56 protein-coding genes (1 of these 56 running past the window's edge) are annotated in these 57671 nt (G+C 52.1%); 53 read left to right on the forward strand and 3 right to left on the reverse strand.

Annotated features, from left to right (window positions below):
- From POTG_RS01535 to dut, 35 genes are all read left to right on the forward strand, one after another.
- A partial coding sequence (locus POTG_RS01535) for a CheB methylesterase domain-containing protein (RefSeq protein WP_009223026.1) occupies positions 1-621 on the forward strand: 621 nt, incomplete at its 5' end.
- Positions 622-694: 73 nt separating this feature from the next.
- Complete coding sequence (locus POTG_RS01540) at positions 695-2773, forward strand: chemotaxis protein CheA (protein ID WP_009223027.1); 2079 nt, start codon at positions 695-697, stop codon at positions 2771-2773.
- A 33-nt stretch (positions 2774-2806) separates the two neighbouring features.
- On the forward strand, positions 2807-3268 hold the full coding sequence (locus tag POTG_RS01545; protein WP_009223028.1) for a chemotaxis protein CheW: 462 nt from the start codon (positions 2807-2809) through the stop codon (positions 3266-3268).
- Positions 3269-3272: 4 nt separating this feature from the next.
- Positions 3273-3902 (forward strand): chemotaxis protein CheC, encoded by a 630-nt coding sequence (locus tag POTG_RS01550; protein WP_009223029.1) that lies wholly within the window; start codon positions 3273-3275, stop codon positions 3900-3902.
- Positions 3892-4389: a chemotaxis protein CheD gene (locus tag POTG_RS01555; protein ID WP_009223030.1), complete on the forward strand. Its 498-nt coding sequence runs from the start codon at positions 3892-3894 to the stop codon at positions 4387-4389. The genes POTG_RS01550 and POTG_RS01555 overlap by 11 nt, the downstream gene beginning before the upstream one ends.
- Before the next feature lie 2 nt (positions 4390-4391).
- Positions 4392-4814 (forward strand): hypothetical protein, encoded by a 423-nt coding sequence (locus POTG_RS01560; RefSeq protein WP_036643745.1) that lies wholly within the window; start codon positions 4392-4394, stop codon positions 4812-4814.
- Between the two features lie 15 nt (positions 4815-4829).
- The gene (locus POTG_RS01565; RefSeq protein ID WP_009223032.1) at positions 4830-5618 is read left to right on the forward strand and encodes a FliA/WhiG family RNA polymerase sigma factor; all 789 of its coding nucleotides are present in this window, start codon (positions 4830-4832) and stop codon (positions 5616-5618) included.
- A 43-nt stretch (positions 5619-5661) separates the two neighbouring features.
- Positions 5662-7071 (forward strand): DUF342 domain-containing protein, encoded by a 1410-nt coding sequence (locus tag POTG_RS01570; protein WP_009223033.1) that lies wholly within the window; start codon positions 5662-5664, stop codon positions 7069-7071.
- A gap of 65 nt (positions 7072-7136) precedes the next feature.
- A complete protein-coding gene (locus tag POTG_RS01575; protein ID WP_009223034.1) occupies positions 7137-7457 on the forward strand; it encodes a hypothetical protein in 321 nt (106 codons plus the stop codon).
- Between the two features lie 35 nt (positions 7458-7492).
- A complete protein-coding gene (locus tag POTG_RS01580; protein ID WP_009223035.1) occupies positions 7493-8110 on the forward strand; it encodes a hypothetical protein in 618 nt (205 codons plus the stop codon).
- Positions 8107-8724 carry an endolytic transglycosylase MltG gene (locus POTG_RS01585; protein WP_009223036.1) on the forward strand — a complete coding sequence of 206 codons (618 nt, stop codon included), beginning with the start codon at positions 8107-8109 and terminating at the stop codon, positions 8722-8724. The genes POTG_RS01580 and POTG_RS01585 overlap by 4 nt, the downstream gene beginning before the upstream one ends.
- A gap of 220 nt (positions 8725-8944) precedes the next feature.
- The gene (rpsB, locus tag POTG_RS01590) at positions 8945-9643 is read left to right on the forward strand and encodes a 30S ribosomal protein S2 (RefSeq protein ID WP_009223037.1); all 699 of its coding nucleotides are present in this window, start codon (positions 8945-8947) and stop codon (positions 9641-9643) included.
- 199 nt (positions 9644-9842) lie between these two features.
- Positions 9843-10493: a translation elongation factor Ts gene (gene tsf / locus POTG_RS01595; protein ID WP_009223038.1), complete on the forward strand. Its 651-nt coding sequence runs from the start codon at positions 9843-9845 to the stop codon at positions 10491-10493.
- Between the two features lie 93 nt (positions 10494-10586).
- Positions 10587-11315 (forward strand): UMP kinase, encoded by a 729-nt coding sequence (pyrH, locus tag POTG_RS01600; RefSeq protein WP_009223039.1) that lies wholly within the window; start codon positions 10587-10589, stop codon positions 11313-11315.
- Complete coding sequence (frr, locus tag POTG_RS01605) at positions 11315-11869, forward strand: ribosome recycling factor (protein ID WP_009223040.1); 555 nt, start codon at positions 11315-11317, stop codon at positions 11867-11869. Before pyrH ends, frr begins: the two co-directional genes overlap by 1 nt.
- 71 nt (positions 11870-11940) lie before the next feature.
- Positions 11941-12708 (forward strand): isoprenyl transferase, encoded by a 768-nt coding sequence (locus POTG_RS01610; protein ID WP_009223041.1) that lies wholly within the window; start codon positions 11941-11943, stop codon positions 12706-12708.
- A gap of 19 nt (positions 12709-12727) precedes the next feature.
- Positions 12728-13525: a phosphatidate cytidylyltransferase gene (locus POTG_RS01615; RefSeq protein ID WP_009223042.1), complete on the forward strand. Its 798-nt coding sequence runs from the start codon at positions 12728-12730 to the stop codon at positions 13523-13525.
- A gap of 469 nt (positions 13526-13994) precedes the next feature.
- Positions 13995-15134: a 1-deoxy-D-xylulose-5-phosphate reductoisomerase gene (locus POTG_RS01620; protein WP_009223043.1), complete on the forward strand. Its 1140-nt coding sequence runs from the start codon at positions 13995-13997 to the stop codon at positions 15132-15134.
- Positions 15135-15274: 140 nt separating this feature from the next.
- Complete coding sequence (rseP, locus tag POTG_RS01625) at positions 15275-16549, forward strand: RIP metalloprotease RseP (protein WP_009223044.1); 1275 nt, start codon at positions 15275-15277, stop codon at positions 16547-16549.
- 75 nt (positions 16550-16624) lie between these two features.
- Entirely contained in the window at positions 16625-18076 is a 1452-nt protein-coding gene (proS, locus tag POTG_RS01630) for a proline--tRNA ligase (protein WP_009223045.1), read from the forward strand.
- Positions 18077-18262: 186 nt separating this feature from the next.
- Positions 18263-22579, forward strand: a complete 4317-nt coding sequence (locus tag POTG_RS01635; RefSeq protein WP_009223046.1) for a PolC-type DNA polymerase III — start codon at positions 18263-18265, stop codon at positions 22577-22579.
- 373 nt (positions 22580-22952) lie between these two features.
- Positions 22953-23414 (forward strand): ribosome maturation factor RimP, encoded by a 462-nt coding sequence (rimP, locus tag POTG_RS01640; protein ID WP_009223047.1) that lies wholly within the window; start codon positions 22953-22955, stop codon positions 23412-23414.
- Between the two features lie 41 nt (positions 23415-23455).
- Entirely contained in the window at positions 23456-24553 is a 1098-nt protein-coding gene (gene nusA, locus POTG_RS01645; protein ID WP_009223048.1) for a transcription termination factor NusA, read from the forward strand.
- Between the two features lie 15 nt (positions 24554-24568).
- A complete protein-coding gene (gene rnpM / locus POTG_RS01650; protein ID WP_009223049.1) occupies positions 24569-24883 on the forward strand; it encodes an RNase P modulator RnpM in 315 nt (104 codons plus the stop codon).
- Positions 24876-25205, forward strand: a complete 330-nt coding sequence (locus tag POTG_RS01655; protein WP_009223050.1) for a L7Ae/L30e/S12e/Gadd45 family ribosomal protein — start codon at positions 24876-24878, stop codon at positions 25203-25205. Before rnpM ends, POTG_RS01655 begins: the two co-directional genes overlap by 8 nt.
- Positions 25198-27765: a translation initiation factor IF-2 gene (gene infB / locus POTG_RS01660; protein WP_009223051.1), complete on the forward strand. Its 2568-nt coding sequence runs from the start codon at positions 25198-25200 to the stop codon at positions 27763-27765. Before POTG_RS01655 ends, infB begins: the two co-directional genes overlap by 8 nt.
- A 14-nt stretch (positions 27766-27779) precedes the next feature.
- The gene (rbfA, locus tag POTG_RS01665) at positions 27780-28133 is read left to right on the forward strand and encodes a 30S ribosome-binding factor RbfA (protein WP_009223052.1); all 354 of its coding nucleotides are present in this window, start codon (positions 27780-27782) and stop codon (positions 28131-28133) included.
- 85 nt (positions 28134-28218) lie between these two features.
- Positions 28219-29199 carry a DHH family phosphoesterase gene (locus POTG_RS01670; RefSeq protein WP_009223053.1) on the forward strand — a complete coding sequence of 327 codons (981 nt, stop codon included), beginning with the start codon at positions 28219-28221 and terminating at the stop codon, positions 29197-29199.
- Entirely contained in the window at positions 29196-30113 is a 918-nt protein-coding gene (gene truB, locus POTG_RS01675; protein ID WP_009223054.1) for a tRNA pseudouridine(55) synthase TruB, read from the forward strand. The genes POTG_RS01670 and truB overlap by 4 nt, the downstream gene beginning before the upstream one ends.
- A 45-nt stretch (positions 30114-30158) precedes the next feature.
- The gene (locus POTG_RS01680) at positions 30159-31103 is read left to right on the forward strand and encodes a bifunctional riboflavin kinase/FAD synthetase (protein ID WP_009223055.1); all 945 of its coding nucleotides are present in this window, start codon (positions 30159-30161) and stop codon (positions 31101-31103) included.
- A gap of 173 nt (positions 31104-31276) precedes the next feature.
- Positions 31277-31546, forward strand: a complete 270-nt coding sequence (gene rpsO, locus POTG_RS01685) for a 30S ribosomal protein S15 (RefSeq protein ID WP_009223056.1) — start codon at positions 31277-31279, stop codon at positions 31544-31546.
- Positions 31547-31790: 244 nt separating this feature from the next.
- Positions 31791-33899 carry a polyribonucleotide nucleotidyltransferase gene (pnp, locus tag POTG_RS01690; protein WP_009223057.1) on the forward strand — a complete coding sequence of 703 codons (2109 nt, stop codon included), beginning with the start codon at positions 31791-31793 and terminating at the stop codon, positions 33897-33899.
- A 146-nt stretch (positions 33900-34045) separates the two neighbouring features.
- Entirely contained in the window at positions 34046-35092 is a 1047-nt protein-coding gene (locus POTG_RS01695; RefSeq protein ID WP_009223058.1) for a polysaccharide deacetylase family protein, read from the forward strand.
- An 85-nt stretch (positions 35093-35177) separates the two neighbouring features.
- Positions 35178-36431 carry a M16 family metallopeptidase gene (locus POTG_RS01700; RefSeq protein WP_009223059.1) on the forward strand — a complete coding sequence of 418 codons (1254 nt, stop codon included), beginning with the start codon at positions 35178-35180 and terminating at the stop codon, positions 36429-36431.
- The gene (gene dut, locus POTG_RS01705; RefSeq protein ID WP_016312395.1) at positions 36415-36870 is read left to right on the forward strand and encodes a dUTP diphosphatase; all 456 of its coding nucleotides are present in this window, start codon (positions 36415-36417) and stop codon (positions 36868-36870) included. The genes POTG_RS01700 and dut overlap by 17 nt, the downstream gene beginning before the upstream one ends.
- 247 nt (positions 36871-37117) lie before the next feature.
- Here dut and POTG_RS22945 read toward each other — a convergent pair whose 3' ends face one another.
- The 3 genes from POTG_RS22945 to POTG_RS25210 are packed head-to-tail and all read right to left on the reverse strand — an operon-like array spanning position 37118 to position 38074.
- Entirely contained in the window at positions 37118-37501 is a 384-nt protein-coding gene (locus POTG_RS22945) for a S41 family peptidase (RefSeq protein ID WP_009223061.1), read from the reverse strand.
- Positions 37429-37773, reverse strand: coding sequence for a hypothetical protein (locus POTG_RS23525; RefSeq protein ID WP_009223062.1), 345 nt, complete (start codon positions 37771-37773; stop codon positions 37429-37431). Before POTG_RS23525 ends, POTG_RS22945 begins: the two co-directional genes overlap by 73 nt.
- Positions 37700-38074 (reverse strand): hypothetical protein, encoded by a 375-nt coding sequence (locus POTG_RS25210; RefSeq protein WP_332306485.1) that lies wholly within the window; start codon positions 38072-38074, stop codon positions 37700-37702. The genes POTG_RS23525 and POTG_RS25210 overlap by 74 nt, the downstream gene beginning before the upstream one ends.
- Positions 38075-38247: 173 nt before the next feature.
- On the opposite strand from POTG_RS25210, the gene dpsA reads away from it, so the two are divergent.
- From dpsA to pgsA, 18 genes are all read left to right on the forward strand, one after another.
- Complete coding sequence (gene dpsA / locus POTG_RS01720) at positions 38248-39147, forward strand: dipicolinate synthase subunit DpsA (protein WP_009223063.1); 900 nt, start codon at positions 38248-38250, stop codon at positions 39145-39147.
- Positions 39144-39737, forward strand: a complete 594-nt coding sequence (locus POTG_RS01725; RefSeq protein WP_009223064.1) for a dipicolinate synthase subunit B — start codon at positions 39144-39146, stop codon at positions 39735-39737. The genes dpsA and POTG_RS01725 overlap by 4 nt, the downstream gene beginning before the upstream one ends.
- A 256-nt stretch (positions 39738-39993) precedes the next feature.
- Positions 39994-41214 (forward strand): aspartate kinase, encoded by a 1221-nt coding sequence (gene dapG, locus POTG_RS01730; protein ID WP_009223065.1) that lies wholly within the window; start codon positions 39994-39996, stop codon positions 41212-41214.
- Between the two features lie 92 nt (positions 41215-41306).
- Positions 41307-42173 (forward strand): 4-hydroxy-tetrahydrodipicolinate synthase, encoded by an 867-nt coding sequence (gene dapA, locus POTG_RS01735; RefSeq protein WP_009223066.1) that lies wholly within the window; start codon positions 41307-41309, stop codon positions 42171-42173.
- A 459-nt stretch (positions 42174-42632) separates the two neighbouring features.
- On the forward strand, positions 42633-44312 hold the full coding sequence (locus tag POTG_RS01740; protein WP_009223067.1) for a ribonuclease J: 1680 nt from the start codon (positions 42633-42635) through the stop codon (positions 44310-44312).
- A 219-nt stretch (positions 44313-44531) separates the two neighbouring features.
- Positions 44532-45293: a ClpP family protease gene (locus POTG_RS01745; RefSeq protein ID WP_009223068.1), complete on the forward strand. Its 762-nt coding sequence runs from the start codon at positions 44532-44534 to the stop codon at positions 45291-45293.
- Positions 45290-45514, forward strand: a complete 225-nt coding sequence (locus POTG_RS01750; protein WP_009223069.1) for a YlzJ-like family protein — start codon at positions 45290-45292, stop codon at positions 45512-45514. Before POTG_RS01745 ends, POTG_RS01750 begins: the two co-directional genes overlap by 4 nt.
- A gap of 81 nt (positions 45515-45595) precedes the next feature.
- Positions 45596-48256, forward strand: a complete 2661-nt coding sequence (locus POTG_RS01755; protein ID WP_009223070.1) for an FtsK/SpoIIIE family DNA translocase — start codon at positions 45596-45598, stop codon at positions 48254-48256.
- 145 nt (positions 48257-48401) lie between these two features.
- Entirely contained in the window at positions 48402-49235 is an 834-nt protein-coding gene (gene sleB, locus POTG_RS01760) for a spore cortex-lytic enzyme (protein ID WP_009223071.1), read from the forward strand.
- Between the two features lie 100 nt (positions 49236-49335).
- Positions 49336-50616: an EF-P 5-aminopentanol modification-associated protein YfmF gene (yfmF, locus tag POTG_RS01765; RefSeq protein ID WP_009223072.1), complete on the forward strand. Its 1281-nt coding sequence runs from the start codon at positions 49336-49338 to the stop codon at positions 50614-50616.
- A 4-nt stretch (positions 50617-50620) separates the two neighbouring features.
- Positions 50621-51901, forward strand: a complete 1281-nt coding sequence (yfmH, locus tag POTG_RS01770) for an EF-P 5-aminopentanol modification-associated protein YfmH (protein ID WP_009223073.1) — start codon at positions 50621-50623, stop codon at positions 51899-51901.
- The gene (gene ymfI, locus POTG_RS01775; protein WP_009223074.1) at positions 51902-52669 is read left to right on the forward strand and encodes an elongation factor P 5-aminopentanone reductase; all 768 of its coding nucleotides are present in this window, start codon (positions 51902-51904) and stop codon (positions 52667-52669) included.
- A 119-nt stretch (positions 52670-52788) separates the two neighbouring features.
- On the forward strand, positions 52789-53043 hold the full coding sequence (locus tag POTG_RS01780) for a DUF3243 domain-containing protein (RefSeq protein ID WP_009223075.1): 255 nt from the start codon (positions 52789-52791) through the stop codon (positions 53041-53043).
- A 213-nt stretch (positions 53044-53256) separates the two neighbouring features.
- Entirely contained in the window at positions 53257-54024 is a 768-nt protein-coding gene (locus tag POTG_RS01785; protein ID WP_036643941.1) for a DUF3388 domain-containing protein, read from the forward strand.
- A gap of 43 nt (positions 54025-54067) precedes the next feature.
- Complete coding sequence (locus POTG_RS01790; RefSeq protein ID WP_009223077.1) at positions 54068-55111, forward strand: helix-turn-helix domain-containing protein; 1044 nt, start codon at positions 54068-54070, stop codon at positions 55109-55111.
- 182 nt (positions 55112-55293) lie between these two features.
- Entirely contained in the window at positions 55294-55785 is a 492-nt protein-coding gene (locus POTG_RS01795) for a YajQ family cyclic di-GMP-binding protein (protein ID WP_009223078.1), read from the forward strand.
- A 151-nt stretch (positions 55786-55936) separates the two neighbouring features.
- Positions 55937-57265 carry a 30S ribosomal protein S12 methylthiotransferase RimO gene (rimO, locus tag POTG_RS01800; RefSeq protein ID WP_009223079.1) on the forward strand — a complete coding sequence of 443 codons (1329 nt, stop codon included), beginning with the start codon at positions 55937-55939 and terminating at the stop codon, positions 57263-57265.
- Positions 57262-57671, forward strand: partial view of a CDP-diacylglycerol--glycerol-3-phosphate 3-phosphatidyltransferase gene (gene pgsA / locus POTG_RS01805; protein ID WP_009223080.1) — the 5' portion only. 178 nt of this gene lie beyond the right edge of the window; the window shows 410 of its 588 coding nt (coding positions 1-410); it begins with the start codon at positions 57262-57264; its stop codon lies beyond the right edge, outside the window. The genes rimO and pgsA overlap by 4 nt, the downstream gene beginning before the upstream one ends.

Here is a 57671-nt window from a genome sequence, read left to right on the forward strand (position 1 = left end):
CGTCCCCGCTGCGGACGCCCTCCAGAGGAGTTCACCGATCTTGTTGCGATCGGTACTTCAACCGGGGGCCCCAAGGCGCTCAAAGCCGTCTTGGAGAAAATCCCGGGGGACTTTCCGGCACCGATTGTCATCGTGCAGCATATGCCGCCGAACTTTACCAAGTCGCTCGCTCAGCGGCTGAACAGCTTATGCGAGCTCAACGTCGTTGAGGCGGAGCAAGGCCAGGAGCTGCAAAGTGGGACGGCATACATTGCTCCGGGAGGTTTCCATATGAACGTCGTGCCTAGTCCGGCAGGCGGTTATCGCGTACATTTGACGACCGACCAGCCTTGCAACGGACATCGACCTTCGGTGGACGTCTTGTATGAATCGCTGCTCCCGCTGCAAGCGCTGAAACGTCATATCGTACTGCTAACGGGGATGGGCAGCGACGGGGCGAGAGTCATGAAGCGGCTTTATGACGCTGGCGTGACTTCCACCATTGCCGAGAGCGAAGAGACGTGCGTCGTATTCGGTATGCCGCGCTCGGCAATCGAACTGAAATGCGTCAGCCATGTATTACCGCTATACGAGATTGGCCCCAAGCTTGTACAAGAAGTAGCTAAAAAAGCCAGCTTGTGAAGAATCCTAACCCTTTTTTAGCTCACCACGAAATTGAGTTATTAACGGAATCTCTTGGAGGAGGTGCCTCACCATGGACATGAATCAGTATTTATCCATGTTTATCGATGAGTCGAACGATCATTTGCAATCATTAAACGAAAAAATGCTGGAGCTGGAAAACAACCCCGACGATATCAGCATCGTTCAAGTCATCTTCCGATCGGCCCATACGCTGAAAGGGATGGCGGCAACGATGGGGTTCGAGGATTTGTCTTCGCTCACGCACCAGATGGAGAACGTCCTGGACCTCGTCCGGAACGAAAAGCTGAAAATGCAGGAATTTATCTTCGACACCCTGTTTAAGAGCCTGGATGCGCTGCAAATGATGGTGCAGGACATTACCCAAGGCGGCGAAGGGAAAGCGGACGTCAGCGATATCGTTGATGCACTGCAGTCCATCGTACGCGGGGATTTTACGGAAGGCGGAAGCTCGGCGGCAAGCAAGCCGGCAGCAGCTGGGGCCGCGGCGAACAGCACATCGGCTATCCAACTGGATCAATATCAATATTCCGTCTTGGAGCAGTCCATCACGGAAGGACATAAGGTGTTGTACATCGAAGTGGCGATCCGGGAGGATTGCCAACTGAAAGCGGCACGCGCCTACCTCGTCTTTGATCTCCTGGAAAGATTCGGGGAAATCGTGAAATCTTCGCCATCTGTACAGGATATCGAGCAAGAGAAATTTGACCGAAGCTTTTCCCTTTATTACATAACCCAAAAAGATTCCGCCGAGATTCAAAGTATGATCATGAATCTGTCGGAAATTGATTCGGCCCAGGTTGCGGCGCTGGATCATGAAACTTTAGCACAGCTGAATGCCGGAGCGAAGGAGGCGGCTGCGACGGCCGAAGCCGTAGCACCAGCTCCTGCTCAGGCCCCAAGCCAACCAGCTCCAGCTAAACCAGCTGCAGCGCCTGAAGCGAAAACGAACGCTCGCCCAGCTGGAGGAGCCTCCGCTCCCGCCCGTACGATTCGGGTGGATATCGAGCGCCTGGACGTGCTGATGAATCTGCTCAGCGAATTGTTGATTGACCGTGCTCGCTTGGAGCAGCTGGCTACAGAAGTCAAACGAAGCGACTTAACTGAAACGGTTGAGCATATGAGCCGTGTCGGCAGCGATTTGCAGAACATTGTGCTGAAGCTGCGGATGGTTCCAGTCGATACCGTGTTCAACCGCTTCCCGCGGATGGTTCGCGATCTAGCGAAATCGCTCGACAAGAAAATCGATCTGAACATCGTGGGTGCGGAAACGGAACTCGATCGCACAGTCATCGACGAAATCGGGGATCCCTTAGTGCATCTGCTTCGGAATGCCGTTGACCATGGGGTAGAATCCACGGCCGAACGGATTGCCGCAGGTAAACCGGAAGCCGGGACAATTCAGCTGCGGGCTTTCCATAGCGGTAATCATGTGTTTATCGAAATCGAGGATGACGGACACGGCATTGACCGCAATAAAGTACTGCAAAGAGCGCTCAAAAACGGCATCATCAAAGAGAGCGAAGCCGCCTCGATGACGGACGAGCAGGTGTACATGCTCTTGTTTGCTCCGGGCTTTAGTACAGCCGAGGTCATCTCCGATATTTCCGGACGCGGGGTTGGACTTGACGTCGTCAAATCCAAAATCGAATCCTTAAGCGGCGCAGTATCGGTAGAATCGAAGCTGGGCGTCGGTACGAAGTTTTCCGTACAGCTTCCGCTGACCTTGTCGATTATTTCGGCCATGCTCATTAAGGTCGGGGAAGAAAAATATGCGATTCCGCTGTCCTCCATCGTCGAAACCGGCTTAATCCGGCGCGACCAGATTCGGGAAGTGCACGGTTATACGATGGTCGCTTACCGCGATACCCATATTCCTTTCATGTCGCTCGCGAAGTTATTTGACATTCCGGGCTTCTCCGAGAATGATGAAGAGGAAACGGAAATCGTCGTGATCCGCAAAGGTGATCGGTTAGCTGCGTTAGCGATCGAGGATTTCATTGGCCAAAGCGAAATCGTGATTAAAAACCTGGGCAAATATCTGCCATCGATTCAAGGGGTTGCCGGTGCAACGATTCTGGGCGATGGTCAGGTTGCGCTCATCATCGATCCGAACGCCTTCATTAAATAAGGTCAGTTATACACTCTAAGGGAGGGTTTCCACATGGGAGAGGAATTAAAAGTTATCGTATTTAAGTTAGGGCATGAAGAATACGGCATCGACGTGGACAAGGTCCAAACGATCGAACGCATGATGCCCATCACGCGCGTTCCCAAAACCTATTCATTTGTGAAAGGCGTGATTAATCTGCGCGGCGTCGTCATTCCGGTGATCGATTTGCGCGGCCGCTTTGGACTGCCGGAGACCGAATACACGGATCAGACCCGGATCATTATTGTCTCGGCTAACGAAATGCAGGTAGGCTTCATCGTTGACTCTGCCAATGATGTCATCGACCTGAATACCGATTTGATCGACTCGCCGCCGGATGTCGTTGGCGGCATCAAAGCTAAATATCTTCACGGGGTAGCCCGAATTTCCGAGGAACGGCTGCTGGTCATGCTGAATTTGTCGGAAGTGCTTAGCCGTAAGGAAATCATTCAATTAGAAAGCTTAGAGGGCTAACGCCGTGGATTTGTTCAGAGGGTTCGAAGACTTCAAAATAGACATTTTGAAGGAGGTCGGCAATATCGGCGCGGGAAATGCCGCTACGGCGTTGTCCAAGCTGCTGGACAAGCCGATCGATATGGCCGTTCCTATGGTCCAGATGCTCCCGTTTGAAGCGATTGCGGATCGTGTCGGCGGCGCGGAAAACTTGGTGCTGGCCGTATTCTTCCGTGTGGAAGGGGATGCGCCGGGCAATCTGTTTTTCATCCTAAGCCCGGAAGCCGCGAAGAAGCTGCTGACTCGTTTGGCCGGTATCACGGTGGATGATGGTGGAACCTTCTCTGAGATGGGGTGGTCGGCGTTATCGGAAATCGGAAATATTTTGGCCGGTTCGTATTTGTCATCGTTGGCCGATTTCACCTCCCTGCAAATGTCGCCTACTGTACCTGCTTTAGCTCTGGACATGGCGGGTGCGATCTTGAGTTACGGACTCCTGCAGTTTGGCGAAATGGGGGATTCCGCCCTACTGATCGATACGAAATTTATTGAAGGCCAAGATGAGGTGGAAGGTCAGTTCTTCCTCATTCCGGATCCGGATTCATTCGCCAAAATCTTTGCAGCGCTTGGAGTACCGATTGATCATGATCGATGAGCAGTATGTCGTCAAGGTAGGCATGGCCGAGTTGAATGTCATTACTCAGCAGGGATTGATACGGACAACGGGCCTAGGCTCCTGTGTAGGATTGACCTTATACGACCTGCAGCTTAAAATTGCCGGTCTTGCGCACGTGATGTTGCCTTCCTCGGACATTGCCCGGGAAGGGGCGCTGAATATCGCCAAGTATGCTGATACAGCCATTCCGGCCCTCTACCGGAAGCTGCTGGACCTTGGAGCAGCGCCAAGCCGCCTAGTTGCTAAGATGGCCGGCGGTTCACAAATGTTTACCTTTGCCGGCAGCAACGACACGATGCGGATTGGTCCACGTAATGTGGAGTCTTGCAAGCAACAGCTGTCTGAACTCGGCATCCCATTGCTCGCGGAGGATACGGGCGGCAATTACGGCCGAACGATCGAACTGGACAGCATGACGGGGATCTTATATGTGCGAAGTGTACAAATGGGGATAAAGGAATTGTAGCCATGCCAGGAAAATTGAGATATTACTTGATGTCGGGCTTTATCGGTTTTCTAATTACGTTTGCCGTTTCGGCAGGAAACAATTTATTCATGACCAGCTTTGTTCGAGGGCTTATTTCGTTTGCCGTTTGGTTTCTGTTGGCGTTTGCGGCCAACTGGATGTTGGGGTTCCTGAAGGAAATGCCGGGGGATTATGCTCCTGTTCCGGAAGCTGACCCTACGTCCGAGGAGGGCAAGGGCACGAATCTCGATTTGCTGACGCCAGACGAGAGCGAGCAGCTCAATGATCTGTTAAAGCCTGCTCCGGCCGCTTCGGATGCGGAGAAGCAATTTGCGCCGCTGAATCCGCCAAAATTAGTGAAGACACCTGACGGCAAAGATCCTGAAGAGCTGGTTAAGGTCGTTCGTCACCTGACAGAACAATAAGGAGGGTGAAGGCAATTGAACGAGCGGAAGACATCCACTCTGAATCATGCCGACCTTTGGGAAAGATGGAAAGAGCACGGTGATTTAGAGGCCAAGAAACAACTTATCGAGAAGTATCTGCCCATTGTCGACTACGTTTCAGGACGTCTCGCTGTCGGTTTGCCCAAAAACGTATCCAAGGACGATCTCGCCAGCAACGGTGTTATGGGATTGATCGATGCGGTCGAAAAGTTTGACTATAAACGGGGACTTCAGTTCGAAACCTATGCATCTTGGCGGGTTCGGGGGGCGATTTTGGACGGCCTGCGGCAAGGGGACTGGGTTCCCCGATCCGTGAGAGAGAAAGCCAAGAAAATCGAAGAGGGTTACCAGCATCTAGAGCAGCAATATCTCCGCTCCGTCACAGACGCTGAGATGAGTTCCTATCTCAATGTTAGCGAGAAGGAATTTCAAAGTATGCTTCAGGAAGTTGCCGTCATGACCCTTTGTTCGCTGGAGGATCCCATCCGCGAAGAAGAATCGGAGACTCGTCTTACTTTACTCGTTGACGAAAAGGCAAAAAACCCGGATTATAAGGTTAGGGAGTTCTATCTTCGTGAATCCCTTGCAAAAGGGATTGAGAAGTTGACCGAGAAGGAACGTACAGTGGTCTCCCTACTATATTATGAGGATTTATCCTTGAGCGAGATCGCCGAGGTCATGTCTTTGTCGCCCTCGCGGATTTCGCAATTGCACTCTAAGGCGATCTTGCGCCTTCGGGGCAGCTTAGAGAAGCAGCGCGATCTATTGCTGGCTGAAGACTGACGGGTTATTTTATAACGAGTGAATGATGAGGGGGGACGGCTTCGTGGAGCTATTGGATGATTTAAAGCAGATCTTAAGCGTGACGCTGAACGATGATAAGACGGTGGCCTATCTGCAATTTTTAAAGAAAGAAGATGATTTTTCCTGTACGCCGGATGCACTGCTTCACTTCCTGCAAAGCGAAGGCATCAAGTATGGGATTCAGGAGGATATCGTCAAGCGATTTGCAGCGAATCCCAAGGAGTACTTTTTCAGTAGAACGCCGATCGCGATGGGACAAGAGCCGGTTCATGGGGAAAACGGGTTTATCCGCTATGCCATTTCGATTGACGACGATCATCAACATCGGCCGGTTGAAACGGAAGACGGCAAAGTTGATTTGAAGGATGTCACGCGGCTTAATAATATCCGCAAAGGGCAACTAATCGCGGAGCTGGTACCTCCTGTTCCGGGCCGCAACGGAACGGCGGTAACGGGCGAAGCGATTCCTTGCCGCGAAGGTAGAGAAGCGCGGTTCAAGGTCGGCAAGAACGTCGTGTTAAACGCGGAACAGACCGCGATGTATGCAGCCATCGACGGCCTGGTGACGCGGACGGAGAAGGGGAAGCTTAATGTGTTCCCGGTTTATGAGATTAACGGGGACGTCGATTACGGTGTTGGAAATATCAATTTCGTAGGAACGGTCGTTGTCCGCGGGAATGTGCTGACAGGCTTTCGCATCAGCGCTGCCGGGGACATTCGCGTCGTTGGCGGGGTTGAAGGAGCCGAGTTGATTGCGGACGGGTCCATCGAAATTTCCGGGGGCATCATCGGATATAACAAAGGACTGGTAAAGGCGGGACATCATGTAAAAAGCTCGTTTATCCAAGACGGTAACGTCCAAGCGGGAGAAGACGTCATCGTGTCGCAGAGCATTATGCACTCCAACATTCGTGCCGGCCGCGACGTCATCTGTAACGGGGCCAAGGGCTTGATCGTCGGGGGGAACATCCAGGCCGGCGAGAAAGTGGTTGCGCGGATTATCGGCAACCCGATGTCGACAACGACCTCGATCGAAGTGGGCGCCTTGCCAGAACTGCGGAACGAGCTGTTAGAGCTGCGGCAGCAGGTGAAGGACCAGTTGGCGAATTTGGACAAGACGGAGAAGGCGCTGACGCTGCTTGATCAGCTGGCCTCCATGGGCAAATTGCCGCCGGACAAGGTCGAGATGCGTTCGAAGCTGAATATGACCAAGAAATCGAACACGCAGGAACTGAATCTAATGAAGGAACGCATTCTGGCGATTGAGAAGGCGCTCGAGGATACGGGGAAAGCCCGGGTTGATGTCCTTAAAATGATTTACGGCGGTTCCAAAATCGTCATTGGAAGATATACCAAGTACATTAAGGAGCCCATTTCGCGAATGACTTTCTATTTTAGCGAAGGGGATATTTCCATGTCGCCTCTCATCTAGGACTGGCATGCCAAGGAACGATATTCGAATTATCCATTCCCTTCGTTGAATCATGAGGTGATCCCATGAATATGAAATCCGTGGAAATGCAAATCGCAGTCCCTCGGACAAGTGAGGCGGGGCGTGTTCAACATGATCAGCAGCAACGGCCTCTTCATGACCAGGGTCTGTTATCGCTTCAAGGGTTAAAGGACAGCGAGATCGAGCGCCGGCGCAGCGCTAACGTAGATGAGAGTGCTCATAATACGACGGTAAAGCGCGAAGGGAAAGGTTCTTTCACGTCGGAGCAGGAACATGGCAACTCCCAGGACAAGCCGGACGAACAAGGACAAGGGCATAAGGCGGAACATCCTTATAAGGGCAAACATATCGACCTGTCTTTATAGAGGAGACCACATGAACGCAAAGGGTGAGGATTAGATTGTCATTTGGAGAGCCTTGGTTTTACATCGTGTTGCTTGGGGCAGCGGCACTTGTCTATGCCCTGCTGCTGCCGGGACGCCAAGCAGCGGCACCCAAAGCGGAAATGGCCAGGGAGCTGGAGGCCACTTTGGAGCAGTATATGGCGGAAATCGAAAATGAAAACCAAGAATTAATCGATATGGTTGCGAAGATGAAGCAGGATTTAACATCCAAACAGTTAGCCCAGCAAGAGCAGATTGCCGAGCTACGCCAACGTTTGGGGGATGCGGAAGCTTACGCAAAGCAAACGGAAGCACGGCTTGAACTTGTGGAAAATGCCATGAAGGAGAAGGCGGTTCGTGATGCATCCTCAGAGCCTGAGGAGACTCCGCAAGTCATCCAGCCTCAGCTTGAGGCTGCGGCTGCCGCAGAGTCCGACCATTTGTCTGCAGAACAAACACCATTACCGGATGGACCGGTGCCGCCGCAACAAGAGCTGGTTCGGGATCGATACCCCGAACTGTTCGAGTTGTATGACAAAGGGAAATCGATCGATATGATCGCCAAATCGACGGGCTTCCAACGGGGGGAGGTTCAGCTGATCCTGCAGCTGGCCAAGAAGGAGGAGTCCCGATGATGAAAAACCGCCAGTTTATGCTTGGTTTGGGATGCGGACTCATCGCCGGGGCTTTGCTTCTGCAGCTCATGCTGATTGGACAAGGCAGCAACAATGATCTCCATTCGAAGGAACAGATCGAACGTGCTGCTGTGCTGGCCGGTTTAAAGGTCGTAGAGGCGGATCAGGAGTTGTTGACGGAAGAGGAATGGATGGAGCGTTCCGGACTAGCATCCGATTCGGCTGGGAATGAGGACGAGAACGGTGATGTAACGCCGGCCGATCCAAAGCAGCCAGATGCACCTGCGTCTCCCGAAGCTCCGGACGCACCAGAAGCAGGGGAAGGATCTACTTCTTCGGACGCCAAGGCCGGAGGAACGAACGAACCCGCTTCCCCGAACCCGCCTCAGCCAGCGACGGTGGAATACAAGATTGTTGCTGGGACAACGCTGGAAGGCGTAGCTCAAGGCCTGGAGCAAGCCGGGGTGATTGAGGATCAGGATGCGTTTCTGAAAACCGCGATCAATAAGAAAATCAACCGTAAGGTTCGCGCAGGCACCTATACTTTTCAAGTTGGCGAAAGTTATGATTCGATCATTTCAAAAATCTCCATAAAGGCTTCCGGGAGCAAATAAAATAGATGTATAAAAAGGCACCTCGGGTGCCTTTTTATGTTGCTGTCATTTTGCGTCAAACTTCGGTTGCATCCCTATTTTAGTTATGGTATATTAATTACGGTGTTATAACGCACGCAGGATGATTTCGCTAAGGGTGCTCACGATTAGAGGGAGTCTTAGCGGGAAATGAAACCTGCGGAGGAAGCATCAAAAAAACCAAACTAGGAGGTGCGTGAAGATGGCAGTAATCTCCATGAAACAACTGCTTGAAGCAGGTGTTCATTTCGGTCACCAGACTCGTCGCTGGAATCCGAAAATGGATCGTTATATCTTCACCGAAAGAAACGGTATTTACATCATTGACCTGCAAAAAACGGTCAAGAAAGTGGAAGAAGCTTATAACTTCGTAAAACGCATTGCTGAAGAGAATGGCACCATTCTGTTCGTGGGCACGAAGAAACAAGCTCAAGATTCTGTAAAAGAAGAAGCTGAGCGCGCTGGTCAATTCTACATTAACCAACGTTGGCTGGGCGGTACGCTGACGAACTTCCAAACGATCCAAAAACGGATCGAACGTTTGAAACAACTCGAAACTTGGGAAGAAGACGGCACGTTCTCCGTATTGCCGAAGAAAGAAGTTATCATTCTTCGCAAAGAGAAAGAACGTCTTGAGAAATTCCTGGGCGGGATCAAGAACATGAAGAGCTTGCCAAGCGCTCTGTTCGTTATCGATCCTCGCAAAGAACGTATCGCAGTTGCCGAAGCTCGCAAATTGGGTATCCCGATTGTGGGTATCGTCGACACGAACTGCGATCCGGACGAAATCGACTACGTCATTCCGGGTAACGACGACGCGATCCGCGCCGTAAAACTGTTGACGGGTAAAATGGCGGATGCCGTGATCGAAGCTCATCAAGGCGAACAAACGACGGCTTAATGGCTTTGGCCATACGCTAAATCGATAAATTAAATGAAAAGGGTGGTTGGTAGGTGTCAAACCTCTCACTACCCTTTTTTTAAAGGGAAAGGACGGGATAGAATCTTCTGCAGTACGATCTTATTCAATCTGCAGTTGGTTTTATGCCTTCACAGTTACAGGGGGTATCCCCTATATATCGATATGGAGGGAATTAAACATGGCTGTTGATGCAAAATCGGTCAAAGAACTACGTGAAAAAACCGGCGCGGGAATGCTGGACTGCAAAAAGGCGTTGGAAGAATCCAACGGCGATATGACGAAAGCTGTTGAAATCTTGCGTGAAAAAGGCCTGGCTGCTGCAGCAAATAAAGCTGGCCGGATCGCGACAGAAGGCGTTGTTGAATCTTATATCCACGCAGGCGGCCGTATCGGCGTTCTGGTTGAGATCAACACGGAAACGGACTTCGTTGCGAAGAACGAACAGTTCAAAGAATTTGCACGCGACGTTGCGATGCATATCGCTGCGATGAGCCCTCGCTACGTACGCCGTGAAGAAGTTCCGCAAGAGGAAATCGAGAAAGAGAAGGAAATTCTGAAAGCTCAAGCGCTGAACGAAGGCAAACCGGAAAAAATCGTTGAAAAAATGGTCGAAGGCCGCATCGGCAAATACTACGAAGAGTTCTGCTTGATGGAACAAGCTTTCGTTAAAGACCCAGACAAAACGATTGAGCAATTGCTGAAAGAAAAAATCAGCACGATCGGTGAAAACATCTCCATTCGTCGTTTTGTTCGCTACGAGCTTGGCGAAGGTCTGGAAAAGAAAGTGGACAACTTCGTAGAAGAAGTTATGTCTCAAGTGAACAAATAAGCAAACCATCTCACATACATGTGAAGGAAAGTTGGAACACGCCGTGTTCCTTCTTTTTTAACCCGCGAAAGAGTTCGATGTGGAGGTATACATTTGGAACAGCCAGTGTTTAAACGTGTTGTCTTAAAGGTTAGCGGGGAGTCATTAGCCGGTCAAAATGGTTACGGCATCGACGCCGATACGATCGCATCCATTGCCCAACAGGTGAAGGAAGTCGTAGAGCTGGGCGTACAGGTCGCCATCGTATGCGGCGGCGGCAACATTTGGCGCGGGATTGCCGGGAGTGCCAAAGGGATCGACCGCGCAACGGCGGATTATATGGGAATGCTCGCGACCGTGATGAATTCCCTGGCACTGCAGGACGCGCTGGAGCAAATCGAGGTGCCAACCCGGGTGCAAACCTCGATTGCGATGCAGCAAATTGCCGAACCTTATATCCGGCGTCGGGCGATCCGCCACTTGGAGAAGGGTCGGGTTGTGATTTTCGCGGCGGGTACGGGCAATCCGTTCTTTTCCACGGACACTACAGCAGCGCTGCGCGCGGCTGAAATTGAGGCGGAAGTCATCCTGATGGCGAAGAACAAGGTGGATGGCGTCTACTCCGCAGATCCGTTTGTAGATCCAAACGCGGTGAAGTACGAATCTCTCACGTATTTGGATGTGCTGAACAAGAACCTTGGTGTCATGGATTCTACGGCGTCCTCGCTGTGCATGGACAATGATATTCCGTTGATTGTTTTTGCGATTACTGAACAAGGGAACATTAAACGCGTCGTGCTCGGTGAAAAAATCGGGACGATCGTCAAAGGGAGTGTAGATTAATGCCGCAAACGATTAAGAAACATGCCGAAGAACGCATGGAGAAAGCGATTCAGGCGCTGAGAAGAGATCTTTCGACGCTGCGCGCCGGTAGAGCTACGCCTTCGCTGCTTGATCGCATTCAGGTTGATTATTACGGTTCGCCGACGCCAATCAACCAGTTGGCCAATATCAACACGCCGGATTCCCGGACGTTGCTGATCCAGCCTTGGGACAAATCGTCGCTATCGGAAATTGAGCGGGCGATTCAAAAATCGGATCTCGGATTAACGCCTGCAAACGATGGTTCGTCCATTCGCTTGACGATTCCAGCCTTAACGGAAGAACGTCGGATCGAGCTCGTGAAGATGACGAAGAAATTCGGTGAGGAAGCAAAGGTGGCGATCCGCAACATTCGCCGCGATGCGAACGACGACATCAAGAAGCTGGAGAAAACCGACATTTCCGAGGATGAATCGCGCCGGCATCAGGAAGACATTCAGAAAACAACGGATAAATTTATCGCGGAAGTGGATAAGGTCCTCGCTGCGAAAGAAAAAGAGATCATGGAAGTCTAAGAGACAAAAAGCGGCCCCTCCTATTACGGTGGGGTTTTGTCTCTTTTTCATCATCGGCTGGAGGAAAAGGAATGATCAAGTTATTTCAACCTTGGCGGAAAAAGAAAAATCCTGGGGCATTCGTCAGCCTGTCCCCGGACAATATCCCGAAACATGTTGCGATTATTATGGACGGGAACGGAAGATGGGCGCGCAGGCTTGGTATGCCGCGAATCGTCGGCCATCGATCGGGGATGAAAGCCGTCAAGCGGGCGACGATCGCTGCCGACGAACTTGGCATTTCCATTTTGACGCTGTATGCTTTCTCAACGGAAAATTGGAAACGGCCGAAGGATGAAGTGGACTATTTGATGTCGCTTCCGCAGGAGTTTCTGGCGATCGAGCTGGATGAATTGGTTGAAAAGAACGTCCAGGTTCGCATGATGGGACATACGGATGAGCTGCCCGCGCATACGATTGCGGCAATGGAGGAAGCGATTGAGCGGACGAAGCACAATACCGGCTTGATCTTGAATTTTGCTTTGAATTACGGCAGCCGTCGCGAAATTACGGAAAGCGTCAAGGGTATCGCGAAGGCTGTACAATCCGGGGAGCTGTCGGTGGAGGACATTACGCCGGATACGATTGAATCCCGGCTGTTATCCGCCGGGTTGCCTGATCCGGATTTGCTGATTCGGACGAGCGGAGAACTGCGATTAAGTAATTTTATGTTATGGCAAACGGCGTATAGTGAGCTTTGGTTCACGGATATTTTCTGGCCTGATTTCAGCAAGGAGCATTTGGTTCAAGCGGTGGCGGAGTATCAACGCCGCACGCGGCGGTACGGTGGATTAACCTAGCGATGGAAGGTGTAGACTGGTGAAACAGCGGTTGATAACGGGGATCATTGCCGGCGGCTTTTTCCTCGGAATGTGCTGGCTTGGCGGAACTCTCTATCATGTACTCATCATGCTTATGGCGCTCATCGGATATTACGAATTCGTACGCATGACGCGCATCCCAGCGTTCCAGGGCACGGCCATCCTGGGCTATTTAGGCGTGGTTTATCTTGCGTTTCCGTGGCGGCTGCTTGAGATCGACAGACCGCTGAGCGATTCGGCGGTATTGTGGCTATTCATGCTGCTCTTCCTGGCGGTGACCGTGATCAGTAAGAACGAGATCCCAATCGGTCAGGTCGCCTTGCTCTATATAGGTATGGTTTATGTCGGCATCGGATTTGCGGCGATTGCGGAAACTCGCAATACGACCGATGGTCACGGCTTATTCTGGACGTTTCTGATGCTGGCGTCGATCTGGAGCAGTGATGCGGGCGCTTATTTTGCCGGGCGGCGGTTCGGGAAGCATAAGCTTTGGCCTGCGATCAGTCCGAACAAAACCGTCGAAGGGGCGCTGGGCGGCGTTTTGCTGGCGGTCATCGTTGCGGTGATCTTTGCGCTCGCTTCCGGCGGGTTGCTTACGGTCGGACGAGCCGTGCTGATCGGGATATCTGCCGCAGTCGTCGGCCAATTTGGCGACCTGATCCAATCGGCGTACAAGCGCGTATATGGCATCAAGGATTCCGGCAAGCTGTTGCCGGGTCATGGCGGGATTTTGGACCGGTGTGACAGTTGGATTACGGTGTTCCCGTTCATACATATCCTAACCCTTCTTCCTTAGTAAGGTGGATTTAAAATCGGCTTCCCATCACGAAGTGAACTCAGGGGTGCGGAATCGGCGTCGAATCTTGAATTCAGCCGGGCCTTCCGTTGCTCACGTACCCCCATGTACGCTGCGCTACTCAGTCCCTAGCTTCATCCAACCTTCTTGGTGCTGAAAACCCGATTTTAAATCTTTTATTGAACTGGTGGATTTAAAATCGGCTCCCCATCACGAAGTGAACTCAGGGGTGCGGAATCGGCGTCGAATCTTGAATTCAGCCGGGCTAACGGACACCAGAGGTCTTATTGGTGTAAATAAGAAGGGTTACAGAAGCTAACGGACCTCAGAGACCTTAATTGGGCAAAAGACATCAAGTGAGATGCTTTTGGCTTGAAATAACATCCCTGGAGTCCGTTACAGCGGGAAATGGTCGGGAAATAGATAAATAACGGCGCTACGGTCCGTTAGAAGGTAGGTAGGTGCAACAATGAAGAAAATCGCGTTGATTGGCTCGACCGGTTCCATCGGCACGCAAACGCTGGATGTGATCCGGGCGTATCCCGGGGAGTTTCGGCTGGAAGGATTGGCGGCGGGCAGCAATCTGGAGTTGTTTGCTAAACAAGTCCATGAGTTTCGGCCCCGTAAAGCCTCAGTTGCCACCAAACAATTGGCTGACCGGATTCGTCCGGAGCTGCCGGAAGGCGTGGAGCTCTACTATGGCGAGCAAGGGTTGATCGAAGTGGCAGCGGGAACCGATGCCGATACGGTTGTGACGGCCATTGTCGGCAGCGCAGGGCTGCCCGCGACACTTGCGGCAATCGAGGAAGGCAAGCACATTGCGTTGGCGAACAAGGAAACGCTGGTGACGGCCGGGCACCTGGTCACAGAGCTGGCACAGCGCAAAGGAGTCGCGCTGCTTCCGGTCGACAGCGAGCACTCAGCCATTTTCCAATGCCTGAACGGTGAAAACAAGCAAGAAGTTCGTCAAATTACGTTGACGGCTTCCGGCGGTTCATTCCGGGATCTGACGCGAAATCAGCTTCGGGATGTCACGGTAGAGGACGCCTTAAAGCATCCCAACTGGTCGATGGGCGCTAAAATTACTATCGACTCGGCCACGATGGTCAACAAAGGATTGGAAGTCATCGAAGCGCACTGGTTGTTTGGGCTTCCCTTTGAGCAAATCGGGGTCTTACTGCACCCGGAAAGCATCATCCACTCCTTCGTTGAATATCGTGACGGCAGCGTGATCGCCCAGTTAGGGACACCGGACATGCGCGTGCCGATCCAATATGCGCTGACCTATCCGCATCGCTGGCCATCGGCGGCGAAACGGTTGTCGTTGGCCGAGATCGGGAAGCTGCATTTTCGGGAGATGGACTTCGAGCGGTTCCCTTGTTTAAGACTTGCCTATGAGTGTGGTAAAATAGGAGGTACGGCAACCAGCGTTTACAATGCCGCGAATGAAGCGGCAGTCGCCCGCTTTTTGAAAGGGGAGATTCCTTTCTTGCAGATCGAGGCGATTATTGAAACGGCGTTAGCCAAACATGAGGTACAGTCCCATCCGGATCTGGAAACGATTCGCGAAGCGGATCGTTGGGCAAGAGCCCTTGCTGAGACGCTTTAATCGCGGTGAGGCTTTCGCACCATTAGAAGAACCTCGTGATCAAAAGCTGTAGGCGGCGGTATTCTCTTGTGCCTGATCGGAGAATATATTAATCTAAAGTAACGTTGGACGATCCGTGGCCAGAAGGGGGATGCTTACGCTTGGAATTGCTGAAAATCATATTTTTGACGGTGCTCATGTTTTTCGTCATCGTTACGGTGCATGAATGGGGACATTACTTCTTTGCGAAGCGTGCTGGCATTTTGGTACGGGAGTTCGCCATCGGGTTTGGCCCCAAGCTGCTGTCTTTTAAACGGGGTGAGACCCAGTTTACCTTGCGTTTGCTTCCTTTCGGCGGTTATGCGCGTATGGCGGGGGAAGATCCGGAGCTGATCCAGATTTCAGACGGACAAACCATCGCCTTGCGTCTGGAGAACGATCAGGTTCGGAAGATTTATCTGGACCGATTGGACAGTCGTAAAAACGTAATCCGCGGCGAAGTGCAGCACATCGACCTTGAGGACGATCTTGCGGTACGATTGGATGTGGACGGCGAAGCGCTCACCTACCGCGTGCATCCGCAAGCCATGCTGGTGGCGAAAGGCAAAGAGACGCAAATTGCGCCGAGAGACCGGCAGTACGGCAGCAAAACCGTAGGGCAGCGGGCTCTATCGATTTTCGCGGGTCCTTTGATGAACTTTATTTTGGCGTTTGTGCTGTTCGCCCTGCATACCCAAATGGCGGGGATTCCGTTGGATCAACCCAGCCACCTGCAAATCGGCGAGGTGATGAAAGGCATGCCGGCTGAGGAAGTAGGGCTCAAAACGGGCGATATCATCGAAAAGATCAACGGAACTCCGGTAGGAACCGATGCGAATAAAATGATCGACATGATCCAGGATTCGAAAAACAAGCCGATGACGTGGACGATTAAACGCGGGGACGAAACTTTGAATGTCACCATTACCCCGAAAGGGGCGGAGAATGAGGACGGCAAAATCGGAAGCACGATCGTCACCGTTTTCCCGACGCGCAGCGCGTCCATTGGAGAGACGTTCCAAGTCGCCGGGGAGGACATGGTCAACACGACGAAGGCGATCTTTCTCGGGTTCAAACAGTTGATCAATCGCTTTAACATGGATGATCTGGGCGGACCGGTGCGCACATTTGAAGTGACCGGCCAAATCGCGAAGCAAGGGATTGTTCAGTTAACCTATTGGGCGGCGATTTTAAGCCTCTATTTGGGGATCTTTAACCTGCTGCCGATCCCGGCGCTCGACGGAAGTCGTCTGATCTTCCTAGGGGTCGAAGCCTTGCGCGGCAAACCGATTGATCCCAACCGCGAAGGTATGGTACATTTCATCGGATTTGCGATGTTATTCCTGCTGATGATTGCGGTCACGTATAACGACATTTTGCGCTTGATTCACGGCTGATTTAAGACGGATACGCAGCTGACGGCGCAGGTGAATATTAAACTTGTGGTTTTTAACGGGAGGACAAAGGTTCTTATGGCAAACGAGGAGAAACAATTCGTCACGGAGATTACCCCGCAGGGAGTGGATTTTTCCCGTTGGTATATCGACGTTATCAAAAAAGCGGATCTGATGGATTACTCACCGGTCCGCGGCTGTATCGTATTTAAGCCGGACGGCTATGAAATCTGGGAGCATATCCAAGCCGAGCTGGACCGCCGCTTTAAGGAAACGGGACATCGCAACGCTTATTTTCCGCTGTTTATTCCCGAGAGCTTTTTCCAGAAGGAAAAAGAGCACGTTGAAGGCTTTAACCCAGAACTGCCTTGGGTGACCGAGGCTGCCGGTGAGAAGCTGGAGGAGCGTCTGGCGATCCGTCCGACCTCTGAAACGATGATTGGGCATATGTACGAAAAATGGATCCAATCCTACCGTGATTTGCCGGTGCTGATCAACCAATGGGCGAACGTGGTCCGTTGGGAGAAACGGACGCTGCCATTCCTCCGCACGAGCGAATTCCTGTGGCAGGAAGGCCATACTGCGCACGAGAACGAGCAGGAAGCCCGCGAAGAAACGATGCGCATGCTGGAAATTTACCGCGATTTCGTGGAAAATTATTTGGCGATTCCGGTTATCGTTGGGCAAAAAACGCCGTCCGAGAAGTTCGCCGGGGCGGTCGATACCTATTCGATCGAAGCGATGATGAAGGACGGCCGCGCTGTACAAGCAGGGACTTCGCACTATCTGGGCACTAATTTTGCGAAGGCGTTTGATATTCAATATCTCAACCGCGAGAACGTACGCGAATATGTTCATACGACGTCTTGGGGCGTCAGCACCCGGTTAATCGGCTCGCTTATCATGGTGCACGGCGATGACCGCGGGTTGGCGTTACCGCCGAAGGTCGCGCCGAAGCAGGTTATGATTATTCCAATCGGCCCGCCAAAAACTTGGGAAGCCGTCGTAGGCAGAGCGGACGAGCTGTTCGCCGAGCTGAAGAAAGCGGGCATTCGCGTTGGCATTGATGACCGCGCCGACTTCCGCCCAGGCTGGAAGTTTAACGAATACGAAATGCGCGGTGTACCGGTTCGTCTGGAAATTGGGCCTCGCGATATGGAGAACGGCGTTTGCGTCCTTGTCTCCCGCATCAGCGGCGAGAAGAAGGTAGTTCAACAGGACCGATTGGTCGAAGAGGTTCAGGCAATGCTGGAGCAGGTTCATCAGGAAATGTACGAGCGGGCCAAAGCGTTCCGCGAAGAGCATTTCTACAGTGTCGATACGCTGGATGAAATGAAAGCGAGCATCGAAGAGAAACGCGGCTTCACCCTGGCTGGATGGTGCGGTTCGGAGGCTTGCGAACGCACGGTGAAGGAAGAAACGGGGGCAACCAGCCGCAATATCCCATTTAATCCTCAAACGACGAAGGATACCTGCCTCGTTTGCGGGGATCCAGCGAAACATACCGTTGTTTTTGCCAGAGCCTATTAAGAATAACTTTCGCGTTACCGTCCCGCTAGAGTTTGGGGAAGCTGGGGACGCGGGCGAATGGCACAACCACAAGAGGGCTTTCGGCAGTAAGGCGCCTGCAGGCTTATCACGCCGCCGGCATCACCGCCGGAAGCCTTTTTTTTGAATCATGGGAAGAAGTCAGCAAGCAAGGTGAGGGGAGAGGACATGACCGAGACGCAAGACAAGAGAAACCGGCTGGAGCTGTTAATGAAGCAGGCGGATGTGCCCGCTTCGCTGATCGATCCGTATTTTCTTGACGGGCATATCGAAAAAGTAGAGGTCAGCCGCAGCAATCGGGAATGGAGAATCACCATTCAGAAGGACACGCTGGTGCCGGCTCAAGCCTACCGCACCTTTTGCCTGCGGGTCAGAGAACGGATGGAGCATATCGCCACCATTTCCTTTGAGTTTCATTACGGCGGCGGGTTGACCGCCAAAGACATCGTTGAAGAGTATTGGCCGCTCTTTCTCGAATGGGTGAAACGCCAGATTCCGTCGGTCAACGGCTGGATGGCAAGAGCCGGGCTGGATATCGACGGCGATATGGTCACTGTGACGTTTGGCGACGCCATGGCGCTGGAATTGGCGCGCAAGAAACAGATCGACAAAGCCATCACCGTTTATTACGAGACGTATTTTGCCCTGCCGTTAAGAATCAAGCTACAAACTGGGGAGTCGAACGTCGAAGCGTTTGAAGAGTTCCAGCAGCGGATCGTAGAGGAAGAACGCGAAGTCATTCAACAGATGATGGAGAGCATGACTGTGGAAGCTCCTTCGGAAGAAGAGGATGGCGAAGTGATCAAGCTGCAGCTTGGGAACGACATCAAGGAGCCGCCGGTACCGATTCAGCAAATCCAGGACGAAGAGAAGAAGATTACGATTCAAGGGACGATTTTTGGACTGGACCGCAAGGAGCTGCGAAACGGCAACACGTTGTTTACGTTTTTCCTGACCGATTTCTCCGATTCCCTGCAGCTGAAATTGTTCGCCAAAAATAAAGAAGATCTGAAGATCATGGGGCAACTCGCCAACGGGAAGTGGATTAAGGCGCGAGGCAAAGTGGAGATGGACCGCTTTATGCCGGTACCCGAGCTGGTGATGATTCCATCGGATCTATGTGAGGTGCCTGCACCTCCGGGACGGATGGATAACGCGTCGGAGAAGCGGGTTGAGTTCCATCTGCACACAACCATGAGTACGATGGACGCCGTCACGCCGATTGGCGATTATGTGAAGATGGCGGCAAAGTGGGGACATAAAGCGATCGCCGTTACGGACCACGGCGGCGTGCAAAGCTTCCCGGACGCAGCGAAGGCTGCGAAGAAGCATGGCATCAAGATGATTTACGGCGTAGAAGCCAATGTCGTGAACGATGATGTTGCTGTCGTGCTGAACCCGAGAGGGGACGAGTTGAAGACGGCGACCTACGTTGTTTTTGACATCGAGACCACCGGCTTGTCGGTAACGCAGAACAAAATTATTGAAATTGCGGCCGTGAAGATGCGGGAAGGCAAAGAGATCGACCGGTATGCGACCTTTGTGAATCCGCATGAACGGATCCCGTACCATATTCAACAGTTGACCAATATCAACGATGACATGGTGAAGGATGCGCCTGATGTGGAGCCGGTGCTGAAACGGTTCGTGGAGTTCGCCGAGGATGCGATTTTGGTGGCCCATAACGCCCGGTTTGACTATGACTTTGTTAATGCTAAGCTCAAGGAGCTGGGTCTGCCAATCATGGAAAACCCGGTGCTTGATACACTGGAGCTGGCCCGGATGCTGTTCCCGACGATGAAAAATCACAGACTGAACACTCTGGCTGCCAAGTACAAGGTTTCGCTGGAGAACCACCACCGGGCGATCGATGATACCGTGGCGCTGGGTGAGATCTTAAACGGTCTGCTGGATGATGCGGTCAAGATTGAAGGATACAAGACGCTTGACCGTTTGAACGATAAGGTCGGGAAAGACTTGTCCAATGCCCGTCCGTTCCATTGCGGCATTTATGCACTGAATCCGGTCGGCAAGAAAAACCTGTTTAAGCTCATCTCGTTGTCGCATACGGAATATTTCAAGCGGGTGCCTTGTATTCCCAAATCCAAGCTGGTGGAGCTGCGGGAAGGTCTGCTGATTCTCTCCGGCTGCGAGAAGGGCGAATTCTTCGAGACCGTATTGAACAAATCGGTGGAGGAAGCCGAAGCGGTTGCAGAATTTTACGATGTGCTCGAAATTCAGCCGCTGACGATGTATATGCATCTCGTAGAAAAAGGGCTCGTCGGCAGCACGGAAGAACTGCAAACTGCGATTCGCAAAATCGTAGAGATCGGGATGAAGCTGGACAAGCCGGTTGTTGCCACCGGGAATGTGCACTACTTAGATCCGAAAGACAAGCTGTTCCGTGACATTACGATCCACGGGATCACCGGGTTCAGCCCGTTGAAGGAAGTCCGCAAGCCGGATGCGCATTTCCGGACAACGGAGGAGATGCTGGAGGAATTCGCGTTCCTGGGCCAGGAGAAAGCTTGGGAAGTGGTGGTTACCAATACTTCGGCGTTGGCGGATAGATTCGAGGAAATTGAATTGTTCCCGGACAAGCTGTTTACTCCGATCATTGAAGGAGCCGACGAGGAAATCCGTCAGAAGTGCTACGATACCGCCAAATCGATTTACGGCGAAGAATTGCCTGAAGTAATTGTTAAGCGGTTGGAGAAAGAGCTGGAGCCGATTATCAAATACGGGTTCTCGGCCAACTATCTGATTTCCGAGCGGCTGGTGAAGAAGTCGAACCAAGACGGGTATCTCGTGGGTTCCCGGGGTTCGGTCGGTTCGTCGGTGGTCGCGCTGTTCCTCGGGATTTCCGAGGTGAATCCGCTGCCGGCTCATTATATCTGTCAAAATCCCGAATGCAAATATAGCGAATGGTTCCTGGACGGCAGCGTGCCCAGCGGCTTCGACCTTCCCGACAAAAGCTGCCCGAAATGCGGCGGCAAGCTGAAGGGCGAAGGCCAGGACATTCCGTTCGAGACATTCCTGGGCTTTAAAGGCGACAAGGTCCCCGATATTGACCTTAACTTCTCCGGTGAATATCAACCGGTCGCCCATAACTACACCAAGGTCCTGTTCGGTGAAAAGAACGTATTCCGTGCAGGAACCATCGGTACGGTTGCGGAGAAAACCGCGTTTGGCTTTGCCAAGAAATACGAAGAAGAGCATAACAAGCATTGGCGCGGGGCGGAGCTGAACCGTCTGGCGGCGGGATGTACCGGCGTCAAGCGCAGTACCGGGCAGCATCCCGGCGGGATCGTCGTCGTACCGGATTACATTGATGTGGAAGATATCACTCCCGTACAGTACCCGGCCGATGATACCGAATCCGAATGGAAAACAACCCATTTCGATTACCACGCCTTCGACGCGAACCTGCTCAAGCTGGATATTCTGGGGCACGATGATCCGACGATGATGCGGATGCTGCAGGATTTGACCGGGGTCGATCCAACGACGATCCCCATGAATGACCCGAAAGTGATGAGCATGTTCAACTCAACGGATGCCCTCGGGGTTACACCGGAACAGATCCGTACCCCGGTTGCCACTTATGGGATCCCGGAGATGGGGACGAAGTTTGTTCGCCAGATGCTGGTGGAATCGCAGCCGTCTTCCTTTGCTGACTTACTGCAAATCTCCGGGCTGTCACACGGAACCGGCGTATGGCTGGGGAATGCTCAGGAATTGATCAAAAACGGAACCTGTAACATCAAAACCGTAATCGGGTGTCGTGACGATATCATGTTGTACCTGATTTATAAAGCGGGGATGGATGCCGGCTTGGCCTTTAAAATTACGGAGAGCGTCCGTAAAGGGAAAGGGTTGACGCCGGAATGGATCGAGGAAATGAAAAAGTGTAAAGTACCGCAATGGTACATCGATTCCTGCTTGAAGATCCAGTACATGTTCCCGAAGGCGCACGCCGCTGCCTACGTTATCTCCGCGGTGCGGACCGCATATTTCAAGCTGTATTATCCGATCGAATATTATGCGACGTATTTCTCGGTCCGCGGTGAGGACTTTGATATCGAGCTGTACTGCCAAGGGTATGAGGCGATCTACCGCAAAATTGAAGAGATCGAGCAGAAGGGCTTCCAGGCGCTGCCGAAGGAGAAGAACATGCTGCCGATCTTGGAAATGGCGCTGGAAATGACGGCCCGTGGCTTCCATTTCAAGCCGATCGACCTGTATCGCTCCGACGCTACGAAGTTTATCGTCGACGGCGATTCGCTGATTCCGCCGTTCTCGGCCCTTGCCGGGATTGGGGAGAACGCGGCCAAGAATATCGCTGCAGCGAAAGAGCAAGGCGAATTTCTGTCGATCGAGGACTTCCAGCAGAAATCCAAAGCGAGCAAAACGATCATGGAGCTCCTAGGTTCCATGGGCTGCTTCCGCGGCCTGCCGGAAAGCAATCAATTGTCCTTATTTTAATCTAGCTTCGTGATCCGAAGATGGCTTTTTAAACTACTGGTTTATTGAAGGTTTAAAAAGACAGGTTTGGAGCACCAAGAAGGTTGGACGAAGTCAGGACTGAGTAGCGGAGCGTACAAAGAGGTACGTGAGCAACGGAGGGCCGGGCTGAGTTCAAGATTCGACGTCGAATAAACTTCTCGTATTCGCTTCGTGATCCGAAGATGGCTTTTTAAACTACCTTTAGGAGTAAAGGTGTTTTACTTGTCACTTGGTATGTACTATGTTATAATTTTTTTGGCAATCATGAAGATAGAACCGTTGTTTAAAGAGTGGGGAAACCCACTCTTTAATCTTTGGTATATAGGATTGAATTATTGGAGGTAATGTACGCTTGAGCACACCAAAGATCAAAGCGACCGTCGAGCAAATGGTCACGCCTTATTTGGAGGAGAACGGCTTTGAACTGGTTGACGTGGAATACGTCAAGGAGGGCAGCAACTGGTTCCTCCGCGTATTTGTCGACAAAGAAGGTGGCATCGACATCGATGACTGCGGCCGGATCAGCGAATACCTTAGCGAGAAGCTCGACGAGAATGATCCGATTCCGTCGGCTTATTTTCTGGAAGTGTCTTCGCCGGGAGCGGAACGCCCCTTGAAGAAAGCCGAGGATGTCTCCAAGGCGGTCGGCAAAGACGTTTTTGTGACTACATACGAACCGGTAGACGGCCTGAAAGAATTTGAAGGCCGGCTTCTTTCCTTCGATGGGGACGAATTAGTTGTCGAAGTCGGGAAGAAGCGTCACGCCATTCCATATAACAAAGTTGCCAGCGCAAGATTGGCCATTATTTTCTAGTGTGACCTGCGGGGAATTATGAAAGGGGGAAATCGAGGCAAATGAGCATGGATTTTATCGAAGCCTTGAACGAATTGGAAAGGGAAAAAGGAATCAGCAAGGACATCTTGTTCGAAGCGATCGAAGCCGCGCTGATCTCCAGCTACAAACGTAACTTTAATACGGCGCAAAACGTGCGTGTGGATATGAACCGCCATACCGGCGAAATCAAAGTTTATGCGCGCAAGCTTGTCGTAGAAGAAGTCCTTGATCCGCGGACGGAAATTTCACTGCAGGCAGCCCGTGAGATTAATCCAAACTATCATCTGGACGACATTACTGAAATTGAGGTGACTCCTCGGGACTTCGGCCGGATCGCGGCACAAACGGCGAAGCAAGTCGTGACGCAGCGCATTCGCGAGGCCGAGCGCGGACTAATCTATAATGCGTTCGTGGAGAAGGAAGAGGACATCGTAACCGGGATCGTACAACGTCAGGACTTACGTAACATCTACGTTGATCTTGGCAAGGTGGAAGCCCATTTGCCGCTGAACGAATTGATGCCAAACGAGAAGTTCAAGCACGGCGACCGGATTAAGGCGTATATTACGAAAGTGGAAAATACGACGAAGGGACCGCAAATTTTGTTGTCCCGTACGCATCCGGGCTTGCTGAAGCGCTTGTTCGAGCTGGAGGTTCCGGAAATTTTCGACGGAGTCGTGGAGATTCGTTCCGTAGCCCGCGAAGCCGGCTTCCGCTCCAAAATCGCCGTATACTCCCGCAACAGCGAAGTGGATCCTGTTGGCTCCTGCGTTGGCCCGAAGGGCACGCGTGTGCAAACGATTGTTAACGAGCTGCGCGGAGAGAAAATTGACATCGTTCGTTATTCGGAAAATGTTGAGGAATATGTAGCCAATGCGCTGAGCCCGTCCAAAGTGCTCGAGGTGCAGGTGTTTGAAGCGGAGAAGATGGCCCGCGTCATCGTGCCGGATTACCAGTTGTCCCTGGCGATTGGCATTAAAGGACAGAACGCGCGTCTCGCCGCCAAATTGACCGGTTGGAAAATCGACATCAAGAGCGAAACCCAAGCGGAAGAGGAATTCGGCAGAGAAAAAACCGATCAAGGCGAAATGCCTCAGGATTCCATCTCCGTGGATTAACGGGAGGTGGCAAGGATGAAGCAAAGAAAAGTACCGCTGCGCAAATGCGTAGCTTGCCAGGAAATGATGCCCAAGAAGACGCTGATCCGGATTGTGCGTTCCCCGGAGGGCGAGGTATCGATCGACTTAACGGGCAAAAAGTCGGGCCGCGGCGCTTATCTCTGCGGCAAGACGGAATGCTTTAAGCTCGCTCATAAATCGCGTGCTCTTGATCGGGCGCTCAAAGCTCCGGTTGGTAACGAGGTTTATGAACAGCTCGCTCGCGATTTCTTGGCCGTCGAGGATGAATTCCTTGCTGCTCAGGCTCGAGATGAGGATGAAGATGAGTAAGGCCCAGCCGTTGTCCGGTCTTGGTCTCGCCATGCGAGCCGGTAAACTGGTGACAGGGGACGAACTCGTCCTGAAGTCGATTCGTTCAAGAGAAGCCAAGCTCGTCATCGTTGCGGGGGATGCTTCCGCCAATACACAGAAGAAATTCCGGGACAAATGCGGGACCTACAACATTCCGCTGATCATCGGATTTGACCGTGAAGCGCTCGGGAGAAGTGTTGGCAAACCGGAACGGGTTGTTCTGGCGATCACCGATCCAGGGTTTACCGAGATGATCCGCAAAGCGATCTTGAAAACATCGGAGGTGGAGTATATTGAGTAAACAAGAAAAACAAGATAAGCTCAGGGTGTACGAATACGCTAAATCGCTCAACATGAGCAGCAAAGAAATTATCACGATTCTTAAGCGTCTGAATATCCCGGTCAACAATCACATGAGCGTCATGGAGAACGATGCAGTAGCCCGTGTGGAACAGTTTTTCAAGGATATTAAAAGCAACGCGGCGGCGAAACGAGAAAGCTCGGGACGCAACGATTCCTCTGCCAAATCGCCGGCATCGGCTTCCGCAGGAGGGAGCCAAACACCGAAAGCTACATCCGGAGAATCTTCCGGTCATCGCGGAGATCAGGGACGCGGCGCAAACGCACCCGTAAAAAACCAAAATCAACAGGAAAAGCAGGTAAGCATGAATAATAAACCAAAAACAAACCAAACCAATGCAGGTGGCAGTACGGCAGTTCAAGAAAGATCCAGCCGTCCGAACGGCGGCAATCATCAAAACTCACGACCGCAAGGCCAAGGCGGAGGAAATTCCTCCAGTGCAAACCGGAACCCGCAAGGGAACCGGGGAGCCGGTCAAGGCGGCCAGCGGAATGATAGCGGTCAGCGCCCAGCTCAAGGCCAAAATAGCGGCGGAAACCGCAGCTTTGCGCCAAGCAACAATTTTGGCGGCGGAAACGGCGGCGGCAAAGGTCAAGGGCAAAGAAAAGGAAATAATAACGGCGGCAAAAACCAAAGAGGTTACGATGATAACCGCAACGGCGCCAATTTCAAAAATAATCGCGGCGGCAAAGGCGGGCGCGGCAAAGGTGCTCCGCAGCAGCCTCCACGCGAGAAGATCGACAATACGCCGAAGAAAATTATCGTCCGCGGCACGATGACGGTTGGCGAAACCGCCAAATTGCTGCATAAGGACGCTTCCGAAGTGATCAAAAAGCTGATGCTGCTCGGCGTCTTGGCAACCATTAACCAAGAGCTTGACCTTGACACGATCCAGCTGCTGGCAAGTGACTACGGCGTTGAGGTTGAATTGAAAATTCCGGTGGAAGAAGACCGTTTCGAAACGATCGAAGAGGTTGACGATGAGGCAGATCTGAAAGAACGTCCACCAGTCGTTACGATCATGGGTCACGTTGACCACGGGAAAACGACGCTGCTGGACGCCATTCGTTCCACCAACGTCACCGGCGGCGAAGCCGGCGGGATCACGCAGCATATCGGGGCATACCAAGTCGAAATCAACGGCAAGAAGATCACGTTCCTGGATACGCCAGGCCACGAAGCGTTTACAGCGATGCGTGCCCGCGGTGCCCAGTTAACGGATATTACGATTATCGTCGTTGCTGCGGATGACGGCGTGATGCCGCAGACGGTCGAAGCGGTGAACCATGCCAAAGCAGCAGGCTTGCCAATTATCGTTGCTGTGAACAAGATCGACAAACCGGAGGCAAATCCGGATCGAGTGAAGCAAGAATTGACGGAGTATGAGCTTGTGCCGGAAGAATGGGGCGGCGACACGATTTTCGTCAACGTCTCTGCGAAGCAAAAAATCGGCTTGGAAAACCTGCTCGAAATGATTCTGCTGGTAGCCGAAGTGAACGAGTACAAAGCCAACCCGGATAAACGCGCTCGCGGTGCGGTCATCGAAGCCGAGCTCGATAAAACCCGCGGTCCGGTAGCTCGCGTGTTGGTACAGCACGGAACGTTGAAGGTCGGCGACGCCTTCGTTGCAGGGAACTGCTTCGGCCGCGTCCGCGCGATGGTTAACGATCGCGGGCGCCGCTTGAAAGAAGCAGGTCCGTCGACGCCGGTGGAAATTACCGGTCTGACGGAGGTACCGCAAGCCGGCGATCCGTTTATGGTCTTCGAGGACGAACGCAAAGCGCGGTCGATCGCGGACAAACGGGCTACGATGCAGCGTCAATCCGATTTGGGTGCCAATACGCGCGTTACACTGGATGATCTGTTCCGCCATATCAAGGAAGGCGAAATCAAGGATCTCAACGTGATCATCAAAGCCGACGTGCAAGGTTCGGTTGAAGCGCTCAGAGGCGCACTCGAGAAGATCGAAGTCGAAGGCGTTCGCGTCAAGATTATCCACAGCGGGGCCGGTGCGATTACCGAATCCGATGTCATCTTGGCGGCGGCTTCGAACGCGATTATCATCGGGTTCAACGTCCGTCCGGACAACCAAACGAAAGCGACAGCGGAGCAAGAGAAGGTTGACATCCGCTTGCACCGCGTCATTTACAACGCAATCGAAGAGATCGAGCAAGCGATGAAAGGGATGCTTGATCCGGTTTATAAAGAGTCGGTTATCGGTCACGCGGAAGTCCGTAATACGTTCAAGATCAGCAAGGTCGGAACGATTGCAGGCTGTATGGTGACTTCCGGTAAAATTACCCGTACGGCGGAAGTCCGCTTGATTCGTGACGGAATCGTCGTATACGAAGGCAAAATCGATTCGCTCAAACGTTTCAAGGACGACGCGAAGGAAGTTGCTCAAGGTTACGAGTGCGGGATTACCTTGGACAATTACAACGACATTAAAGAAGGCGACGTCATTGAAGCGTTCGTCATGGAAACTGTTGAACCGAAGTAAGGTGGGTGTCTAAAATGGCCAAAAATCGTACCGGCCGCGTAGGCGAACAGATTAAGAAAGAACTTAGTGTGCTCATCCAGAGTGAACTGAAAGATCCGCGCATCGGTTTTGTCACGGTGACCGGGGTCGATGTGACAAATGATTTGTCGCAGGCCAAAGTTTACCTCAGCGTATTTGGCGACGAGGAGCAGAAGAACGAATCTTTAAAAGGGCTGGAGAAAGCGACCGGCTTCCTGCGCACCGAAATTGGCAAACGAATTCGGCTGCGCCACACGCCGGAGCTGATTTTCAAAATCGACGAATCTATCGCTTACGGCAGCCGGATAGAGAAGCTTCTCGGCGAAATTACGCAAGAGCACAAAGAATGAAATATGAAAGGGAATCGATAACTCATCTGCCACCCTTGAATGAAGATGAGCGGATGAGTTTTGTAGGTCCCTAAAGGAGACGGCAATGCAGACGACCTATGAAAGGGAGCTGAGTCAGACCAAGGAGTTCCTGACTCAGAATGATCATTTCCTAATTGTGTCGCATGTTCAGCCGGACGGTGACGCAGTCAGTTCCACCCTTGCGGTGGGCTGGCTTCTGTCATGTCTGGGTAAAAAATTCGTGATGGTCAACGAAGGCCCGATCCCAAAGCGGATGCATTATTTGTGGCATGCGGACGAGATTCTCGATTTGTCGGTGACGCCGCTTGACCGCAAATTTGATCATGTGATTTGCGTGGACTGCGCGGATTTCAAACGGGTTGGCACGACGCATGAATGGTTTGCCGAAGGGGCACGACTGCTGAACATCGACCACCATCCGACCAACGACCACTACGGCTCGGTGAATCTTGTAGTGCCAAATGCGGCGGCGACCGCTGAAATTTTGTTTGATCTGATCAACTATATGGGTCTGCCGTTGGATGAAACGATAGCAACGGTGCTTTATACCGGACTGCTGACGGATACCGGCGGGTTCCGGTACTCCAACACGTCGCCGAAGGTGATGGCGGCTGCCTCCAAACTGCTGGAATACGGCGTGGACGGTCCCGCTTTATCCGAATTGCTGCTAGAGCAAATGACGCTTCCGCAGCTGCGTTTGCTGACTCGGGCTTTAAACGGTCTTCAGCTTACGGAAGACGGGAAGATTGGCTGGGTATCGGTTACAGATGAGGACCTGAAAGCGACTGGCGCCGTTCACGAGGATATGGAAGGCATCGTCAACTATCCGCGAAATATCCAAGGGGTCGAAGTAGGCCTGTTGTTTAAAGTCATTAACGAACAAGCCATAAAGGTGAGCATGCGCTCGGCGGGAAAAGTTGACGTGGCCAAGGTGGCCCAAAGCTTTGGCGGCGGCGGCCATGTCCGGGCCGCGGGTGCTCGCATTGAAGGGACCCTAGACACGGTTGTCCCTAGAGTGTTGGAACAAGTGAGGCTGCAGCTATGAACGCATACGAAGGCATTTTGCCCATCCACAAGCCGGCCGGTTTTACATCGCATGACGTGGTTGCCAAATGCCGGGGGATTTTGAAAATGAAGCGAATCGGCCATACGGGTACGTTAGACCCGGCGGTCACCGGAGTGCTGCCTCTATGCCTGGGCCGTGCAACGCGAATGGTGGAGTATTTGCAGGACTTGCCGAAGGAATACGAAGCGACCTTGGTGCTTGGCGTTGCGACCGATACAGAGGACATGACCGGCGAAATCATCGAACAGGTAAATGAGGTTCAGGTGACGGAAGAGGACGTACGGCGCGTGTTGTCCCGTTTTGTTGGCACGATCTCGCAAATTCCGCCGATGTATTCGGCGCTGAAGCAAGACGGTAAACGTCTGTATGAACTGGCACGGGAAGGGAAGACCGTGGAGCGTAAGCCCCGGGAAGTCACAATCTATCAATTGGAGCTGCTTGCTTTTCATCCGGAGGGGCTGCATCCGCGGATCTCTTTTCGTGCGTTATGCTCCAAAGGAACTTATATCCGTACGCTCTGCGTTGATATCGGACGTGCACTAGGCGTGCCTGCAGCGATGACGGAGCTGAAGCGGACAATGTCGGCGGGGATCACGGAGTCGCATTGTCTCACGCTGGATGAGGTGGCCCGCCACGCGGCAAGCGGATCGCTGCAAGATTATTTACTGCCGGTCGATCGAGCTGTTCAGCATTTGCCGGCTCACACGGTTGCTGCCGAGAAGGTCAAGGCAGCATTGCAAGGTCAGCGGCTGTCCCCCTCTGTGGTCTCTCCGGCGGTTAAGCGCGGAGAGACCCTGCGGCTGTACAGCCCCGAACAGCAATTTTTAGGCATCTTCCGGGTAGAAGAGGGAACGAAGGCCGTGAAGGCGGTTAAAGTGTTTTTACCCGAATAGCCTCAAGAAATGCGCATTCCGAGGGAAATTGCAGGTGACACGATCATGGAAACGATACATTTATCATATCCACTAAATGAACGATTTATAGAACAACATGCCCGTCCGCAAGTGCTGGCGATCGGCCAATTTGACGGCCTTCACCTGGGACATGCCAGCGTGATTGATTCGGCTGTCCGGTTGGCTGGCGAACTAGGTCTTCCTGCCTCCGTCATGACTTTTCATCCCCATCCGAAGGAAGTTATGAAAAAAGGCGACTACGACGGATATTTGACGCCGCCGAAGGAGAAGGAGCGTATTCTGCGCGAGATGGGCGTGGATTACGTATATATCGTTGAATTCAACGATGCCTTCTCGCGGGTAAGTCCGCAGAACTTCGTTTCCGGCATCCTGGTGCCGCTTCAGGTGCACACCGCGGTGGTTGGCTTTGACTTCCGTTACGGCTACCGGGGCGAAGGGGATGCGAGCATGCTGCGTGAATTGAGCGGCAACGTCCTTGACGTGCACACCGTGCCGCCGTTCCTGATCGACGGGGAGAAGGTCAGCAGTTCAGGGATTCGCAAAGCGCTGCAGGAAGGGAAGATTGAGCTAGCGAATCGTTGGCTTGGGCGGACGTATACGCTGAGAGGGACGGTCATGCACGGCGAGAAACGCGGCCGCCAGCTCGGATTCCCTACAGCCAATCTGAAGCTGGCGGAGCACTACGTCGTCCCGGCCAGCGGGGTCTACGCCGTGCGAGTTACGCGCGAAGGTACGACGTACTCCGGCGTGATGAACGTTGGGGTTAAGCCAACCTTTCATGAGAACGGCAAAATCTTTTGGCTGGAAGCCCATCTGTTTGATTTTTCCGGCGAGATTTATGACGAAAGCTTGTCTGTGGAATTAGTTCATTATATTCGGGCGGAGCGCAAGTTCGGCTCCCTGGATGAGCTGATCGCTCAAATTGGACAGGATGCGGAAACGGCTAAACGATTGCTGAAAGATTCCTGATAACTAAACCGATCCGGCATTTACTTTGCCCATCGGCTGTGGTATACTATGTAACGTTGTCATGCGGAAGAACTTTGCTTTTTCCAATCGGCAGCGAGAACCTTGGCTTGGTTGCACGGTTTCACCGCCGGCGACGAGGCTAACGGCGATTTGAGATAAAGGAGGTGAACAGGATGGCATTGACTCAAGAACGTAAACAACAATTGATCCAAGAGCACAGAACTCATGAGTCCGATACCGGATCCCCTGAGGTGCAAATTGCTATCCTTACGGAGAACATCGTGAATTTGACGGACCACTTGCGTACACACAAGAAGGACCATCATTCCCGTCGCGGTCTTCTGAAGATGGTTGGTCAACGTCGGAAATTGTTGGCTTACTTGAAGAACAAAGACGTAAATCGTTACTCCGCTTTGATCGAGAAACTTGGATTGCGTCGTTAATTAAACAAGTTTGTATAAAAGCAGCCTAGTTGCATGGCGGACGCTGGCGAAGCGTGCGGTGTGCGGCCGGGTTGCTTTTTACAAATTAGGCTTTGTTGCGATAAGCTTTCATGAAGAGCTCCGTCAGGAGCTTTTGTTATGAGGACATTCTTCTGCGCCAGCGCCGCTTCTCATTATGAATTGGTGAAAAGCAGGAAATAATGAACTCAGTACCGAACTTGTATTGGTGATAAGGAGGGATTTCATGCAGACTGAAGTGAGAATGGATTTGGGAGGAAGACCTCTCATTCTGGAAACCGGCCGATTGGCAAAGCAAGCCAATGCGGCTGTCATGGTTCGCTACGGCGATACGGCGGTGCTTTGTACGGTTACGGCTTCTTCGGAACCTAAGGATTTGGACTTTTTTCCGTTAACCGTCAATTATGAAGAGAAACTGTATGCAGTCGGTAAAATTCCCGGCGGCTTTATTAAACGGGAAGGACGTCCGAGTGAAAAAGCGATTCTGGCCAGCCGTTTGACCGACCGTCCAATTCGCCCGCTCTTCCCGGAAGGCTTCCGTAACGATGTGCAAATCGTAAACTTAGTCATGAGTGTGGATCAGGATTGCGAACCGGAAATTGCCTCAATGATTGGGACTTCTGCAGCGCTGAGCATTTCCGATGTTCCGTTTAACGGGCCGATCGGCGGCGTAGCTGTAGGCCGGGTGAACGGGGAGTTCGTCATTAATCCGGACGTGGCACAGCAGGAAGCCAGCGACATTTACGTCGTGGTTGCTGGAACGAAGGACGCCATCATGATGGTGGAAGCGGAAGCGAATGAAGTTCCAGAAGAGGTTATGCTTGAGGCCATTATGTTTGGCCATGAAGAGATCAAAAAGATCGTTGCCGTCATTGAAGATCTCGTAAAAGTGGCCGGCAAAGAGAAGATGCAGGTGCAGCTGCATACGGTGAATGAAGAAGTGAACCGTGAGGTTCGCGCTTATGCCCAGGATCGCTTGATTGAAGCCGTGAAGATCGCAGAGAAGCATGCACGTCAGGATGCGATTGACGCCATTAACGACGAAACGGTGGCTCATTTCGAAGAGAAATACATAGAAACGCCGGAGCTGCTCGCCGATGTGAAGGAAGTGCTTCACGACATCGTTAAGGAAGAAGTGCGCCGGTTGATCACCCATGAAAAAGTACGCCCTGACGGTCGTAAACTGGACGAGATTCGTCCAATTGAATGCGATATCAGCTTGCTGCCGCGTACGCATGGCTCCGGTCTGTTCACGCGCGGACAAACGCAAGCGCTGAGCATCTGTACACTTGGGGCATTGGGCGATGTTCAAATTCTCGACGGGATCGACCTCGAAGAGTCGAAACGCTTCATGCACCACTACAACTTCCCGCCGTTCAGCGTTGGTGAAGCTCGTCCATTGCGGGCTCCAGGCCGCCGCGAAATCGGTCACGGCGCATTGGGCGAACGCGCGTTGTCGAAGGTTATTCCGCCGGAATCCGAATTCCCTTATACGATTCGTCTCGTATCGGAAGTTTTGGAATCCAACGGTTCGACCTCGCAGGCGAGCATTTGCGCTAGCACGCTGGCGATGATGGATGCAGGCGTACCGATCAAAGCTCCGGTTGCCGGGGTTGCCATGGGGCTGATCAAAGACGGCGAGCATGTGTCGATCTTGACCGACATCCAAGGGATGGAAGACCATCTCGGCGATATGGACTTTAAAGTAGCCGGTACCGCGGAAGGCGTTACGGCCATCCAAATGGATATCAAAATTGACGGCATTGACCGGCAAATTTTGTCCGACGCTTTGAAGCAAGCAAGAGAAGGTCGATTGTTTATCTTGTCCAAAATGATGGAACGGATCCAGAAGCCGAAGGAGCATCTGTCCCCTTACGCGCCGAAGATCACCATCATGCAAATCAATCCGGACAAAATCCGCGATGTCATCGGGGCCGGCGGCAAGATCATCAACAAGATTATCGAGGAAACCGGCGTGAAGATCGATATCGAGCAGGATGGCCGCGTGTACATCGCTTCTACCAATGAAGAGATGAACAACAAAGCGCGTTCGATCATTGAAGGGATCGTCAAAGAAGTGGTGGTCGGTGAGATTTACGTCGGGACCGTCAAACGGATCGAGAAATTTGGTGCATTCGTTGAGATTCTGCCGGGTAAAGACGGCTTAGTGCATATTTCGCAGCTCTCGACGGAACGCGTTGCCAAGGTCGAAGACGTTGTGGCGATCGGCGATACGGTAACGGTGAAAGTGACCGAGATCGACAACCAAGGACGGATCAATCTTTCCCGCAAAGCGGTATTAACCGCCGAAACGGACAAAACTCCATCCAAATAAATGAGATAACATATCGACGCAGGCAACCCTTGCGGGAAAAGAGACAGAATAATTAAATTCTGGCTCTTTTTTATTGCGTTCGCATATCCCTGGGCTTGTCAACATATGATGGGGACAAAAACCGTTTAAGGGGATGAGCTGTTAGCATGGGGCGGAACAAGTTTGCGGTCATCGCGATATGCATTGCGTTTATGATGATATTGGGGCAGTTTGCCGGCATTCGGGCCTTCGTTGCCAAAAGCTCGGGGGAAAATGGCGGCAGCTACGCTTTCCGCCTGATTCATGACCTGACCGGTGACCTGGGGGCCCAGAACCAGCCTGACCCGGCTAGCGGCGGGACAGCGAAGGATACGGATCCGTTGCTGGCCAAGATCCGCGAAGAGGCGGAGAAGCAGCGGATCGAGCCGATCGATGCGGTGGTCGACCGGGTCTGGAAAGCCATTCCCGGCTATAACGGTCGTGAGGTGGATATCGAACGCACTTACAAGAAGGCCAAACAGCTGCCGGAGGGCGCGAACATCGAATATGTCTATCGGGAGCTTCGGCCGAAAGTAAATCTCGAGGATTTAGGGCCGCAGCCGATTTACCGGGGGAACCCAAACAAGCCGATGGCAGCGCTCATGATCAATGTCGCCTGGGGCAATGAATATCTGGTGCCTATGCTGGATACGTTGGATCAGCAGAAGGTCAAGGCGACCTTTTTCCTCGATGGCAGCTGGCTCAAGAAGAACGGGGACCTTGCCGCCGAAATCAAGCGGCGCGGGCATCAAATCGAAAACCACGCCTACTCGCATCCGAATATGAGCCAACTGGAGCAAACCCGGGCCCGGCTGGAGATCTCCAAAACGAAGGAGCTGCTGAAGGAGAAGCTGGGCGTGGAAAATCGCTGGTTTGCGCCGCCTTCGGGTGATTATAATATGCAAACCGTCAAGCTGGCGGCGGAGCAGGGGCTGAAGACGGTATTGTGGACCGTGGATACAGTAGATTGGAAAAATCCGCCCGCAGCCAGCATCGTTAGTAAGATCAGCAGCAAAGTGGGGCCAGGATCGCTGATCTTGATGCATCCGACGGCGTCCAGCCGCGATGCCCTGGAAGGGATGATTCAGGCCATTCGCAGCAAAGGGTTGGTGCTCGGAACCGTGGAGCAAACGCTGTCGCCGGACCGCGTCGAAGTCCCTGCTCCGCAGAGTTGAGCTTTCCGCCTTTTTTTGGTAGGATAGGGATGCATTTATTAACGACGCTAACCAATGCATCGCATAACATTTAGGGGGGCCTTTCGTGAAGAGAACGCAATTGAAAAACGGCCTTCGGGTAGTCATGGAGAAGATACCGACTTGCCGTTCGGTCTCGTTCGGCATATGGGTCAAAACCGGCTCCCGCAATGAACGCCCTGAGCGGGGCGGAATTTCGCATTTTATCGAACACATGCTGTTTAAAGGCACGGAACGCTACAGCGCCAAGGACATCGCAGAGCAGTTTGATGCGATTGGCGGCAATGTTAACGCGTTTACGTCCAAGGAATATACCTGTTATTACGCGAAAGTGCTGGATGAGCATTTACCGATTGCGGTTGACGTGTTGTCCGACATGTTTTTCCGTTCCTTGTTCGATAAGGAAGAGCTGCGGAAAGAGAAAAACGTGATCGTAGAGGAAATCTCTATGTACGAAGATACGCCGGACGATATGGTCCACGATCTTGTGACGCAGGCAGCCTACGGGGACCATCCGCTGGCTCTGCCGATCTTAGGGACGGAGGAGAAGCTGCGCGCCATGGAATCCGAGCACCTGCGGGAATACATGCGCGAGCACTATACAATCGAAAATACGGTCATCAGCGTGGCAGGCAATATCGATGAACAGGTGATTGATCTGCTGGAGCAATATTTCGGTGATTTTTCGAATCGGGGAAGCTCCAGCCCTTTGGCTGCGCCAGAGTTCTTGGGGGGATTGAAATTCCATCGCAAGAAGACCGAGCAGAACCATATTTGCTTGTCCTTCCCAGGTTTGCCGATCGGGGATGAGAAACAATATGCGATGGTGCTGCTGAACAATGCGCTGGGCGGCGGCATGAGCTCGCGGCTCTTCCAGGAGATCCGTGAGAAACGCGGGTTGGCCTACTCGGTGTACTCGTATCACAGCTCGTACGCGGACAGCGGACTGTTTACGGTGTACGCAGGAACCGCGCCGCGCCAAACGAAGGAAGTGCTGGATTTGACCAAGGAGATCCTGCACGATGTTTCGGTGAACGGGATTACTCCAAATGAGCTGAGCAAGGGGAAAGAACAGCTGAAGGGAAGCTTGATTTTGAGCTTGGAGAGCACCGGAAGCCGCATGAACCGACTTGGCAAAAATGAGCTGATGATCGGCAAACATTATTCCTTGGATGAGATGATCGCCCGCATCGAGGCGGTGACGATGGACGATGTCAATCAGGTGTTGAAGGGCATGTTTAGCCAACCGTTTTCGCTCGCCATGGTGGGATCGTCAGATCGCGTGATATCGGGAGTTAGGAGAGATGAGCTTGTCGTTTGAAGTGCAAATCAACCGTTTGGCAGGAAATGAAGATATCGAGCTGCCGCGTAAAATGTCGGAGCTAGCCTCCGGCTTTGATCTCTACGCCGCCGTTACGGAGGAGCTGACGCTCCAGCCGGGGCAACGTGCCCTCGTACCGACCGGGATCGCTATCGCGATGCCCGGCGGCCTAGAGGCGCAAATTCGCCCGCGCAGCGGGTTGGCGTTGAAGCACGGCATTACGTGCCTGAATACGCCGGGGACGATCGACGCGGATTACCGCGGGGAAATCAAGGTGCTGCTGATTAACCTCGGGCAGGAACCGTTTGTGATCCGTCGGAATGAGCGGATTGCGCAGATGGTGTTCCAGATCGTTCCTGAGGTGAATCTCGTGCAGGTAGACAAGCTGTCGGAGACGGTTCGCGGCGCCGGCGGGTTTGGTCATACGGGCACGAAGTAAGGGACTGAGGCACGTTTAACCTGAGTAGCATGTTTATGTTCAGGTGTTGAAGAATAAGGGTAAAAAAGGTTCTTATTTTCGGTTAGGAGAGGGATATGGCCGGGAATAGCGGACTTTTTTACCCTTATTTTCATTTATCGCATTCAAAAGTGGCGGTTATGGTGGGTTCCGCTCCAAATAAGGCCTAAAATGTCCTCTATTTTTTGCGCTTAGAAGAATTTCGCTGAAATAAGGCCCGAAAAGTCCCTTATTTTGCTGCAGTAATGATCTCCATTAACTTTTCCATTTGGGCATCTCTTCCGCCGATAATGTCTTGGCGTGTTGTTGGAACATAGATATCCGGTTCTAAGGAGGTTTCGTGGGTCAAGCGTTGATCCGGCCGAGAAAAATGTTTATAAGATACGGTAAATTGAAATCCGGAGTGAGGCATCTTAAACACGAATATATCTCCATAACAAGATGGCTGATTGCCCGTTGGTTCTCCGATCAAAGTGGCCAGCCCATTATCTTTGAAGGTGACGGCAAAGACATTTGCGGCGCTGAACGTTTTGGGGGAGATCAATAGATACAAGTGATCGTTAAACGGGTTAACGGATGAGCTAGCATGGGCCTTCCCATGATTTTTAACCAATGTTCATTTTCAGTTGGCACTACCTTGGACAGCTCGTCTAATAACTGTGGAGGGGTTAGCCCGCCTAACTCAAGTAAAAGGTCGCCCCGTTGTAACAACGGCGTTGATCGAATCACCACCGGGCCTTCCGCAGTCCAGTATAACGGCAGCTCCAAATAGGAAAGGGAAGGGGAATAAGGGTTGATGCTCGTGTGGGCGTCATGCAGTTGCCCGATCATTTCTACAGCGGAGATATAAAAACGGCTTATGGGCAGCGGACCTGCTTGAATCATCCGGTAAGTATCCCGTATTTTTTTTTCGTTGCTCTCTCTGCCATCCGTCGATCAGTGACGGGTGAACCTGTTCCAGCGTGCTTATAAGGTAATCGAAATCCGCTTTCATCGTATCGGGCGTCAAGAGAGCACTTTCTGCGGGATCCGCTTCGCCCAGCCTTTGTATAGGCGAGGTGAATGGTTCGACCTCAGACGCTGGCCGCTCCGGTGAGGAAATAACAACAGATCCTGCAAACGCCAATATCAAAAGAATCATCAAAAAAATTGCATAAATCACAGCCCGTTTTCCTGGCTTTCTCAACTCACTCCACCACCTGTAATAATATGGAATACATCCTACAAAATTGCTGTGAAGGTTTGCAATGACGATATTCCTATCCTCAGCTTCGCGAGGCATTCTAGCCTTTCACCACTTCGTAGGCCACGGCATAAGATGGTCTATACTGTGTTGCTTGGAAGGAGTGCCGTCTAAGAATGCTGACCGGAATCACAATTGTATTCCTCGGTGGGGATGCCCGGCAGGTGGAGGTCATCAACAAATGTGTCGGACTGGATGCTACGGTACGGGTTGTTGGCTTCGACCGATTGGAGACACCCCTTAAAGGAGTCTCGCAGGAGACGTTAAGCCCCGGCTTGCTGGCCGGCGCGGACGTAATTATCCTTCCGGTAATCGGTTGCGATGATCACGGTGTCGTCCCGGCGCCGTTCGCTGCAGAACAACTGGTCATCAAACGGGAATGGTTTGCATCCGTCCGAAAAAGCACGCTGGTCTATACCGGAATTGCCAAGAGCTTCTTAAAGCAAATGGGCGAGGAGCACGGCTTCCGGATCATTGAGGTGCTCGAACGTGACGACGTCGCCATTTACAACTCGATTCCAACGGCGGAAGGCGCAGTGATGATGGCGATCCAGAACACGGACATCACGATTCACGGTTCGAACTGTATTGTGCTTGGGATCGGGAGGACAGGGTTTACGCTGGCAGGAACGCTGCAAGGTTTGGGAGCGAATGTAAGGGTAGGGGTACGTCGGGAAGATGATGTGGCTAGGGCGATACAAATGGGCTGGAAGCCTTTTGTGACAAGGGATTTGGCCGCCAACGTAGGGGATGTTGACTTGATTTTTAACACAATTCCGACTATGATAGTCACAGCGCAAATCATCTCGAAACTGCCCCGTACGGCAGTGATTATCGACCTTGCTTCGGCGCCTGGAGGAACGGATTTCCGTTTCGCCGAGAAGCGCGGAGTGAAGGCGATTTTATCCCCTGGCCTCCCCGGAATCGTCGCTCCCAAATCGGCTGGAATTATTATGGCAAACACGATTTGTCAGTCGATTATGGATGAGTATCAATTACGGGGGGATGAACAGTGAATTGGCAGGGTAAAACGGTAGGTTACGCCATTACGGGCTCGCATTGTACGTTTGCTGAGGTAATGCCCCAGATCCAACGATTTGTCGACGGAGGGGCGAAGGTTGTGCCGATCATATCCCAGTCGGTACTGACGACCGACACCCGTTTCGGTAAATCGGAGGATTGGCGCGAACAGTTGAAAGATATTACAGGGAATGATATTATTTCTTCAATTGTCGAAGCCGAACCTCTGGGTCCAAGCAAGCTGCTGGACGTCTTGGTGATCGCTCCCTGCACGGGAACGACGACGAGCAAACTGGCAAATGCGATAACGGACAGTCCCGTTCTGATGGCCGCAAAAGCCCAGCTGAGAAACGGGCGACCGCTTGTCATCGCGGTGTCGACGAATGACGGTTTAGGTTTTAATTTGGCAAATATCGCGAAATTAATTGTGGCCAAGAACGTGTATTTCGTTCCGTTTGGTCAAGACAATCCGACTGGCAAACCGAATTCGCTCGTAGCAAACATGGAACTGATCCCTGAAACTTGCTATGCCGCGCTTGAAGGAAAACAGCTGCAACCGTTAATCATCGAACGTTTTCATGGATAATGCAGCGCAGCCGGCATACCATGTACGAAGCACCGTTCGGGTTGTTTCACGCCGTGATCTTTACAGGACGGACTCAATATAGGTGGGAAGTATCGGAACAAATTGCTCAAAGGCGCAGCATGGAATGCCGTATACAATCGCGGAGATCATTGCGGCGAAGGGGTATGTTTTCGAAGCTCTGGGTTCGTTAATCTTGCTATTACTAACGGAATGAAGTCATCGCTTTACTCCGCACTTATTAACTGGAGGAATATCCATGCGCATTTTGGTGCAAAAATTCGGTGGCACGTCTCTTTCGACGAAAGAAGCGAGAGAGCATGTCATCTCACACGTACGCCGGGAACTGGATAACGGTTTCCGGCTCGTCGTGGTGGTTTCGGCTATGGGCCGAAAAGGGGATCCTTACGCGACGGATACCTTGCTTGATTTGGTCTCTGAAGGGGATTGCTATTTACCGCCCCGCGAACAAGATTTACTGATGGCTTGCGGCGAAATTATTTCCGCAGCCAAGCTGTGCAGCCTGCTGGCTGAACAGCACATCTCTTCGGTCGTATTGACTGGAGCTCAAGCTGGATTCCGAACGGACAGCCAGTTTGGCAACGCGAGAATTCTGGATATCGTTCCGACTCGGGTGCTGGAAGAACTGCAGCAGAAGGATGTCGTGATCGTGACAGGATTTCAAGGTCAAAATCAAGACGGCGACTTCACGACGTTGGGCCGCGGAGGCAGCGATACGTCGGCTACAGCCTTGGGCGCCGCGCTGCACGCCGAAATGGTTGATATTTATACCGATGTGAATGGGATCTTAACTGCGGATCCCCGGATCGTCGAGGATGCGAAGCCGCTGGAATACGTCAGCTACGCAGAAATCTGCAATATGGCGCATCAAGGGGCTAAGGTGATCCATCCCCGCGCCGTAGAAATTGCGATGCAAGCGGGGATTCCGGTACGCGTTCGCTCGACTTTTTCGCAAGGGGAAGGAACATTGGTTGCCAACCCCGAAGGATTTAAGGACGTACAGCTGGGGATTGTGGACCGTTACGTGACTGGGATTGCATATGTGGCGAATGTGACTCAAATCCGGGTGGAATCCGCTGGCAACGGCCCGGATCATTTGCAGCTGCAAGTTTTTAAATCCATGGCAGAGAACGACATTAGTGTTGATTTTATTAATGTGACCCCAACCGGTGTCGTTTATACGGTCTTTGATAAAGATTCGGCGAAGGCAGAAGCGGTGTTGAGATCGCTGGACCTCTCACCGCAAATATGCACCGGATGCGCCAAGGTGTCCGTCATCGGCGGAGGCATTAACGGCGTTCCCGGAATTATGGCCAAGATCGTTGAGGCTTTGACCGAGCAAGGCATTCAGATTCTGCAATCGGCTGATTCGAATACTACGATTTGGGTGCTGGTGCGGAAGGACGATATGGTGCAAGCGTTGCGGGCGTTGCATGCCAAGTTCGAACTGGGCCGCTAACGAGGCATGTGAGTTCATCGCTTAAGAAATGGAAGGCATACTGAGAAGACGGCAATAAATAAGCGAAGCGGGAGACGGGAGGAGGATATGGCGTGATTGATTTCGGAAGAATGATTACAGCCATGGTAACGCCTTTTAATGATCAAGGAAAAATCGACTGGGACCAAACCGCAAGCCTGATCGACTATTTGGTGGAGGAGCAGCAATCTGACAGTTTGGTCGTGAGCGGAACGACGGGGGAGTCCCCTACACTAACGGATGAAGAAAAACTTGAGCTGTTTGCCTTCGCGGTGAAACATGCAGCCGGACGCTGCAAAATTATCGCCGGCACGGGCAGCAATGATACCGCTCATTCCGTTCATTTGACGCGCGAAGCTGAAAAATGCGGAGTAGACGGAATTTTGCTGGTCGCTCCGTATTATAACAAGCCGAATCAGGAAGGCCTTTTCCGCCATTTTGAAGCGATTGCGGCCGTAACCAGTCTGCCGGTTATTGTGTACAATGTGCCAAGCCGTACAGTTGTCAGCTTGAGCGTGGAAACGACGCTGCGGCTGGCGCAAATCCCGAATATCGTGGGGACCAAGGAATGCGCGCCTCTGGATCAGATCGCTATGATCGTCGCCCAAGCGCCGGAGCATTTCAAGGTTTATTCGGGCGATGACGCCTCGGCACTGCCGGCGATGGCGGTCGGAGCTTACGGTGTCATTAGCGTGGCCAGTCATGTCGCAGGCCGCTCCATCAAAGAGATGGTCGCACAATTCTTTAGCGGGAACGTAGAGCGGGCAAGCCAGTTGCATCGCGAGCTTCTGCCGTTATTTAAGGTGTTGTTTGAATGTCCGAATCCGGTAGCCGTGAAGTATGCCTTAAATGAAACCGGCCATCCTGTAGGAACGGTTCGGTTACCGCTGGTGCCGCCAAATGAACAGGAAGCGCAGCGGATTCGCAGCTTCCTCAAATAGCTGCTGGCCTACTTCTATAACCAGATATGTGCGTATTCCCAGAAACCGATGCCTGATCCGCAGGCATCGGTTTTTTTGTCATGGCACAAGGTAAGGTTAGACGTAGGGAAAAGCGCTGACTTGTTTTTTGCCAATTTAATCATGTATAATGAGTTCAAGTGACTGGGTGCGGTGAATTTTGAATTGAATGGTTTGTTCAAGAAGTTGGCTTCTGCCAGTGTAAGCGAGTACGGAGAACGTTTTACCAGACCGCTTGGAATGGATGAAGCTGTGGAGTTTACCAGAACTTGATTGAGCAACCATTTGATAATGACTTTGAGAAACGGCGAGATCGTCTTAATCAAGGCGATTGTTTATTCCTGCAATTTACAGGCTTTGGAATTTATATGCAGCGGTCGGAGCCATTTCCATAGGAGTTTTCGATACGACGTCCATAATAATTAGGAGGGTTAGATTCACTTGTCTAAAAAAATAAATAATGAGAAATTGACGATTTTCGCATTGGGCGGCGTCGCAGAGATTGGGAAGAACATGTATGTCGTTCAATATGCCAATGACATTGTAGTCATCGACTCCGGACTTAAGTTTCCGGAAGAGGACATGCTTGGCATCGACATCGTCATTCCCGATATCACTTACTTGACGGAGAACCGCGATAAAGTAAGAGGCATCGTGCTGACGCACGGGCATGAGGACCATATCGGCGGTTTGCCTTACGTGCTGAAGAACTTAAACGTTCCGGTCTACGGGACCAAATTAACTTTAGGTCTGGTTGAGAACAAGCTGAAGGAAGCGGGACTGCTCGGCGAAACGAAACGCGTGCTGATCAATGCCGATTCCGTAATCGAGCTTGGAACAACGATGAAAGCTTCGTTCTTCCGGACGAATCATAGTATTCCGGATTCGGTGGGTGTATGCATCGAAACTCCGGAAGGGAATGTCGTTCATACCGGTGACTTCAAATTTGATCATACCCCAGTCAATGATCAATATGCGGATTTGCACCGGATGGGCGAAATCGGGAAGAACGGCGTGCTTGCGCTGTTATCCGACAGTACCAATGCGGAGAGACCGGGCTTTACGCCATCGGAGAAGAATGTAGGCATTGTACTTAGCGATATTTTCCACAAAGCGAAGCAGCGCGTTGTTGTGGCGACCTTCGCCTCCAACGTGCATCGGATTCAGCAAGTCATCGATGCGGCACACGCAACGAACCGGAAGCTGACCATCATTGGACGCAGCATGGTGAACGTTGTGACGATCGCAGAAGAGTTGGGTTATCTGAACGTACCGGACGGAATTATCATTGAGCCGGAAGAAGTCAACAAGATGGCTGCAGATCGCGTTGTCATTTTGTGCACAGGCAGCCAAGGTGAACCGATGTCTGCCTTAACGCGGATGGCTCGCTCGACGCATCGCAAGGTTGATATTCTTCCAGGCGACACGGTCATCATCGCGGCAACACCGGTACCGGGCAATGAGAAATACGTTGGCCGGACGATTGATGAATTGTTCCGTCTCGGTGCGGAAGTCATTTATAGCGGATCAAATTCCGGCGTGCACGTTTCGGGTCACGGCAGCCAGGAAGAGCTGAAGCTCATGCTGAACCTGATGCGGCCGAAATACTTCATTCCGATCCACGGGGAATACCGTATGCTGCGGAAGCATGCTTTGCTTGGTGAGTCGGTTGGTATTGATCCGGACAATATTTTCCTGATTGATATCGGGGATACGATTGAGATCCAGAACGGTGTAGCCCGCAAAGCCGGGAAAGTTCCTGCCGGCAACGTGCTCATCGACGGTCTTGGCGTAGGCGACGTCGGCAATATCGTATTGCGCGACCGTAAGCTGTTATCCCAAGACGGGATCTTGGTTGTTGTTGTAACGCTGAGCAAGCAGGACGGAACGATCGTATCCGGACCGGATATTATCTCCCGCGGCTTCGTTTATGTGCGTGAATCGGAAGGTTTGCTGGAAGAAGCAAACCGCATTGTCTCCAGCACGCTGGAGAAGCTGATGAGCGAGAACGTAAACGAATGGGCTTCGTTGAAAACCAACGTTAAGGATGCTCTCGGCCGTTTCTTGTATGAGCAAACGCGCCGCAGACCGATGATCTTGCCGATCATCATGGAAGTATAAAGAAGAAATCAATAACTTTAAGCACACAGTCGCCCCTTTCCTGCCGGTTATTTGGACGGTTTCCGCAGGAAAGGGGCTTTTCGTCGTTTAGCGCGAAATGGCGGAAGGTTCCTGACTTGAGGTATCGTTGTATAGATTGAAGAAGGTTGTCGGCATACTAAGGGCTGCATAGAGTAACGAGACTTTGTCGATTGCCGACACCGAAAGGAAGGCTTAATCATGAATAAGGACCTAAGCAAATCAAGCGTTCGCAGTGAATCTGAACTTCCGCCAACAACCGAACCGGAGAAAAAAGAAGCCACGGTACCGGAAATGATCCAGCAGCTCGGGCAAACGGCGGTGCCGACTCCCGGTGAATCAAATGTGTATTGCTTAACGATTATCGGTCAGATCGAAGGACATTTAGTGCTTCCGCCGCAAAATAAAACAACGAAATACGAGCACGTCATCCCCCAATTAGTGGCAGCGGAACAGAACCCGCGGATTGAAGGACTGTTAATTATATTAAATACCGTAGGCGGCGATGTGGAGGCCGGACTTGCCATTGCGGAGATGATTGCTTCCTTGTCCAAGCCTACCGTCACGGTTGTCATCGGCGGCGGACATAGCATCGGCGTTCCGATCGCCGTAGCCTCCGATTATTCGTTGATTGCCGAAAGCGCCACGATGACCATCCATCCGATTCGTATGACCGGGCTGGTGATCGGAGTTCCTCAGACTTTTGAGTATATTGAGAAGATGCAAGAAAGGGTCGTGCGTTTTGTAACGACACATTCGAAAATTTCCGAGGAGAAATTCAAGGAGCTCATGTTTAAGACGGGTGAGTTAAACCGGGACATCGGTACAGCAGTTGGCGGCAGCGATGCGGTGAAGTACGGGCTGATCGATGCCATCGGCGGGATTGGCGATGGATTGGCCAAGCTGAATTCGATGATTGAATCGAAGCGACAAGCGAAGCAAGCAGGAGGGATTACCCAATGACGCATTATACGATCTTACCGGAAGAGGCTTATTGGGAGAATGCCGAAAACCAGGCGGCGTACGGTGAAATCGAACTAAACGGCGTGCTGATGCAAATACGGATGGAGGAAGGCAATCGGGCGACCATCGTACGGCTGTTGCGTTGCCGGCTGGAGGATTATTTGAATCCCGATCTGGCGCCCGGGCGGCAAATCACCTTCTATCCAACCTTATTAAATTGAGAATCTATGCCGGTGACGGCATCTTTTCTAGGCCCCCCTCGGTGAATATGGTATAATATTCATCTAGGGGGTGTTTTCGTCTTGCCACGGAAACGGAAGAAGAGGAAAGCTGCCATCGGCAGCATGCTGAAATACGAAATATACGGAATCATCCTGATCACCTTATCCATTATCGCCTTGAGCGGGGAGGCTGCCGTAGGAAGGACGCTATCGAAAATGGCTGCGTTAATCCTCGGCAAATTTTATTTTGTGATCCCCTTAATTGGCATTTACATAGGACTAGCTGTCATGATCAACCGGAAATGGCCGAATCGCTGGAATGCCCGCCGCAGCGGTGTGCTGCTGGCGGTGTTGGCGCTGACGCTGATGAGCACCATTTCGGCCATGCAGCATAAGCTGGCGCCGGCGGTGCCTTTGTCCGCAGGCAACGTGCTGGGTCAGATTCATCGCGATCTGCAAGGAGCGCTGTTCCAGCCTGCGGTGAGCGATGCCGGCATGAGCCTGCTGGGGCTGGATATTAGCGGAGGGTATGTCGGCGCACTAGAATTTGCCTTGTTGTACTCTTTGTTTGGCATGGCCGGTGCGAAGCTGATTATGATCGTGCTATTAGCTATCAGTTTTATGCTGGTGACCGGACTATCGTATGTGGATTTATTCCGGATGCTGCATTCCCGATTGGCCGTGCTGGCCGAAAGCTTCGGGAAAAAAATGCGCATGCTGCGTCCGATCCCAGTGCGGAACAAAGCCAAACGGGCGGTGAAGAAGGCGGAGCCTGCGGTCACCTCATATGATGATCCAGAGGATGAAGAATCCCCTCTCGACGAAGAAACGGTGCCTGCGGCAACGAGCAAGAAGCCGGTGTTTTTTCAGCTGCTGAACTTCAAGGGAAGATCGGATGAACCCGTGGAGACAGCGTCCATCGAGGAAGAGGAACCTGCGGTCGTGGAGCCTGCTACGCAAGCTGCTGATACAGGAATCAACTGGAATGAGGTGAACTACATCGGCAGGGATGAGGACGTGGAGCTTAGGAAGTCGGACGGATTCGCTGGCAGTGACACCGGGCCGATTATCCGCGATTTCTTCGACAATATTCAGCGGGAAAGCCTGCATCAAGATGAGGACAACGATGAGGACGAGCCTGGGCTACATAGCTCCCATGGAGTCTTGTTCGATGAGGCGGCACAGGATGCACTAGATCCCGTAGGAGGGGAATTCTCCGGGGGCGGTGACGAATCTGGACTCGGGAATCCTGCGGCCGAAGAGGCTGACAGCGACGGACAAGCCACGGTGCCGCCGCCTGCGCCTAAGCCTGTTCCGAAGCCGTACAAGCTGCCTTCGTTCCGGCTCTTATCGAAGCCGGTCGGGGCAGGGAAGTCCGGCGATCAAGCGGACTATATGCAAACTGCGCGTAAGCTAGAAGCCACGCTCGAAAGCTTTGGCGTGCGGGCCCGGGTGCTGGAGGTAGTACGCGGACCGGCGGTGACGCGCTATGAAATTCAGCCGGATATCGGCGTGAAGGTAAGCCGAATCGTTAACTTGACGGACGATATCGCCTTGGCTTTGGCAGCGAAGGATATTCGGATGGAAGCGCCGATTCCAGGGAAATCCGCGATTGGTATCGAGGTGCCGAACAACGAAGTATCGCTGGTGACGATGCGCGAGGTGATGGAGACGCCAACGTTTATGGAGGCGGAGTCCAAGCTGAGTATCGCATTCGGGCGGGATATTTCCGGCCAGACGATCGTTGGCAACCTGGCGAAGATGCCCCACTTGCTGGTGGCCGGGGCTACAGGCTCCGGGAAATCGGTGTGCATTAACGGCATTATCACCAGCATTCTGTTCAAAGCGAAGCCGGATGAAGTGAAATTTATGATGGTCGACCCGAAAATGGTCGAATTAAATGTGTATAACGGCATCCCGCATCTGTTGACCCCGGTTGTGACCGATCCACGGCGAGCTTCACTGGCGCTGAAGAAGATCGTTGTGGAGATGGAGAAACGGTATGAGTTGTTCTCCAAATCGGGAGCGCGGAATATTGAAGGCTACAACCAAATGATGGCGGACCAACCTGAGGCGGTATTGCCGTATATCGTGGTGATTGTGGACGAGTTAGCTGACCTCATGATGGTTGCAGCCAGCGACGTCGAGGATGCGATTGCACGACTGGCGCAAATGGCCCGCGCGGCGGGGATCCATTTGATCATCGCTACGCAGCGGCCGTCCGTTGACGTCATCACCGGCGTAATCAAGGCCAACATCCCGTCACGGATCGCGTTTGGCGTATCGTCCCAGGTCGATTCCCGGACGATTCTGGATATGGCCGGTGCGGAGAAGCTTCTGGGCCGCGGTGACATGCTCTATATGCCGATGGGCGCGTCCAAACCGATCCGGGTGCAGGGAGCGTTTATGAGCGACCAAGAGGTCGAGGCGATCGTAAACTATGTGCGCGGGCAAGGCCAAGCCGAATACGACGAAAGCCTGGTTCCTGAAGTGGGCGATGAAGTACAGGAGACCGAAGAGGTACAGGACGAGCTCTTTGATCAAGCCGTCCAAATCGTACTGGAAGCCAAGCAGGCCTCCGTCTCCTTGCTGCAACGGCGTATGCGGGTTGGGTATACTCGCGCTGCTCGGCTGATCGACTCCATGGAGGCGCGAGGAATCGTTGGGCCGTATGAAGGCAGCAAACCGCGGGAAGTGTTAATGTCCATCGATCAATATAAAATGGGAAGAATCTCTTCTTGATTCTGTAGAATCGAAGGGAGCCTTCCCTTTTCTTTATTTCGTATAGCTCGAACCTTATGGGTGCATAGGAAGGGACAACGCTTGTCATACTAAAGTTACCCATCCTTGTTGAACAACTTCTAAGAAGAGAGGTAGAGCTAAACGTATGAAGAAAGCAAAGATCTGGTTTGCCTCCGGTTTAGTGCTGCTTTTGTTCGGAATCGGATACGGGGCCGATGTGCTCCGGCATACGCTTACCGAGGGCAAAGTCAATACCTATAAAGCGCAGCCCGCGTTCAGTGAGCAGGTTATCGACTATGGAGCTTACGGGAAGGACGTGTATGAGCTGCAGGGACGGCTCGCTTATCTTGGTTTTTATCATGGGAAGTTGGACAGTTATTTTGGGCCCAAAACCCTCGGGGCCCTCAAATGGTTCCAATCGGAATTTGGCATGAAGGTTGACGGACTGGCTGGACCAAAAACGAAACTGAAGCTGTACAATGCCACAAAAAACTGGAAGCCAGGCATGGAATACGCTAATGCCGGCGGAAACGAGAAATCGCAAGCCGGTGCAGCTAATAAGTCCGGCAGTGGCAGCGTCAAAGCGGAATCCGATGAACTGTCCGCCTCCAACACCATGGGGCTGTCGGAAAACGATTTGAAAATTATGGCGAACGCGGTATATGGGGAAGCGCGAGGGGAACCTTTTGAAGGCCAGGTTGCGGTAGCGGCGGTTATTTTGAACCGGGTGAAGTCGCCGAGCTTCCCTAACACCGTATCCGGCGTTATTTTTCAACCCGGAGCATTTACAGCCGTTGCTGACGGCCAAATCTGGCTGGAGCCAAACGCACAGGCGCGTAAAGCCGTGCAGCAGGCGTTAAACGGCTGGGATCCAACCGGCGGTTGCTTGTATTACTTTAACCCGAAAACGGCGACATCGAAATGGATCTGGTCACGTCCGCAGGTGAAGACGATCGGAGAGCATATTTTCTGCATGTAAATAGCTGAGTATCGAAGGAGCAACCGCTTGTCGTCAGGTTGCTTCTTTCCTTTGAATTGGTATAGAATGGAACTGACTTTCTTGTAAAGGAGTTTTGGTTTTGAACAAAACGCGATTTGAGCGCGGCACCGTAGGCCATATTCGTCTGCATGTCCTGCCGACCAACCGATTCAAAACTTTTGCCATTTCCCTATATGCGGGCTTGCCGTTGCAAGAGCAAACGGTCACCGCAACGGCCCTCACTCCGTTCGTGCTGCGCCGGGGTACGGAATCGTATCCGGAAACCACGCAGTTCCGCGAGCAGCTCGAGCATATGTACGGAGCGGGCTTCGGCTTTGATGTATATAAACGCGGCAATTACCAAATGGTCCAGTTCCGTATGGACACGATTAATGATTCTTTTGTCAAGAGCAACGATTCACTCCTGGGTCAAAGCTTTGCTTTCCTCGGGGAAGTCGTCACCAAACCGGCTAAGGAAAACGGGGTGTTCCGCACCGCCTACGTGAATTCCGAACGGGAGTCCGTCCGCAAGAAGCTGGAAGGGATCATCAATGATAAAATCCGCTATGCGGCTGAACGCTGTACGGAAGAGATGTTTAAGGACGATCCGTATCGCCTCCATCCGCTGGGTGAGCGAAGCGAACTGGACGGGATTACGCCCGAATCCTTATACGCCTCCTATCAAAGCTGGCTGCAGCAGGCACACCTCGATTTGTATGTGGTTGGCGACACGACGCTGGCCGAGGTGGAGGAGCTGGTTGCCAAGCATTTTAGCTTAAATCGCTCAACCACTCCAGAATATCAACCGGAGCAGGTGGATCTTCGCGGCAAAGAAGTCCGGACCGTGAAGGAAGTGCTCGACGTCAATCAGGGGAAGTTGAATTTAGGCCTCCGCACGCCGATCACTTACGGGGACGATCGCTACGCTTCCTTGCTGCTCTATAACGGCATTCTGGGCAGCTATCCACACTCCAAGTTGTTCCTTAATGTTCGGGAGAAAGAAAGCTTGGCGTACTACGCCGCCTCCCGTTACGACGGGCATAAAGGCATCGTCAGCATTCAATCCGGCATCGAAATCGCCAATTACGAGAAAGCTCTTCGCATTATCGAAGCTCAGCTGGCCAGCATGCGCGCCGGAGAAATCAGCGAGCTTGAGATGAGTCAGACGAAGGCGATGATCCGTAACAGTCTGCTGGAGATGCAGGATTCCGCTTTTGATATGATCGCCTATGACTTCAACCGCGTCTTGTCCGGAAAAGACCGGCCGGCGGAGGAGCTGCTTCAACAAGTCGAGCAGGTTCAGCCTCAGGACGTTGTAGCGGCCGCGGAAACCGTCCAGCTTGATACGATATACTTTTTGACAGGCCAGAAGGAGGGGTAGGCGGATGGAAACGATACGTTATGACGCTTTGCAGGAAACGCTGTATCGCGAAACGATGGACAACGGTTTGCAGGTGTATGTGCTTCCGAAACCGGGCTTCCAGAAAACGTACGCCACGTTCGCGACCAAATACGGCTCAATCGATAACCATTTTCGGGTAGAAGGCCAGGACGACATTTCGGTTCCGGATGGCATTGCCCATTTTCTGGAGCACAAAATGTTTGAGGAGCCCGAAGGTGATATTTTTGCCACCTTTGCTTCCCAAGGCGCTTCCGCGAATGCGTTTACCAGCTTCGACCAGACGGTCTATCTGTTCTCTGCGACGGAGAATATTGCGGCCAACCTGGAGACGCTGATTAATTTCGTGCAGCATCCTTACTTTACCGACCAGAACGTCGAGAAGGAAAAAGGCATTATCGGCCAAGAGATCGGCATGTACCGGGATAACCCGGATTGGCGGGTCTATTTTGGCCTGATCGAAGCGATGTATAAGGTGCATCCGGTTCACATCGATATCGCCGGCACGGTGGAATCCATTGGCACCATTACGAAGGAAACGTTATATAAATGCTACAATGCGTTTTATCATCCGAGCAACATGCTGTTGTTCGTCGTTGGCGGCGTGGATCCGGAGGAAGTATTCAAGCTGGTCCGGTACAATCAAGCGAAAAAGGAATACAAGCCGCAAGGATCCATCGAGCGGTTGTTTGATCCGGAGCCGCGTGAGGTGTCGGAGAAACGGCGGGAATCCCGTCTGCCAGTGTCGCAGCCCAAATGCTTGTTTGGCTTTAAGGAGACGCGCCTCGGCTTTACCGGCGAGGAGTTGCTGCGTCGCGATTTGGCCACCAAGCTGGCGCTCGACCTGCTGTTTGGGGCCAGCACGAAGCTGTACCAAAAGCTTTATGATCTGGACCTCATCTCTGACAGCTTTGGCCACGAATACAATAGCAACCCGAATTATGCGTTTTCCGCGATTGGCGGGGATACGAAGGATCCAGACCGGATGCTGGCTGTGATTAAGGAAGAAACCGAGGCGGTACTTGCTTCCGGATTCCGTCAGGAGGATTTCGAACGCGCGCGCAAGAAGAAGATCGGCGGGTACTTGCGCATGCTGAATTCACCGGAGAACATCGCCCATGAATTCACCCGTTACAAATTCCGCGGCGGCGACCTGTTTGCTGTACTTCCGATTTACGAATCGCTGACGCTGGATGAGATCAACGCGCGGCTGCGCGAGCATATCGATTGGGAACAGCTCGCCGTCTCGATTGTGGTGAGCCCGTAAATGCAGACCAATCATGGGATAGGAAAAAATATCGCGGACATGACCGTCCTCATCACCGGAGCAAGCCGGGGGATCGGCGCCGAGGTGGCGCTGCGGTTCGCTTCGGTGGGCATGAACGTGGTGATTCACTATATGAATTCTCACGAAGCGGCGAATGAGGTAGCCCGCAAATGCTTGGAGCTTGGAGCCAAGGCTTATACAGTTGCGGCGGATCTGCGCAGCAAGGAGCAAATCCTGCGGATGAAGGAACGGCTTGAGAACTATGGGCTGTATCCCGACATTTTGGTCAACAACGCGGGCATCTCGCATTATGCGCTCTTGTCCGATGTGACCGAAGCGGAATGGGACGACATCATGAACGTCAATTTAAAAAGCGTGTTTCTGTGCAGCCAGCTGTTTATGCCGCATATGATCAGCCAGCGCTTCGGGCGCATCATCAACGTTTCCTCCGTTTGGGGAATCACGGGCGGCTCTTGCGAGGTGGCCTATTCGGCAGCCAAAGGCGGAGTTAATGCGTTTACCAAAGCGCTGGCCAAGGAACTGGCACCCTCCGGCGTTACGGTGAATGCGGTGGCTCCAGGCGCGGTGAAGACGGATATGATGGAGCGGTTTGATGCGGAGGAGCTTCGTCAGCTGGAGGAGGATATTCCGGCAGGGCGGTTGGGTACGCCGCAGGAGATCTCCTCGCTAGTTTATTTTTTGGCGCTGCCGGAATCGGGTTACATCACAGGGCAAATCATCAGCCCCAACGGCGGCTGGATTACTTGAGACCCCTGCATTCACAGGTTTTGGAGTAAGGGTTCGAGCTCGGTGCGCGCATAAATTCCCCGGGATTTTCGCATATTACAACTGTTGATTTTAAATCGCCAAGCGAAGGAGGATTTATCATGTCAACAGTACTCAAAAATTTTGATACATGGAAGAAATTCCTGGGTGAGCGCGTCAAGCATGCGGAAAATGCCGGTTTTAGCGAAGAGGCAATTACCAACCTTGCTTACGAAATCGGCGGTTTTCTGGACGACAAAGTGGATCCGCAAAACGAATCCAACCGCGCCCTCAAAGAAATTTGGGATGTGGGTACGGAGGAAGAGCGGAAGACCATTGCTCGTCTGATGGTGAAGTTGGCCAAGAAAAACGCATAGTCACGCTTTGGAAAAGCTCCCGCTTCGGGAGCTTTTCCCTCATTTTCTCCGCCCGCTTGCCTTTCAATTTCATTTTATATATCATAAAACACATATGAATATCGGTTATCAGGAATGGGAAGATTTGTTCTTTATAAATTGTTTTCTGTAAATTAGCAGGAATTAAGACCTATTTTGTCGAAAGAGCAAGAGGATATGGAGAAGGTGTCTGGGATGGATGGGAAACAATGGTACTTGGAATACAAAATACATAAAAATCGACCGGGACTTTTGGGGGATATTGCCTCCATGTTAGGGATGTTGGAGATCAACATCTTAACGATTAACGGCGTGGAAGGCAAGACGCGCGGGCTGCTGCTGGAAACCAACGATGACGGAAAAATCGAACAAGTCAGTCAGTTATTGAACAAGGTGGACAGTATTACGGTCACCGCTTTGCGTAATCCGCGTCTGGTCGATTTGCTCGCCGTCCGCCATGGACGCTATATTGATAGGGATTCTGACGACCGCAAGACCTTTCGGTTTACGCGGGATGAGCTGGGGATCTTGGTTGATTTTCTCGGCGAAATTTTTAAGCGGGATGGCCATCAGGTGATCGGATTACGAGGGATGCCCCGCGTGGGGAAGACGGAATCGATTATCGCTGGAAGCGTCTGCGCGATGAAACGATGGACGTTCGTATCTTCAACGCTCTTGCGACAAACGGTACGCAGCCAATTGTCAGAGAATGAAATGGATCCTCGCAATGTATTTATTATCGACGGTATCATAAGTACTCTTCGTTCCAATGAAAAGCATCATCAGCTCTTGCAAGAGTTGATGTCCATGCCTTCCACGAAAGTCATCGAACATCCGGATGTGTTCGTGAAAGAGTCTGAATATAGTTATGACAATTTTGACATAATTATTGAATTGCGTAACAATCCCGAGGAGCAAATCGTTTACGATACGTTCACGACAATTTATACGGACGATCTATAAACGATGTGCCGCATAATGAAATCATAAGCAGGAGGTGATGGTCGTGTCGGATTTGGGCCAGCAGTTAAGAGAAGCCCGCCTTGCCAGAGGTTTGTCGCTGGATGACGTACAGGAAATGACGAAGATTCGCAAACGATATTTGGAAGCCATCGAAATGGGGGATTATAAGGTTCTGCCTGGTAGCTTCTATGTTCGGGCTTTTATTAAGACGTATGCGGAGACCGTCGGCTTGGACGCGGACGAACTGCTTGCCGAACATCGGCAAAACGTGCCTTCTACAGCTCCGGAACCTACGATGGAACCGGTGATTCAAAAACGCCGCAGCCGGCAGCACAACGAGCGCAACTCGAAATGGCTGTCTACGACGCTGATGTGGTCGTTTGCTGTGCTGATTTTGATTGTCATCTATCTGTATTTCTCGGTATGGGGAAACAATAACGATCAAGCGGATGGCAATAAGGAACCGGATCCTACGCCGGTAACTCAGGGTACCAGCCAAAATGGCAACCAAACCGGTAACGCAACCGGCGGCGATGCCGTTGGCGGGAACAATGGCGTCGAGAACGGGACGAACAATGGTACGGAACCGGGAATAAATCAGGGGACAGATACGAATACCGGGAATGCGGGTAACACGGGAGACGAATCCCCGACGAATGATACCGGCAATCAGACGGTAACGATCGTACCGGATGGAGCGGAAGGCAGCACAACGAAGTTCAAGATTCAAAACCCTGGAACGGGGCCCGTGCAAGTCGTCATTACGGCTAGCGGAAAAAGTTGGGTTGAAGTGCGTAAAGGGAACTCTAAGGGTGAGAAGTTGTTTTATGACAACACCAAAGAAGGCGACGTGTTGACCTATGATATCGGACCTGAAGGGTTATTCGTCAAATCGGGGAATTCCTCTCAAACCGTGATCACGGTCGCCGGACAGACAATCGAGGATGGAAAAACGACGTCAAAGTTCCTATTGAACCTTGACGACGGGACAGGCAGCGGTACCACCGGAAATACCGGAACGGAAGGCGCCGTTACGAATAACGCCGATACGGGCGGAACGAATTCAACCACAGAAGGCAACGAATAAGCGAGGGCGGCAACAAGCCGATCGCTTATTCGCTTAATCAAAGCGCGGTGAGGACCGGTCAGGTCAAACGGCGCTTTTTTGGCTGTATACGGATGGTGGTGGCTGAATTGCTCGACTTTGCGATTTTTTTTACATATAATTTATTTATGATAAGATTGGAAACCGAGAAAGGAATGTGACTTATGGCTTCGGAAAATTCTTTCGACATCGTTTCAAAAATGGACATGCAGGAATTGACCAACGCAATCGATCAAACAGAGCGGGAAATTGCGAACCGCTTCGATTTCAAAGGAAGCAAGAGCGAGCTGAAGCTGGAGAAAGACGAACTGGTGATCGTTTCTGACGATGAATACAAGCTGGGGGCTGTCATCGATATCCTGCAATCGAAGATGATTAAGCGCGGGTTGCCGATCAAGAACCTGGATTACGGCAAAGTGGAACCGGCTTCAATGGGTACCGTGCGTCAGCGGATTAAACTCAAACAAGGGATCGATCAGGAAAATGCCAAGAAAATTAATGTGCTGATCCGCGATTCCAAGCTGAAGGTCAAAAGCCAGATCCAAGGCGATCAAATTCGCGTGACGGGCAAGAGCCGTGACGATTTACAAGAGATCATTCAGATGCTGCGTAAAGCCGATTTATCGGTGGATTTGCAGTTCACCAATTTCAAATAAAGCGCAAGGGTCTCCTGCAGGGAATTTCTAGCTGCGGCAGGCCCTTTTCATATTTTTGACAGCATCGGTCTCTGAATATTATACTTGTAGAGGTTGTTTAATCCTTAAGTTTGACGGGAATTTTGGCTTTCAACGATGGGGGAAATGGTTCATGACAGAAAAGGTAAAAATCGTGACACTCGGCTGCGAGAAAAATTTGGTGGACTCGGAAATCATGTCGGGTCTGATTGAGCAGCGCGGCTATTCCTTGGTGGATAATCGCGAGGATGCAACCGTCATTATCGTCAACACCTGCGGATTTATCGATGCGGCTAAGGAAGAATCGGTAAATACGATTCTCGAGCTTGCTGATCTGAAGGAAAGCGGAAGACTGAAAGCGCTGATCGTTTCCGGGTGTTTGACGCAGCGATATAAGCAAGCTTTAATGGAGGAAATGCCGGAGATCGACGGGATTGTGGGTACGGGGGATTTTCACCAAATCAACCGGATCGTTGACGAAGCGCTTAAGGGCAAGAAGCCGGCGCTGGTCGGCAACCCTGTCTTTAATTATGAGCAAGCGCTGCCGCGCAAGCTGTCTACAGCCCGCTATACGACTTACGTGAAAATCGCTGAGGGCTGCGACAACAACTGTACATTCTGCAGCATTCCGATCATGCGCGGGAAGTTCCGCAGCCGCTCGATGGAATCGATTTTGGAGGAAGTACGGAGCATGGCGGCCCAAGGCGTCAAGGAAATCAGCCTGATTGCGCAGGACTCCACCAATTACGGGACCGATTTGTACGGGGAGTTTAAATTGGCAGAGCTGATGGATCGGGTCACCCAGGTGGAAGGCGTTGAGTGGGTGCGGTTGCATTATGCTTATCCTGGCTTTTTTACAGACGAGCTGATTGAGATGATGGCGACCAACCCGAAAATTTGCAAATACGTGGACATGCCGCTGCAACACAGTGAAGATTCCATTCTGAAACGGATGCGCCGGCCTGGGCGGAATCGCGATATCCGTGAGCTGATTGCTAAGATTCGTGCGCGGATTCCGAACGTTTCCTTGCGTACTTCCTTGATCGTTGGTTTTCCAGGGGAAACGGAGGAAGATTTTGAGCGGTTATGTGAGTTTGTGCGTGAGATCAAGTTCGACCGCCTTGGCGTATTTACCTATTCCAAGGAAGAGGATACGCCGGCATCGCGTTTGCCGGATCAAGTTGATGAAGAGGTAAAAGAATGGCGGGCTAATACGCTGATGGAGATTCAGCGGGAAGTTGCAAACGCCAACAGCAGTAAGTACATTGGTCAGGTTCTGGATGTGCTGATCGAGCGTTATGACGGGCGCAGCGATGTATACGTGGGCCGCTCGCAATACGACGCTCCGGAAATCGATGGCGAGGTATACGTCACGAATTGCCCTGTTGGGCTTGGGGAACTGACCAAAGTGCGGATTACGCATGCTTTTGACTATGATTTATCCGGGGAGGCTGTCCTGTGAATTTGCCCAACCGTATCACATTAGCTCGTATTTTCATGATTCCGGTGATGCTGGTCTTCTTGCTGTTGGATGCCGGATGGCTCGCCTATGAGTTTACGCTTGGCGAGTACTCGCTGCCGGTAAATCAACTGATTGCGGCGGTGCTGTTTATCATCGCTGCCAGTACGGATGGAATCGATGGTTACATCGCCCGTAAATATAATCTGGTCACCAACTTAGGCAAGCTCCTGGATCCGCTCGCGGATAAGCTGCTTGTTGGAACGGTGCTGATCGGTCTTGTGGCCTTGGGCAAATGCGATGCCTGGATTGCAGTCATCATCATCGCCCGGGAGTTTGCGGTGACCGGCTTGCGTGAAGTTGCGCTTCTGGAAGGCTCCGTCATTGCGGCCAGCAAGTGGGGCAAGGC

Source organism: Paenibacillus sp. oral taxon 786 str. D14 (assembly GCF_000159955.1).
Lineage (GTDB): Bacteria > Bacillota > Bacilli > Paenibacillales > Paenibacillaceae > Fontibacillus > Fontibacillus phoenicis.

Bases quoted from the DNA above. Each gene is read 5' to 3' on its own strand.
- POTG_RS01540 (WP_009223027.1), top strand. From the start codon at position 695: ATGGACATGAATCAGTATTTATCCATGTTTATCGATGAGTCGAACGAT.
- POTG_RS01545 (WP_009223028.1), top strand. From the start codon at position 2,807: ATGGGAGAGGAATTAAAAGTTATCGTATTTAAGTTAGGGCATGAAGAA.
- POTG_RS01555 (WP_009223030.1), top strand. From the start codon at position 3,892: ATGATCGATGAGCAGTATGTCGTCAAGGTAGGCATGGCCGAGTTGAAT.
- POTG_RS01560 (WP_036643745.1), top strand. From the start codon at position 4,392: ATGCCAGGAAAATTGAGATATTACTTGATGTCGGGCTTTATCGGTTTT.
- POTG_RS01575 (WP_009223034.1), top strand. From the start codon at position 7,137: ATGAATATGAAATCCGTGGAAATGCAAATCGCAGTCCCTCGGACAAGT.
- POTG_RS01585 (WP_009223036.1), top strand. From the start codon at position 8,107: ATGATGAAAAACCGCCAGTTTATGCTTGGTTTGGGATGCGGACTCATC.
- rpsB (WP_009223037.1), top strand. From the start codon at position 8,945: ATGGCAGTAATCTCCATGAAACAACTGCTTGAAGCAGGTGTTCATTTC.
- tsf (WP_009223038.1), top strand. From the start codon at position 9,843: ATGGCTGTTGATGCAAAATCGGTCAAAGAACTACGTGAAAAAACCGGC.
- frr (WP_009223040.1), top strand. From the start codon at position 11,315: ATGCCGCAAACGATTAAGAAACATGCCGAAGAACGCATGGAGAAAGCG.
- POTG_RS01610 (WP_009223041.1), top strand. From the start codon at position 11,941: ATGATCAAGTTATTTCAACCTTGGCGGAAAAAGAAAAATCCTGGGGCA.
- POTG_RS01620 (WP_009223043.1), top strand. From the start codon at position 13,995: ATGAAGAAAATCGCGTTGATTGGCTCGACCGGTTCCATCGGCACGCAA.
- proS (WP_009223045.1), top strand. From the start codon at position 16,625: ATGGCAAACGAGGAGAAACAATTCGTCACGGAGATTACCCCGCAGGGA.
- POTG_RS01635 (WP_009223046.1), top strand. From the start codon at position 18,263: ATGACCGAGACGCAAGACAAGAGAAACCGGCTGGAGCTGTTAATGAAG.
- nusA (WP_009223048.1), top strand. From the start codon at position 23,456: ATGAGCATGGATTTTATCGAAGCCTTGAACGAATTGGAAAGGGAAAAA.
- rnpM (WP_009223049.1), top strand. From the start codon at position 24,569: ATGAAGCAAAGAAAAGTACCGCTGCGCAAATGCGTAGCTTGCCAGGAA.
- POTG_RS01655 (WP_009223050.1), top strand. From the start codon at position 24,876: ATGAGTAAGGCCCAGCCGTTGTCCGGTCTTGGTCTCGCCATGCGAGCC.
- rbfA (WP_009223052.1), top strand. From the start codon at position 27,780: ATGGCCAAAAATCGTACCGGCCGCGTAGGCGAACAGATTAAGAAAGAA.
- POTG_RS01670 (WP_009223053.1), top strand. From the start codon at position 28,219: ATGCAGACGACCTATGAAAGGGAGCTGAGTCAGACCAAGGAGTTCCTG.
- truB (WP_009223054.1), top strand. From the start codon at position 29,196: ATGAACGCATACGAAGGCATTTTGCCCATCCACAAGCCGGCCGGTTTT.
- POTG_RS01680 (WP_009223055.1), top strand. From the start codon at position 30,159: ATGGAAACGATACATTTATCATATCCACTAAATGAACGATTTATAGAA.
- rpsO (WP_009223056.1), top strand. From the start codon at position 31,277: ATGGCATTGACTCAAGAACGTAAACAACAATTGATCCAAGAGCACAGA.
- pnp (WP_009223057.1), top strand. From the start codon at position 31,791: ATGCAGACTGAAGTGAGAATGGATTTGGGAGGAAGACCTCTCATTCTG.
- POTG_RS01695 (WP_009223058.1), top strand. From the start codon at position 34,046: ATGGGGCGGAACAAGTTTGCGGTCATCGCGATATGCATTGCGTTTATG.
- dut (WP_016312395.1), top strand. From the start codon at position 36,415: ATGAGCTTGTCGTTTGAAGTGCAAATCAACCGTTTGGCAGGAAATGAA.
- POTG_RS23525 (WP_009223062.1), bottom strand. From the start codon at position 37,773: ATGATTCAAGCAGGTCCGCTGCCCATAAGCCGTTTTTATATCTCCGCT.
- dpsA (WP_009223063.1), top strand. From the start codon at position 38,248: ATGCTGACCGGAATCACAATTGTATTCCTCGGTGGGGATGCCCGGCAG.
- dapG (WP_009223065.1), top strand. From the start codon at position 39,994: ATGCGCATTTTGGTGCAAAAATTCGGTGGCACGTCTCTTTCGACGAAA.
- POTG_RS01745 (WP_009223068.1), top strand. From the start codon at position 44,532: ATGAATAAGGACCTAAGCAAATCAAGCGTTCGCAGTGAATCTGAACTT.
- POTG_RS01750 (WP_009223069.1), top strand. From the start codon at position 45,290: ATGACGCATTATACGATCTTACCGGAAGAGGCTTATTGGGAGAATGCC.
- sleB (WP_009223071.1), top strand. From the start codon at position 48,402: ATGAAGAAAGCAAAGATCTGGTTTGCCTCCGGTTTAGTGCTGCTTTTG.
- yfmH (WP_009223073.1), top strand. From the start codon at position 50,621: ATGGAAACGATACGTTATGACGCTTTGCAGGAAACGCTGTATCGCGAA.
- ymfI (WP_009223074.1), top strand. From the start codon at position 51,902: ATGCAGACCAATCATGGGATAGGAAAAAATATCGCGGACATGACCGTC.
- POTG_RS01780 (WP_009223075.1), top strand. From the start codon at position 52,789: ATGTCAACAGTACTCAAAAATTTTGATACATGGAAGAAATTCCTGGGT.
- POTG_RS01785 (WP_036643941.1), top strand. From the start codon at position 53,257: ATGGATGGGAAACAATGGTACTTGGAATACAAAATACATAAAAATCGA.
- POTG_RS01795 (WP_009223078.1), top strand. From the start codon at position 55,294: ATGGCTTCGGAAAATTCTTTCGACATCGTTTCAAAAATGGACATGCAG.
- rimO (WP_009223079.1), top strand. From the start codon at position 55,937: ATGACAGAAAAGGTAAAAATCGTGACACTCGGCTGCGAGAAAAATTTG.